Origin of the sequence: Croceibacterium selenioxidans (assembly GCF_018599195.1) — a bacterium.
GTDB lineage: Bacteria > Pseudomonadota > Alphaproteobacteria > Sphingomonadales > Sphingomonadaceae > Croceibacterium_A > Croceibacterium_A selenioxidans.
Window position 1 is genome coordinate 111,974 of record NZ_JAHFVK010000003.1, and the last position, 42,590, is coordinate 154,563.

Sequence of the window (42,590 nt, forward strand, 5' to 3'; positions counted from 1 at the left end):
GAAGCGGAATGGAAAGGGCGGCTATGAGCTGGCTCCAACCGCTGACCTATCGCGAGACGCCTGGCTTCAAATTCTGAGAAAGTCAGATGGGGACGGTAAACTGAGCTGCCGTCCCCGCTCGATCAGGGCTGTCAGACCAGTTCGCGCACGTCCGTCAGCTTGCCGGTCACTGCCGCAGCGGCCGCCATCGCAGGGCTTACCAAGTGCGTCCTCGCGCCCGGGCCCTGACGACCGACGAAGTTGCGGTTGCTGGTCGAAGCGCAGCGCTCCCCCGGGGGAACCTTGTCCGGGTTCATGCCGAGGCAGGCCGAGCAGCCCGGTTCTCTCCATTCGAGGCCGGCTCCAATGAAGACCTTGTCGAGCCCTTCGGCTTCGGCCTGTTCCTTCACCAATCCTGAGCCCGGGACGACAATGGCCCACTTGACGTTTGACGCCTTGTGACGGCCCTTGAGCACCGCTGCGGCGGCGCGCAAGTCCTCGATCCGGCTGTTGGTGCAGCTGCCGATGAAGACGTTCTGAACTTCGACCTCGTCCATCCGCTGACCGGGCGCGAGGCCCATGTAATCGAGGCTGGCCTGGGCGGCCTTCTGCTTGGACGGATCGGCAAAGCTCGATGGATCGGGAACGACGCCACCGATTGCGACGGTGTCTTCAGGGCTGGTGCCCCAGGTCACGGTCGGCTCGATGTCGGCGGCGTTGATGACCACCGACTTGTCGAAAACTGCGCCTTCGTCGGTCTTGAGCGTGCGCCAATAGGCGACCGCCTGATCCCACTCCGCGCCCTTGGGCGAGAAGGGGCGGCCCTTGAGATACGCAAACGTGGTGTCGTCGGGCGCGATCAGCCCGGCGCGAGCGCCGCCTTCGATGCTCATGTTGCAGACCGTCAGGCGGCCTTCGACGCTCATCTCCTCGAACACCTTGCCACGGTATTCAATCACGTAGCCGGTGCCGCCGGCCGTGCCGATTACGCCGATGATGTGGAGAATCAAGTCCTTCGAGGTGATGCCCGGACCCAGGTCACCTTCGACACGCACTTCCATCGTCCTGGACTGCTTGAGCAGCAGGGTCTGGGTGGCGAGCACATGCTCAACCTCGCTCGTGCCAATTCCGAACGCCAGCGCACCGACGCCGCCATGCGCCGCCGTGTGACTGTCGCCGCACACGATCGTAGTGCCCGGGAGGGAGAAGCCCTGCTCCGGCCCGACGACGTGGACGATGCCTTGCTCCCGCGCTGTCGCGCCGAAGTAGCGTACGCCGAATTCGGGTGCGTTGTGTTCCAGCGCTTCGAGCTGCTGAGCGCTTTCCAGATCGGCGATCGGTATCCGCTTGCCGGCGGCGTCGAGGCGCGCGGTGGTCGGCAGGTTATGGTCGGGCACGGCGAGCGTGAGTTCGGGCCGGCGGACTTTGCGCCCGTTCAGCCGCAGCGCTTCGAACGCCTGCGGGCTGGTGACTTCGTGGACCAGGTGCCGGTCGATGAAGATCAGCGAGGTGCCATCGTCGCGCCGTTCGATCACGTGCGCGTCCCAGATCTTTTCGTAGAGGGTGCGAGGTTTGGAGGCCATGCCCCGCAGTTACGCACGACGGCGCGCAATTCAAGCGGGGCTGTCTTTGATCGGCCAAAGTTCCTATTTAGACGGCATGGATTGGTTGACTCCTCTCGCCGTCGTAATGGCCACCATCGCGCTGATGGAATGGGTCGCGTGGGCAAGCCACAAATATGTGATGCACGGCTTCGCCTGGGCCTGGCACCGCGACCATCACGAGCCGCACGGCAACATTCTCGAGAAGAACGACCGCTTCGCCCTGGTGGGCGCGGCGATGAGCATTTCGATGTTTGCGCTCGGCAGCCCAATGATCCTGGGGGCGCGCGCCTGGTGGCCCGGGACGTGGATCGGGTTGGGGATACTCGGCTATGGGATCATCTACACGCTGGTGCACGACGGTCTCGTCCACCAGCGCTGGTTCCGTTACGTGCCACGGCGCGGCTATCTCAAGCGGCTGGTGCAGGCGCATAAGCTCCACCATGCGACGGTCGGCAAGGAGGGCGGGGTGAGTTTCGGCTTCGTCTGGGCACGCGATCCGGTGCGGTTGAAGGCTGAACTCAAGCGCCAGCGCGAGGCGGGCGTGATTCAGGTGCAAGAAGCAACGGAGCTCTAACCCGCCGCGATCCGAGCGGCGTGCTGCTTCACCAGAGCGATCATGTTCGGCACGCCTTGGGTACGGTTGGAGCTGAGCTGGTTCCGCAGGTCGAATGGTTCGAGCGCCGCCGTGATGTCCATTGCCGCGACCTCAGCGGCCGGCTTGTCCTGCACAGCCGAGATCACCAACGCCACGATCCCCTTGGTGATCGCGGCGTTGCTGTCGGCGAGGAAGTGGAGCTTGCCGTCCTGCTCGGTCGGATAGACCCAGACGCTGGCCGAGCAGCCCCTTACCGTAGTCGCGTCGGTCTTGAGCGGCTGGGGCATTTCGTCGAGCTCGCGGCCCAGTTCGATCAGCAGCCGGTATCGTTCGTCGGCGTCGAGAAATTCGTACTCTTCGAGAATGTCGGCTAGGGAGCGCATGACGCGCCCCCTAGCGCATATTGCTTACAGGTCCACCCCACTGGCGATGGCTTCCAGCTTGCGGATGCGTTCCTTGAGGTCGGCGATCTCGATCCGTGCGGCGCCTTCGCGGGCGCCGCCTTCGATCTCGCGCTTGCCGTGCCCTGTTTCAAGCTCACGGGACTTAAGCTCCAGCCAATCCTGCCAGCCCTTGAGCAAGGTGATGGCCACGACCAGCAGACCCGAGAGGGCAGTGGCGGCGATCAACAGTTCCTGACTCATCTCGAGTTCTCCCCTGCCTCTCGCGCCTATTTCTCGCGGAGGCTGTCTATTTCAGCCGAAAGCCGTTTCGTCTCGCGGTCCTCGGTGGCGATCCGTTCGAGAACCTTTACTCGCTCGCGCAGTTCGAGAACCTCGCGCTTGAGCTCTGCATCTTCGCGCGGCAGCGGTTTCTCGTTGCCCATGGCGTCGGTCGTAATGCCGTGCCGGGCGCGGTGCCTCGTCTTGATGACCTCGGCGAAAGCTAGGATCGCAACGATTACAATAATGGCGGTCCACATGTTCATTGCACATTCCCCTTGTCCGACCGCAGGCTCTCGATCTCATGGCCGAGGCGGTAGCCGCTGTCGGTGACGATGCGTTCGACGTTGATCAGGCGATCCTGCAGCGAGCCGATCTCGGCCCGTAGCTGGGCGTTCTCCTGCGTAAGAAGCTTCACGCGCTCCATCGCCTCGGTGGTCACCGCCGGTTTCAGCGATTGGCCCCACATACCTTCCAGCGGATAGCCGTGCTTGATCTTCAGGCGGGTGTTGTGGACCGAGGCGAGAATTCCCGCGGCTCCGAGCAACAGGCCGCCCCCGACTACCCAGGGAAGGTACTGAAGAAGATCCATCGGATTCATCAGGCGCGCTCCTCTGCCTTGAATTGGACTGTCTCGACGGGCGTACCGCGCAAGTCCTCGATGCTCTGGGCGAGGTCGGCGCCCTTATCCGTGGCGATGCGCTCCAGCACGCGGACGCGGGCTTCGAGCCGCTCGACATGGGCTGCGTATTGCGCGGCCTTCTCGGCCGTGCTGTCAGCGGTCACGCCGACCTGCCGTTCCTTGAAGGCCATGAAGCGCTTGAACGCCTCGCCTAGGGTTATGATCACGGCGAGCACGATGCCGCCCAGGACCACAGCCGCAATGGTTTCACCCGGTCCCATCGTCAGTTGCTCCTCTCGACTTCGTGGCCTTCGAACCGATCCTCGACCCGGCGCTGATCGCGCAGGGCCTCGATCTGCAGGGCCACGTCGTAACCCTTGTCGGTGACGATGCGTTCGAGCACTGCCACTCGGTCTTCCAGGGCCTTGTTGCTGGCGGCGTACTGCGCGGCCTTTTCCGCGGTCGCCTGGATCTGCAGCTTCATCATGTCCTTGCGGTGGCCCAGCCAGATGGCGAAGCCCGGAATGAAGCCCAGGACCATCGCGATGGCGAAGATCGGGATGATGATTTCCATCTCGAAGTCTCTCCTTGCTTCGCGGCGCTCAGCCGAGGTCCGCGGACCTGGCCGCGGGTCGGGCCTCACGTGCTGCCAAGGCATCGTCGATGCCGCGCTGGTCGCGGAGCGCTTCGATCTGCGCGGCTATGTTCAGGCCACGATCGGTCACGATCCGCTCCAGGACAGCGACGCGATCCTCGAGCATCTCCATGCGCCCGTCTTGCTTATCGGTGTTGGACGAAGCGTAACGGGCACCGGCTTCGATGCGCATCCGCTCCACCCGTTCCCGATGCTTCGAGATGATGGCGACGATCGGGATCGACAGCGCGAAAATCGGGATCATGAACGGAAAGAAATCCATCGACGTGCTTCCTTGAGTCTGTGCCCGGGTGCTTATCCGACCCGGACGCTGTCCCTGTCTTCGAGCTGGCTGTTCATCGGGCGCTGGTCACGCAGCGCTTCGATCTGGTGGGCGACGTCGTAACCCTTATCGGTGACGATCCGCTCCAGAATGCGAGTGCGCTCCTCCAACTCCTGATAGGCTGTGCTGGCGGCGGTCCGGCCCTGCAGTTCCACCAACTTGCGACGATGCTGTGTCCAGATCGCGAAGATCGGAACCGACATCAGCGCTATGGGAAGCGTCACTGCGAAGATGATGTTTGCCAGGTCCATGACCGTTCCTCTCAGCGCTGCCGTTCCGCTTGGCGGCCCATTTCGAGCGGGACGCCCGTGTCAGGTCGCACATCGCGCAGGGCCTCGATCTGGTGGGCGACGTCGAAGCCGCGATCGGTCACGATCCGCTCAAGCACGCGCATGCGGTCTTCGAGCTCTTCGATCCGAGCCGCCTGGGCATCGTCGGCCTTGTGCGTGCGAGCCTGAAGTTCGAACTTGGCCATCTTCTGCTTGTGGCCGATCCACACGCCGTAGAAGGCCAGTGGAATTCCCATGCCGATCGCCAGGATCGGTATGAAGACGCCAATGATTGCCGGATCCATCCCCTGTCCCCTCTGATAATGCCTTAGCGAAGCCGCTCGATCTCGGCCGAGAGGCGCGGGTTGCTGGTTACGTAGTAGGACTCGACCTCAGCCAGCCGGCGGTCGATGTCGCGGAACTGCGAGCGGATTTCCCTCGCCGTACGCTTTGGTGACTGGCGGACACGCTGCCAGTACTTCTGTTCGTCCTGATCGACGTAGAGGTTGGCGGGTTTCTTCGACGCCAGGAGCCCCAGCGCGAAGTAGATCGGAATGCCAATGCCGCCCGTCGAGACAGTGAGGATGATGAAGGCCAGACGCCACCAGATCGCATTGATGCCGGTGTAATCCTCCAGCCCCGCGCACACGCCCATGAGCTTGGCGTTCTGCTTGTCGCGGTAAAGCGTCGTGCGAGGCGTGTTCACTTCTTGGCTCCCTTCTTTTCGGCCAACAGGCGGTCGAGTTCACGCAGCGGTTCATTGTCGATCTCGCGATCGGGCAAGAGGCGCGCCGGCTTGAACTCTGGGTTGTCGGACGCGACCAGGCGTTCGACCGTGTCCATTCGTTCGTCCAGGCGCTTGGCCAGGTTGTAGAGTTCGTCGAGCAGGTGCTCGTCGTCGGTGGTTATCGTTGCAGCCGTTTTCCACTTGGTGATGTAGTGCATGATCACCCACGGAAGGCCGATGAAGATGGCCGGAACGATGAAGACTTCGGAACCCATCGCTCAGCTCTCCTTCTTCTCGGAGCCGCCCATGCCGAGGGCCCGCTTCATCTCTTCGAGTTCCTCGTCGATCTTGTCGGCCCCTTCGAGCGCTGCAATCTCGTCCGAGAGGCTCGGCTTGCCGGTGCCGTCGGAGATGCTCAGGGCATCCGCGCGGCCTTCGGCATAGTCTACCCGGCGCTCGAGCTGGTCGAAGCGCGTCAGGGCATCGTCGACCCGCTCGTTGGTCATCAGACTGCGGAGCTTCACGCGGTTCTCCGCGCTTTCCAGGCGAGCGGCGATCTGCGTCTGCCGGCTGCGAGCTTCGCGCAGGCGATTCTGCAGCTTGGCGATGTCTTGCTCGTAAGCCCGCAGGGCGTCATCGAGCACGGCGATCTCCTGCTTGAGCTGGTCGCCCATATCCGCGGCGCGCTTCTTCTCGACCAGCGCAGCGCGGGCCAGGTCTTCTCGATCCTTCGACAGCGCGAGCTGGGCCTTCTCGCCCCAATCTGCCTGAAGCTTCTCCAGCTTGACGGTGTGGCGGTGCATTTCCTTCTGATCCGCAATCGTCCGCGCCGCGCTGGCGCGGACCTCGACAAGCGTTTCCTCCATCTCGAGGATGATCATGCGGATCATCTTCGAAGGATCGTCGGCTTGATCGAGCAGCTCGTTGAAGTTGGCGGCGATGATGTCTCGAGTGCGGGAAAAAATGCCCATCCAGGGTACTCCGGATACGAATGAATTGACGGCAGCGTTGAAATCCTGAGCGGCCGGTTTGCCCATGCCCGGCTGGGGGCTGGTGCGAAGCCGCTCTATTTCGCGATCGATGCGGGAAGTGGCGCGCGCGGCCGCCTCTCCGATCGGACGTAGAGGGTTTGGGTCCTTGGGGTTCATGCCAACTCGACCAGCGGCGCGTCGACCGGGTTGGCGTCGGCGGCCAGGCAGATTTGCTGGTTCAGCGCGAAGGCGTTGAACGAGATCATGGCGATGATGCTCGCCAGCGCGGCGATGCCTAGCTTGCTGCTGAAGAACTCCCGGTCAAACATGGTCTTCAATCCCCTGACCAAACCTATGCCAGTATATCAGCAAGGAGCATGCCAAATGAGGAAAATGCGCCGCCTTGCTCGAATTTTGGGATATATCTTAGCAGGCTATGTGGCGCATATTGCCACCTTGTGGCATTTTTTGCTATCTCTTGGCTAATGGAGCGGGAAAATCAGTTCATTGGCCAATCGGGCGCTTTTCTCGACGCCGTGGAGCGGGCGAGCCGGGCTGCGCCCATGCGTCGCCCGGTGCTCGTTATCGGGGAGCGCGGAACTGGCAAAGAACTGATCGCCGAACGCCTTCACCGCCTGTCGAACCGTTGGGAAGAACCGCTCGTCACGATGAACTGCGCAGCGCTGCCCGAGACGTTGATCGAGGCTGAGCTGTTTGGCCACGAAGCGGGCTCGTTCACCGGCGCAACGCGCGCCAGGGCGGGACGCTTCGAAGAAGCCGACCGGGGGACGCTGTTTCTCGACGAGTTGGCGACGCTATCGATGGGGGCGCAAGAGCGATTGCTCCGGGCCGTCGAGTACGGCGAGGTGACCCGCATCGGCTCGTCGCGTCCGATCCGCGTCGACGTGCGCATCGTGGCGGCTACCAACGAGAATCTGCCAAGGCTAGCAGACGAGGGGCGGTTTCGCGCCGACCTGCTCGACAGGCTGAGTTTCGAGGTGATCACGCTGCCGCCCTTGCGGGTACGAGAGGGTGATATCGACGTTCTCGCGGACTATTTCGGCCGCCGGATGGCCGCGGAAATCGGTTGGGAGCGTTGGCCAGGCTTTGCAGATCATGTGCGGCGGCAGCTCGACGAGCATCCCTGGCCCGGGAATGTGCGAGAGTTGCGAAACGTGGTCGAGCGCGCCGTCTATCGCTGGGCCAATTGGGAGGAGTCGATCGGATACGTCCAGTTCGATCCCTTCGAGAGCCCCTGGAAGCCGCTGGGCGTTCCCGGCAGCAAGGGCGTGGAGTCCGTGCCGGCCGCCTACGCTTCACGCCCTTTGGCGCAGGACTACGATAGCGTTGAGGACCTGCGGACCGCTGTCGAAGCGCACGAGCGGGCCATTCTCGAACACCACCTCGGCCGGAATCGCTGGAACCAGCGACAGACGGCCAAGGCACTGGGGTTGACTTACGATCAGCTGCGCCACTGCATCCGCAAGCACGGGCTTGCGGAACGCAACGGGGAGGTGGACTAACGAATTAGCTGGAGCGGGAGACATTCTCGATGGTCAACAGCCGTTCTTCTCCGCTCCGGTCGGGCCAACTGATCGATTGGCCGGTGCGCAATCCGATCAGCCCGGCACCGACCGGCGTCAGGATCGAGAGGCGTCCCTCGTTGATATCTGCTTCCTTTGGGTAGACCAGGGTGACGGTTCGCCGATCGCCAGTCTTCTCGTCGACGAAAACGACCGTGGAGCCCATCGTCACCACGTCGTACGGCATCTCCGACTCAGGCAGCGTTTCGGCTCGGTCGATTTCTTCGAGCAGGAGGCGGCTGACGTTGGGATGGCGTTCGCGCACGCTGATAGCGAGATCGGCAAGCGCATCGGCTTCGTTTTCGATGAGGGTGATCGGAGGCCGCACCTGGGCCTGCTGGACAGTCATGACTGGTGGTCTTTCGAAATGGGGGAAACGCGCACCGGGCGCGTGAAGTCGGTAGCTCGCCCCGGGCGCGGGGCGTGAACGCACCGGACCCGGGGCTAAATGCCCGCGAGAAGCTGACCCCCGTGGGATCGAAAGTGCGTACTTGTCATCGTGCGATGCTGTCATCTCGGGGTGCCCATGTCAAATGGCCCTCAAGCGTGCCAACGCAATGCCAGTTGCAATTCGCGGACTCCCAGCCTATCTAGCCGCCATCCCGACATTGTCGTGACAAGGTCTGGTGCTGGCGCCTCCTGGGGGCCGGCCCGAAGCCTCTTTGTCACGATGATTCGGTAATGGAGACCCGATGGCCGATATCGCGCGCCTTACAGAAGTGATCGAGCCCGAAGCGAAAGCTCTCGGTTTCGATCTCGTGCGTGTGAAGCTTTCCGGTTCCGGCGAAGAGCGCACGCTCCAGGTCATGGCCGAAGATCCGGCGACTGGGCAGTTGGTGGTCGAACAGTGCATGGCTCTGTCGCGCCGGATTTCGGACCGGATGGACGAGCTTGAAGAGCAGGGTGAAGAACTTGTCCGGGGGGCCTATAACCTCGAGGTCAGCTCACCAGGCATCGATCGTCCGCTGACCCGAGCGAAGGACTTCGCCAACTGGGCCGGGCATGACGTGAACCTTTCGCTGAACGAGGCGGTGGGCGAACACCGCAAGCTCCGCGGCGAGTTGCTCGGCATCGATGGCGATGTGGTCGCCGTGGAAGACAGGAAGGCCGGTCGCATGGAAGTGGCGCTGGCGAACATTCATTCGGCAAAGCTCGTCCTCACCGACAAGCTTATCGCCGCTACCCGTCCGCTCGATACGAGCGGCGTCGACGAAATCGAAGAAACACTCGAAGAAGAGAAGGCAGAAGACTGATGGCCAGTCCGATTTCCGCCAACAAGGCCGAATTGCTCGCAATCGCGAACTCCGTCGCCACCGAGAAGATGATCGACAAGGCGATCGTCGTCGAAGCGATGGAAGAGGCGATCCAGAAGGCCGCCCGCGCCCGTTACGGCGCAGAGAACGACATTCGCGCCAAGCTTGATCCGCTCACCGGCGACCTGCGCCTGTGGCGGGTCGTCGAAGTCGTCGAAATCGTCGAGGATTATTTCAAGCAGGTCGACCTCAAGCAGGCAGAGAAGCTGCAGCCCGGGGCCTCGATCGGTGACTTCATCGTCGACCCGCTGCCGCCGGTCGACCTTGGCCGCATCGACGCGCAGAGCGCCAAGCAGGTGATCTTCCAGAAGGTCCGCGATGCAGAGCGTGAGCGCCAGTACGAAGAGTTCAAGGATCGTGCGGGCGAAATCATCACCGGGGTGATCAAGTCGGTCGAATTCGGCCACGTAATCGTCAACCTCGGCCGCGCCGAGGGCGTGATCCGCCGCGACCAGCAGATCCCGCGCGAAGCTGCCCGCGTCGGCGAGCGGGTCCGCGCCCTGATCATGAAGGTGGAGCGCAACAACCGCGGTCCGCAGATCTTCCTCAGCCGCGCGCATCCGGAATTCATGAAGAAGCTGTTCGCGCAGGAAGTGCCCGAGATTTACGACAACATCATCGAGATCAAGGCCGCCGCCCGCGACCCGGGCAGCCGCGCCAAGATCGGCGTGATCAGCCGCGATTCCTCGATCGACCCGGTCGGCGCCTGCGTCGGCATGAAGGGCAGCCGCGTGCAGGCCGTCGTGCAAGAGCTGCAGGGCGAAAAGATCGACATCATCCCGTGGAGCGAAGACACCGCGACGTTCGTCGTCAACGCGCTGCAGCCGGCCACTGTCAGCCGCGTGGTGCTCGACGAGGAAGAGAGCCGCATCGAAGTTGTCGTTCCCGATGACCAGCTGTCGCTCGCCATCGGCCGTCGCGGCCAGAACGTGCGCCTCGCCAGTCAGCTGACCGAGAGCCAGATCGACATCATGACCGAGGAAGAAGCCTCGGAGAAGCGTCAGAAGGAATTCGCCGAGCGCTCGAAGATGTTCGAGGAAGAGCTCGACGTCGACGAGACGCTGTCGCAGCTGCTCGTGGCGGAAGGCTTCGCCGAACTCGAGGAAGTGGCTTACGTCGAGCTGGCCGAGCTGGCTTCGATCGAAGGCTTCGACGAAGAGCTGGCCGAAGAGCTGCAGAGTCGAGCGCTCGAAGCGATCGAGCGTCAGGAAGAAGCCTACCGTACAGAGCGTCGTGAACTCGGCGTCGAGGATGCGCTGGCCGACATGCCGCACCTGACCGAGCAGATGCTCGTTGTCCTGGGCAAGGCCGGCATCAAATCGCTCGACGATCTTGCCGATCTTGCGACGGACGAGCTGATCGCCAAGAAGCGCGAAGCTCCTCGCCGTCGTAACGCCGACGCGGGCCCACCGCTTCGTCGTCAGCAGCGCACTGAAGACAAGGGTGGCGTACTCGGTGAGTTCGGCCTGAACGAAGAGCAGGGCAACGAGATCATCATGGCCGCGCGTGCCCATTGGTTCGAGGGTGACGAGGAAGCCGCACCGGCTGCCGAAGCGCCCGTTCAAGAGGAGGCCGCCGATGCGGAATCCTCGCAATGAGCCGCTAGCCGACCACGACATCGCGGAAGCGACCGGCTCCGATAAGGGGCCGGAGCGCCGCTGCATACTCAGCGGGCGGATCGCCTCGCGGGACGAACTCCTGCGCCTGGCGATCTCGCCCGATGGTGACGTGTTGCCCGATGCTCACGCCAAGGCCCCAGGTCGTGGTGCCTGGATTGGCGTCACTCGTAGCGAACTGGCAGAGGCGCTGGCCAACGGAAAGCTGAAGGGGGCGCTTTCGCGGGCGTTCAAGAACGGACGTTTGGCGATACCGGATAATTTGCCCGATCTCGTCGGAGCGGCGCTATCTCGCGCGTTTCTCGACAGGTTGGGACTCGAAATGCGCAGCGGACGGCTTATCTTGGGCTCGGACCGCATTGCTGGTGAGGCCCGACTGGGCCGCGTGGCAGCGCTCTATCATGCGGCGGATGCCAGCGACGACGGCAGCCGTAAGCTGGACCAGGCCTGGCGTGTGGGAAGCGAAGCGGAAGGGAGTGGCCTTTCCGGCCTTCGCCTGCCACTGGACCGCGCGGCTCTGTCTGTGGCATTGGGCCGTGACAATGTCGTCCATCTGGCGTTGGCCGATGCCGCATCGGCCAAGCGGGTCGCTATCCCGCTACAGCGCCTCGTGAACTTTCTGGGAGCCCCTGGGGCTTCTCTCGATGAAGATGCTTGCAGGGCTGGCGATGACGCCGCTCCCGCAAGCATGGCGACGAACGAATTTTGAAGGACTATTGAAGGCGTATGAGCGATAACGAAAACACACCGACGCTTACCCGCAAGCCGCTGGGGCTGAAGCGCTCGGTCGACGCCGGCGAGGTCAAGCAGACCTTCAGTCACGGCCGCACCAATAAGGTGACGGTCGAGGTGAAGCGTCGTCGCGCCCTGAAGCGCCCTGGGGAAGAGGGCCACTCCGCGCCTGAGCCCGAGGTCGAAGTTGCGGCACCGCCGCCACCCCCCGCTCCGCCGCCCCCGCCGAAGAAGCCCGTGGTCAAGGCCCCTGCAGGCGAAACGCCGCAAGAGCGCGTCGCGCGCCTTCAGCGCGAGGCCGAGGAAGAGCGCCTGCGCCTGACCGAGGAACAGACTCGCCGCGAGACCGAAGAGCGCGCGCAAGCGCTCGAGGAAGAGAAGCGTCGGGCCGAAGAGAACCGCCGTGCCGCTGCGCAAGAGGCTGCGGCCGTGGCCGCTGCTCCTGCCGAACCGGAAGCCAAGGCTGAGGAAGCTGTTGAGGCGGCCGAGGGTAGTGAAGCCAGCGCCAGCGCCGAGGGCGACGAGGCGACTCCCGCAGCCGCTCCAGCTCCGCGCAAGTTCACCCCGGTCGCTCGTCCTGAGGTCAAGCGCCCGGAAAAGAAGCGCGACGACCGCAAGCAACAGCAACAGCAGCAGCCGGCCGGCCGTGGTCACGTCGACGACCGTCGTCGCGGAGGCAAGCTTACGGTCAACCGTGCGCTCAACGAGGACGAAGGCGCCCGCGCCCGCTCGCTGGCGGCGCTCAAGCGCGCCCGTGAAAAGGAACGCCGCGCACACATGGGCGGCATGTCGCAGCCGCGCGAAAAGCAAGTCCGTGACGTGATCGTGCCAGAGGCGATCACCGTGCAGGAACTCGCCAACCGCATGGCCGAAAAGGGCGCCGACCTGGTGAAGGCGCTGTTCAACATGGACATGATGGTCACCGTCAACCAGACGATCGACCAGGACACGGCGGAGCTGCTGGTCGAGGAATTCGGCCACAACATCGTTCGCGTGTCGGACAGCGACGTGGACATCGACACGACGGAAGACGTCGATTCCGAAGAAACGTTGCAGCCGCGTCCGCCGGTGGTCACGATCATGGGCCACGTCGACCATGGCAAGACCAGCTTGCTGGACGCGCTGCGCGGAACCGACGTGGTGCGGGGCGAAGCTGGGGGTATAACCCAGCACATTGGTGCCTATCAGATCACCACGAAGGACAAGCACAAGATCACGTTCCTCGACACTCCGGGGCACGAGGCGTTCACCCAGATGCGCCAGCGCGGCGCCAACGTGACTGATATCGTTATCCTGGTGGTGGCGGCGGACGACGGGCTGATGCCGCAGACGATCGAGGCTATCAAGCACACCAAGGCGGCCGGCGTGCCGATGATCGTGGCGATCAACAAGATCGACAAGCCGGAAGCCAAGCCGCAGAAGATTCGCGAGCGCTTGCTCGAGCATGAGGTCGTGGTCGAAGCGATGAGCGGTGACGTGCAGGATGTCGAGGTCTCGGCCAAGACCGGTGCCGGTCTCGATGAACTGATCGAGAAGATCCTGCTTCAGGCAGAACTGCTCGAGCTCAAGGCCAATCCGGACCGTCCTGCCGATGCGACCGTGATCGAGGCGCAGCTCGACAAGGGCCGCGGCCCTGTCGCCACGGTGCTGGTCAATCGCGGCACCCTTAAGCGCGGCGACGTCTTCGTTGTCGGCAACGAGAGCGGCCGCGTCCGCGCGCTGGTCGACGACAAGGGCCAACAGGTGAAGGAAGCCGGTCCTTCGATGCCGGTAGAGGTTCTCGGCCTCGGCGGCGTGCCCAACGCCGGCGATCACTTGACGGTGGTTGAGAACGAGCAGCGTGCCCGCGAAGTGGCGACCTATCGTCAGCAGCAGGCAACTGCCAAGCGTACTGCAACGGCGCCAGCCAACCTCGATGCCATGTTTGCCGGCCTCAAGAGCGACGTGAAGGAATTCCCGGTCGTGGTGAAGGCCGACGTCCAGGGTTCCGCCGAAGCCATCGTGACGGCGCTGCACAACCTCTCGAACGACGAGATCAAGGTGCGCGTCCTCAACTCCGGCGTCGGCGCTATCACTGAGAGCGACGTGACGCTGGCCTCGGCTTCGAAGGCGCCGATCATCGGCTTCAACGTGCGCCCGAACGCCAAGGCGCGCGAGTTGATTGCCCGGCACAAGGTGGAGATGAAGTACTACGACGTCATCTACCAACTGACCGAAGAGATCGCCCGCGAAATGGCCGGCGTTCTGGGTCCCCTGCGGATCGAGAACGTGGTTGGCCGCGCCGAGGTCAAGCAGGTGTTCCCGGCCGGCAAGCGCGACAAGGCGGCGGGTCTGCTGGTGCTCGAAGGCATCATCCGCAAGGGCCTCTACGCGCGTCTCACCCGTGCCGACGTTATCGTCAGCGCGACCACAATCGCCTCGCTGCGGCGCTTCAAGGACGACGTGGACGAAGTCCGCGTCGGTCTCGAATGCGGCGTGGTCCTCGCCGACACGAACGACATCAAGGCGGGTGACCACCTCGAAGTCTTCGAGGTCGAGGAACGCGAACGGACGCTGTGATCCAACTCCCCTCCCGCTTGCGGGAGGGGTTAGGGGAGGGCTCGTGGGGAAGTGGCGCCAAGCCCACCCCCGGCTCCGCCGGCAAGCGGGAGGGGCGAAATGAAAACTGTCCTCGCAGTTCGTCATCTCGGCTTCGAGCACCTTGGCGTGTGGGACGCGGCGCTGGCGGACTTCGGGTTCGAAGTTCTCTACTGCGATCCCACCGTTGACGATCTGGACTCGATCGAGGCGGTCGAGCCTGACTTGCTCGTCATTCTCGGCGCTCCGATCGGGGCCTATGATGATGAGCTCTATCCGTTCCTGACAGCTGAAGTACGCATGATCGAGCGGCGCCTGGCCGCGCGCCGGCCGCTTCTTGGCATTTGCCTTGGCGCGCAGCTCATCGCCCGGGCATTGGGGGCCAAGGTCGGGCCGATGGCGGACAAGGAGATTGGTTTCTCGCCACTAGAACTCACTGATGCGGGTCTGGCCTCGCCGCTGGGACATATCGAGGATTGGCCGGTGCTCCACTGGCATGGCGACCAGTTCGACTTGCCAGAGGGATCGATCTTGCTCGCCTCGACCGGGGTGTGCCCGAACCAAGCCTTTGCCATCGGTCCTAACGTTCTCGGGCTGCAATGCCACCTCGAGGCCGATGCTCGCGAGATCGAGAGCTGGCTAGTCGGGCATTGCGCCGAACTGATCGCCAGCGGCCGAGATCCCCGCGCGATCCGGGCCGACGCCGCGCGTTTCGGCCCGCAACTCGAAACCCGCGCATCGCGTGTGCTGCGGTCGTGGATCGCGGGCTGGGAATAGGGTCATGGCGCGCTACGTAGCCTTGCTGGGTTCCATCAACGTCGGCGGCAACCGGCTGCTGATGGCCGATTTGCGCGAAGCGCTGGAGCGCGAGGACTTCGAAGACGTCGAGACTGTCGTCGCCAGCGGAAACGTGTTGTTCTCGCATGACGAACGACCGTCGAGGGCGCTTGCCGAAAAGATCGCCTACATCATCCGCGACCGCTTCGATATCGACACTTTCGCTGCCGTCCGGAGCAAGGACGAACTTCAGGCGGCCATCATCGACAATCCCTTCGTTAAGGATGGCGCGCCAAACTTCGTCCACACGATCTTCCTCGCCGAACCTCTCGACAAGGAAGCTTTCCACGCTTTCGCGAGTCGGTATGAAGGTCCCGAACGGCTGGCCGCAGGCGTTATGGAATTTTACGTCGACTTCCGCGAAGGGGTGGGGCGCTCCATGCTCGACCCGGCGATGAAGAAGGCGAAGGTAATTAAATCGCGCGCTACGGCCCGGAATGTGCGGTCGTTGCAGCGCATTCTCGACAAGATGGATAACTGACAATGCCCCGCCAATCCCAAGGCAACGAAGACCGTTCGGTACGCCTGCTCAAGGTGGGCGAGCGCGTGCGCCACCTGCTTTCCGAGCTGCTCAGCCGCCAGCAGGTCCATGACGACACCCTGACCGCGCACACCCTGTCGGTCACGGAAGTGCGCATGTCGCCAGACCTGCGGATCGCCAAAGTCTACGTGAAGCCGCTGCTCGGCGGCGACGAGGAGGAAGTGCTCGCAGCCCTTCGCCGGAATACCGCTTTCCTCCAGCGCGAAGTGGCGCAGCGACTGGGGCTCAAGTTCGCTCCGAAGCTGCGCTTCCTCGCGGATGAGAGCTTTGACGAGGCTGACCGGATCGAGCGGCTGCTGAACGATCCGAAGGTGGTGCGTGATCTTGGGGAGGAATAATCCCGCCCCTATCGCTAGGCTGGTCCGATCACTATCTCAGCGTCGATGAACGATACTCTTCTACAGGCCCTTGCGCTGATCCCGGCGCTGGTCATTGCCATAGTCTTTCACGAAGTCGCGCACGGGTGGGTTGCGCTGGCGCTTGGCGATCCGACCGCGAAAGAGAGCAAGCGGCTCACCCTCAATCCGATTCCCCATGTCGACCCCTTCGGGACCCTGGTGCTTCCCGGCCTGCTAACCTTGAGCGGCTTGCCGGCCTTTGGCTGGGCCAAACCCGTGCCGGTGAACAAATGGCGCCTGAAGAACCCGCGATACGGCATGATGGCCGTCGCAGCGGCGGGGCCGGCGACCAATCTGGTTCTGGCTACGCTCGGCGCGATCCTTCTAGGCATTCTGGCTCGTGGCTTGACCACTGCGCCCGAAGGGCTTCTCGGCTTCGGTCTGATCGCCCTGTCCTACTTCATCGGGATCAATATCTTCCTCGCCCTTTTCAATCTCTTGCCGATACCACCGTTCGATGGGTCGCACATCGTCGAGGGGCTGCTGCCCGAGAAGGCGGCGGTCGCCTACGACAAGCTTCGTCCTTTCGGCTTTATGCTGGTGTTCCTGGTCCTCCTGATCATCCCGTACTTTTTCCCTGGTCTTGGCATCGTGGAGAGAGTGGTCGTCCCTCCCTTCGAATGGGCGCAGCGCCAGTTCCTCACTTTGGCCTACTGGATTGCGGGTGGTTAATTATATCCGGGTTAATTGACAAAAATACCCGGGTATATATAACGCCGTTGGAAGGGGGCGCTTATGGGTGTGACCGTATTTCACAAGGGCGCGCTCTTGGCGCGGGGGACAGCGCAGGAAGTTATCCCACAGATGCGCGCGCTCGAGCCGCTCGAGAGGGCTTCAGACCTGTTGGTGTTTGATGACGATACCGGCCGACAGATCGATCTGGATCTGCAGGCGGAAGAACCAGCCAGGATGCGCGGTCGTCCGTCGCTTGGCGTGAAGGCGCGTGAAGTGACCTTGCTTCCCCGGCACTGGGATTGGCTCAATGCCCAGCGTGGTGGCGCCTCAGCGGCTCTGCGCCGGCTCGTGGAGGAAGCGAGCAAGCGCGCTAAGAGTCCCGAGCAAGGTTATGATGCGGCCTATCGCTTCCTCAGCGCGATCGCGGGTGACCTGCCCAGGTTCGAAGATGCGGTGCGCGAGATCTATGCCGGGAACAAGGTCGGTTACGATCACTTCACCTACGAGTGGCCACCCGCAATCCGCGACCATGGCCGAACGTTGGCGTTTCCCGAATGACACTGCGGCAACCTCATGGCTGGCTAATCCTGGACAAGCCTCGCGGGCTGGGCTCCACCCAGGCGGTGGCGGCCGTCAAGCGCGTGTTGCGCAAGGCGGGTTACGGCAAGGTCAAGATCGGGCACGGCGGTACCTTGGATCCTCTGGCAGAGGGAGTGCTGCCGATCGCCCTGGGCGAAGCGACCAAGCTGGCCGGGCGCATGCTCGACGCCAGCAAGACCTACGCGTTTACGATCCGCTTCGGGGAAGAGACCGATACGCTCGACCTCGAAGGCGAAGTGATCGCGACCAGCGATCATCGGCCGCCGCTGGCCGCGGTGGCGGCTGTGTGCCAGCATTTCACCGGAGAGATCGACCAAGTGCCTCCCGCCTACTCTGCGATCAAGGTCGATGGGCGCAGGGCCTATGATCGCGCGAGGGCGGGCGAAGAGGTCGAGCTCAAGAGCCGCAGGGTGACGATCCACGAGCTGATCCCTCCCGGCGCAGGTGATGAACTGTGGTCGACGTTCGCCGAGACGGCCGGTCGCCCGGATCTGCTGGACCCCGCGGCACCGCTGGTTCTGGCCGACAGTGTTACGCTGGTGGCACACGTCAGCAAGGGTACCTATGTCCGCTCCCTGGCGCGCGACATCGCGCACGCCCTGGGCGCCGTGGGCCATGTCACTTACCTTCGGCGCATCAAGGCCGGCCCTTTTACCGAGCGTCAGGCGATTTCTCTGGACATTCTTGAGGAAATCGGCAACGGCGCGCGCCTTGAAGACCACCTCCTGCCGCTGGAGGCGGGGCTGGACGGTATCCCGGCCCTTACCCTCGATCCGGATAGCGCGCAGGCGGCCCGTCAGGGCCGGGTCCTTTCCGGAATGCCCCATCCCGATGGGCTCATCCTCGCAGTGTCCGGCAATGTTCCGGTGGCGCTGATGGAACTTTCGGGCGGTACGGCCAAGGTCGTCCGGGGGTTCAACCTGACGGATACCGCGGAGTAAAATGAATGTCGGTTACTGCCGAAAAGAAGCAAGAGATCATCACCAGCAACGCCCAGTCCAAGGGCGACACCGGTTCTCCCGAAGTCCAGGTCGCGATCCTCACCGAGCGTATCCGCAACCTCACTGAGCACTTCAAGGATCACCACAAGGACAACCATTCGCGCCGTGGCCTTCTCATGATGGTCAACAAGCGCCGTAGCCTGCTCGCCTACCTCAAGAAGAAGGACGTCGAGCGCTACAACAGCCTGATCCAGAAGCTGGGTCTGCGTAAGTAAGAATATTTGATGGGAAGCGGCCCCTCAGTGGGCCGCTTTTCGTATATGGGGCAGGCCTCGCAATTCGGCGAGGAAGCCTTGGGGCAAGAAAAGGCTCCGCACCGGACCGGGACGGAACACCCGGCACTTGAGGCCCCGTGGCGCAATCTGGCTCCGCGGATCTCGTAAGGAAAACACATGTTCGACACGAAAACCGTATCGCTGGAGTGGGGCGGCAAGACCCTCACTCTGGAAACCGGCCGCATTGCCCGTCAGGCTGACGGGGCGGTCCTCGCCACTTACGGCGAAACCGTGGTGCTGTGCGCTGTCACCGCCGCGAAGTCGGTCAAGGAAGGGCAGGACTTCTTCCCGCTGACTGTCCACTACCAGGAAAAATTCTCGGCCGCCGGTCGTATCCCGGGCGGCTTCTTCAAGCGTGAGCGTGGCGCGACCGAAAAGGAAACGCTGACCAGCCGCCTTATCGACCGTCCGATCCGTCCGCTGTTCCCCGAAGGGTTCTACAACGAGATCAACGTCATCGCCCAGGTCATGTCCTATGACGGCGAGACTGAGGCCGACATCGTGGCCATGATCGCCGCGTCGGCCGCCCTGACGCTGTCGGGCGTTCCGTTCATGGGCCCGATCGGGGCCGCCCGCGTCGGTTTCAAGGACGGCGAATACCAACTCAACCCGTCGATGGGCGAAGTGGCCGAAGGTCGGCTCGACCTCGTGGTCGCCGCGACCCAGGACGCGGTCATGATGGTCGAGTCCGAAGCCAAGGAACTGACCGAGGAAGAGATGCTCGGCGCGGTCATGTTCGCGCACGAGGAATCGAAGAAGGTCATCGGCGCGATTATCAAGCTGGCCGAACAGGCCGCCAAGGATCCGTGGGATCTCGACGTCACCGACAACTCGGCGATGAAGGCGGAGATCAAGAAGCTGGTCGGTGACGATATCGCCGCTGCCTACAAGCTGACCGACAAGTCGGCCCGTTCGAACGCGCTCAACGAAGCGCGCGCCAAGGTTAAGGCGCACTATGCCGACGCCGACGGCCAGACGAGCATTACCGCCAACAAGCTGACCAAGAAGATCGAGGCGGATATCGTCCGCACCGCGATCCTCAAGGACGGTGCGCGTATCGACGGCCGCAAGCTCGACCAGGTCCGCGCGATCGAGGCGACTGTCGGCTTCCTGCCGCGCACGCATGGTTCGGCGCTGTTCACCCGCGGTGAAACGCAAGCGATCTGCACCACCACGCTCGGCACCAAGGACTCCGAGCAGATGATCGACGGCCTCAACGGCCTGTCCTACGAAAGCTTCATGCTGCACTACAACTTCCCGCCCTACTCGGTCGGTGAAGTGGGTCGCTTCGGCGCCCCGGGCCGTCGTGAAGTCGGACACGGCAAGCTGGCCTGGCGCGCCCTGCGCCCGATGCTGCCCTCGAAGGAAGACTTCCCCTACACGATCCGCATCCTGTCCGACATCACCGAGTCCAACGGGTCGAGCTCGATGGCGACCGTTTGCGGTGGCTGTCTGGCGATGATGGACGCTGGCGTGCCAATCGCGCGCCCGGTTTCGGGCATCGCGATGGGCCTGATCCTCGAAGGCAAGGACTTCGCGGTCCTCAGCGACATCCTGGGCGACGAGGACCACCTCGGCGACATGGACTTCAAGGTGGCCGGTACCGAAGCGGGCATCACCAGCCTGCAAATGGACATCAAGATCGCCGGCATCACCAAGGAGATCATGGGCAAGGCGCTCGAGCAGGCGAAGGCCGGCCGCGCGCATATCCTGGGTGAGATGACCAAGGCTCTGGGCTCGGCCCGTACCGAACTGTCGGCCCACGCGCCGCGGATCGAGACGATGCAGATCGACAAGTCGAAGATCCGCGACGTCATCGGCACCGGCGGCAAGGTGATCCGCGAGATCGTGGCCGAGACCGGCGCCAAGGTCGACATCGACGACGAGGGCGTAATCAAGATCAGCTCTTCCGACCTCACCCAGATCGAGGCCGCGAAGAAGTGGATTCAGGGCATCGTCGAAGAGCCCGAGGTCGGCAAGGTCTACAACGGCAAGGTCGTCAACATCGTCGACTTCGGCGCGTTCGTGAACTTCATGGGCGGCAAGGACGGCCTCGTCCACGTTTCCGAGATGAAGAACGAGCGGGTCGAAAAGCCGACCGATGTCGTCGCCGAAGGCCAGGAAGTTAAGGTCAAGGTCCTTGAGATCGACAACCGCGGCAAGGTTCGCTTGTCCATGCGCGTCGTCGATCAGGAAACCGGTGAAGAGCTGGAGGACACCCGTCCGCCGCGCGAACCGCGTGAACCGCGCGGCGATCGCGGTGACCGTGGTGGCGACCGTCGTCCGCGCCGTGATGGCGACCGGGGCGGCCGTGGAGGCGATCGCGGCCCGCGTCGCGACCGCGACGACCGCGGCCCGCGTTCCGACCGCAACGAAGGCGGCGATCCGGACCACCTTCCGGCATTCCTCAAGGATGATTGAGGTTTGACGAAATAAGGTAAACGAGGGGCCGCGAGGGAAACTTCGCGGCCTCTTTTTTCAACGATTTGCTGCGAGGTCCCATGATTACACGCGAACTGCTCGGCACCGCCCATGTGCCCGGTGGAGAAGAACTCCAGCTGTTCGCTCACGGTCGCGATTTCATGATCGTGTTGGGCCATAACGAGCTGATGAGCACCCGTATGCGCCACTCCGAAGAGGCGCTGGCGGAGATGACACTCGCCCGAATGGGGCGGCCGGACCCGACCCTGCTGATCGGCGGCTACGGTATGGGTTTCACCCTCGGAGCGGCGTTGGCACAGCTTGGACGGGGTGGCCGTGTAACCGTTGCAGAGCTAGTGCCCGAGATCATCGAATGGGCACGCGGGCCAATGGCGGAGCTGGCCGCCGGATGCCTCGACGATCCACGCGTCACGTTGGCGATGCAGGACGTGGCGGACGCGATCGCTGCGGGGAGGGGCCGCTATGACGCCATCCTCCTCGACGTCGATAACGGGCCTGATGGTCTCGTACGGGCCGAAAACGACCGCATCTATTCGCGATCCGGCCTTCACTCCGCTTGGGAGGCGCTGCGGCCGGGAGGCGTGCTGGCCATTTGGTCTGCCGCTCGGGATCCTGCCTTCGCCCGTCGTCTCAGCGCGGCGCGTTTCACCGTCGAGGAAGTCGAGATACGGGCCCGACCTAATGGCAAAGGGCCGCGCCACACGATCTGGTTCGCGCGCCGAGGCTGAGCGGTGTAACTAAGCCCCGTAGTCAGAACAACGAATCGGGTCGCCTCTCACCTGTTGGCAGGAGGATGACCCATGACCGAAGCAATCGACGAAACTCGTCTCAACGATCTCATCGGCAAGGTGATCGGCGATGTGGCTGGTGCGCTTAGCCTTTACATGGCCTATCTCGGCGATCAGGCCGGCGTCTTTGACGCTCTCGATGGTAGCGGACGCCTGACTGTGGACCAGTTGGCCGCCAAGTCGGGCCTCAACGCCAAGTACCTCCGGGAATGGCTGGGCTCGGTTTCTGCCGCCGGCTATGTTAATCATCACCCCGAGGACGAGACTTTTTCGATCACCCCGGAACAAGCCTTGATATTCACCCGGGAAGGGCAGCCCGCATGTATGCAGGGCTTTATCCAGGCAGTCGTCTCGCAATTCGAAAGCCACGAAAAGGCGACCGACACCTTCAAGTCGGGCAAGGGCCGTCCCTGGGGCGACCATACCCAATGCCTGTTTTGCGGCGTCGACCGGTTTTTCCGGCCCGGCTATCAGGCCAATCTGATCGAGACGTGGATACCGGCACTTGAAGGCGTTGAGGCCAAGCTCAAGTCGGGCGCCAAAGTTGCAGACATCGGATGCGGCCACGGTTCCTCGACCGTGCTCCTGGCGCAAGCTTATCCGAAGTCGACCATCCATGGGATAGACTTCCACGCGCCTTCAATCGAGGAAGCGAAGAGAAAGGCCGCTGAAGCGGGCGTAACCAATGTCGAGTTCCAGGTGGCCAAGGCGCAGGACTTTGCTGGCGAGGGCTACGACTTCGCCTGCATCTTCGACGCGCTGCACGATATGGGCGACCCCGTGGGCGCCGCGAAGCACATCCGTGAGACCCTCGGGCCCGACGGCACGCTAATGCTGGTCGAGCCGTTGGCGGGCGACACAATGGCCGAGAACATGCATCCGCTCGGGCAGATCTTTTACGCGTTCTCGACCACGGTCTGCACCCCCAACTCCTTGTCGCAAGAGGTCGGACTGGGCCTGGGAGCGCAAGCGGGCGAGAAGCGATTGGCCGAGGTCTGCAAGCAGGCCGGCTTCGCCAGTGTCCGCCGCGCCGCCGAGACGCCGACCAACATGGTGCTGGAGGTTACGGGCTAATCTGCGCTCAGGCCGGCTGGGTCAGGCGAAGCTTGCCAAGATAATCGAGCTTGCCGACCTTCACGCCTTTCGCCCGCAGGATGCCGTAGGCCGTCGTGGCGTGGAAGTAGAAGTTCGGCTGGCTGAAGGTGAAGAGGAAGTCCTCGGCGGTGAAGTCGAGACGCTTTTCACCGATCTCAAAACGCATCGGCTTGCCGATAAAGCTTTCGAGTTCGTCCTCGCCGACGCTCTCGAGCAGCGCGATGGCGCCATCCAGGCGCTCGCGCAGTTCGTTCAGCGAACCGGGCAGGGCTTCGGCGAAGTTCGGCGAGAAGACGCCTTGGCGCACAGCTTCGATGGCCCCTTGGCTGTGTACGGCCATGGACTTCACCTGATAGCTGAAGGGAAACATGTCTTCCGCCAGGCGTGCGTCGACCACGGAGGATTCGTCGAGGCCGCAAGCCGCTGCCTTGTCGAGCCATCCGCGTCCGGCACCGAGGATCTGGAGCCAGCTGGGAACGAGGGCGGCGTGAAGCGAAAGCGGCATTTGGAAGTCTCCCAATCGGTTTGGTGGCGCGGCCATAGCGGATTTGGCGTTCGACACCAGATGCCAAGCCCGCCGCCGTGCGGATGACGCTGCCTCTTTCCTTTTGAGCGTCATTGCGCGATGCCCGTCAGGGTCGATGACGAGGTGACTGCCATGACCAAGGCCTGCCTTGCCCTGCTTGCCGCTTGCTCAGCTTTGTCGCCGGCTATGGCGCAGGCCCCGCGCGCGATGCTCGAATATTCCTCGGCCGCGGCGATCCGCGACGGTTGCCTGGCCTGGGCGAGGGAGCGCAAGCTGACGGTGGCCGTCGCCGTCTATGACGAGAGCGGGAGGATGCTGGCTTTCGCCCACATGGATGGCGCCGCCACCGCCGTAGCGGAGTTCGCCCAGTGGAAGGGCCGCTCGGCCGCCACGATCCATGTCGCTTCGGCAGAGACCGCCAACTGGGGGAAGGGACCGCCCGGCCTCGCCACCTGGGAAGGCGGCCTGCCGATTTTTTCCACCAACGGGGTGGCGCTGGGCGGCGTAGGCGTGTCTGGTGCGGAAAGCTCAGAAGATGTCGCTTGCGGACGGGCAGGAATTGCCGCCGCCGGATTGAAAGAAGCGGCGTAGTAGCGGGAGAGACAATGCCGATTACCAGTTTCGAAGGGAAAACCGCGTTCATCACCGGCGGCGCCAGCGGCATCGGCCTTGGTATCGCCAAAGTACTGGCTTCGCGGGGTGCAAAGGTCGTCCTGGCCGATCTCAGGCAGGATCACATCGACCGTGCGCTGGCGGACTTCGCGGGCGGCGGGCGTTCCAACCTTGTTTCCGCTCTGCAGCTCGATGTGACAAACCGCGAGCAATACCGGGACGCTGCGAAGCGTATGCTGGACGAGTTCGGCGGCATCGACATTCTGGTCAACAATGCCGGCGTCGGTCTCGAAGGGCCGGTCCTCGAAGCTACCTATGCCGACTACGACTTCGGCTTCGGGGTTAACGTCGGCGGCGTCATCAACGGCTTCGTGGAGTTCCTGCCGCAAATGATTGCACACGGTCGCGGTGGTCACGTGGTTTCGACCGCCAGCCTCGCCGCGGAAGTTGTGATGCCGGAGTGGTTGGCGATCTATGCCTCAAGCAAGGCGGCCGTGTGCCACTATTGCGAGGCTGTGAAACCGGCCTTGGGGGAAAAGGGCATCGGTGTCTCCATCCTCCTCCCAGGCCCGGTAAAGTCCAATATTCACGAAACGCAGCAGAACCGCCCGGCTCATCTTCTGCAGAGCAGTGGCTACAAGGCCAGCGAAGAGCGGCTCTCCCGCCGCATCGTGGGCGACAACTGGATGGAGCCGGAGCAGGCGGGCGAACTGGTGGCGGAGGGCATCCTGGCCAACCAAACCTACATCGTCACACACGGCTACTATAAGGACGCGATGCGCGCGCGAGCCGAGGCCGTTCTTGCAGCGACACCCGATGTCAAAGAGGAAGCTCCCGACTTCGGGCAGTTCCGTGACGAGTAGGAAGAGGGTTCAATGGAAAATCTGACCGGCAAGGTCGCCTTCATCACGGGCGGTGCTAGCGGAATCGGCCTCGGAATGGCGCGTGCCTTCCTCGAGGAGGGCATGAAAGTCTCGCTCGCCGACTGGAGCGACGACCATATCGCGAAGGCGAAGGAGCAACTCGCGGGTAATAACGCGGTCCATTTCGTGAAGACCAACGTCGCCGAGCGCGAGAGCTTACGGGCGGCGGTGGACGAGACGTTGGAGGCCTTCGGCAAGATCCATGTGCTCTGCAACAACGCCGGTGTGAATGGCGGCGGGACGGCGGCCAGTGGCGACTTCGACGATTGGGACCGGGCGATCTCGGTCAATCTCGGCGGCGTGGTCAACGGCACCAAGATCATCGCGCCAATCATCCGCCAGCAGGGCGAGGGCGGGCATATCGTCAACACCAGTTCGATGGCGGGAGTCGTGCCGTTGCCGGGCCTCGCAGCCTACTCGACGGCCAAGTACGCCGTCCGGGGATTCTCGGAGAGCTTGAGGATGCAATTGGCCAAGGACGGCATCGGGGTGTCCTGTCTCTTCCCCGGGGCTACCCGCACTGCGTTGGTACCGATTCCCGAAGACGATCCGGAGCACATCAAGGAAGAAGGGGCGCCTCAGTTCCTCAAGGACCTGTGGGACGCCATGCGCGGTGCCATCGATCCCTCTGACACGGGCAAGGTGGTTGTGGAGGCGATCAAGCAGAACCGCTTCTACATTTTCACGAACCGCGAGTTCCTAGAAGAAGTGAAGCAGCGGCACCGCGAGATCGAAGAGGCGTTTCCGCTCGATGAGCCCACGCCGGGCCGCGTTAAGTTTGAATCCATGCGCGCGGCGATGGTTCGGGATCTCATGGCCCCGGGAAATCGGCCAGTTCCGACGCGGAAGGAAGGGGACTTCGCTCTCGACCTCGGGTCCGCTTCATCGGCAGGTGGACAATAGCAAAAAACCGCGCGGTAACCTGGGGTTAGGTTACCGCGCGGTTCTTGCGACCCTTAGGCTCGATTCAGCCTTCGGTCTGTCCCGCGTGCTTGGCCATGGCCGTCCGTACCTTGTCCCGCAGCGTTGGATCCGCCTGGGCGGCTTTTCCGATGGCGTTGTACTTGGCCGGATCCAATCCGGACTCCGTTACAGCCGCCTGCATCTTTGATTGTTTCTGATCGTCAGCGATCGACGTATCGGCCTGGATGGCCTGCAACTTTACCGTCGCTTTGGCAAAGCTATCGATTTCCGAGTCTGAGATGGTGGCCGCAGCGGCGGCATCGGCCGCTGGAGCGGCGTCAGCTGCTGGAGCTGCAGGTGAGGCCGGACCCTGCGCAGCGGGAGCCGGCGGCTCGGCTGCGTCGGCCGGCGCGCCAGCCTCCTGCGCTTGAGCTACGCCTGTTGCAAAAACCAAAGCAGCAAATGAGTAAGCAATCAACTTCATGGTATTCTCCTTCGCTCACAGCGAAACTCCGTGTCTGGAGTTGCACCGCGACGACCGTGCGAGGACATTGGGGGAGTGGCGCTTCTCAGTGAACGCCTATCCCTCATTCGTTTTTATCAATTGGTGATAACTTCGGCGTGAAAACGAAGGACTTCAAATATTAGTCGACAATATGTGCAACATGTCCGTTGAATGGCGATTTATTGAATTTTATTACTCAAACCAGCGTATGAAGCCCACAGTTCGTCGCTAAGCGCGCCATTGGCCGGTCCGGCTGATCCGGGTTTCGTTCAAAATCAGGCATTCGAGCTTTCCTGACCGGTGGCCGCGTGGCATCTGTCCCTAAAAGACAATCTCGGGAGGATGGGCGTGGCGATACCTTTCAGCGAAGCGATATCTCGCGCGCCTTTACGGACCTTTCAGTGGCTGACGTTCGGTATCTGCATGCTTGTCCTGGTAGCGGACGGCATCGACGCGCAACTTCTTGGGATCGTCGCGCCCAAAGTGATCGCCGATTTCGGTGTCGACAACGGGACCTTCGGCTGGGCGATGAGCGCTGCGCTCGTGGGTTTCGGGCTGGGCTCCTGGGGTGGCGGCTGGCTCGGTGACAAGATCGGCCGTCGCTACTCGTTGGCGGTAGCCGCAGTGATTTTTGCGTTATCGACCATCGCCGCGAGCACGGCAGACGGGGTCTGGCACATGGCCGCCTGGCGCATCGTTGGGGGATTCGGGTTTGGCTCCGCTTATGCCAACGCAATTGCCCTTGCGAGCGAGTGGTTGCCGGATCGTTGGCGTTCGGTGGGGGTGACCACTTTGTCGGTCGGTACACCTGCCGGCGGCTTTGTGATCGCGGCGCTCGCCCCGGCGCTGGTGGAGGGTTACGGCTGGCGAGGCTCTTTCGTCGTGTCAGGCGCCGCCACACTTCTGGTGGTCGTCCTGATCCTCGCGGTACTGCGCGACAGTCCCTCGTTCCTCCTTGCACGCGGCAAGAAGGAGGCGGCGCAACGGGCGGCTCGCAAAGTCCTCGACGAAGACATCGAGTTGGTGCCGGAATTGCACGACATGGCGGATGAAAGCGGTGCCAGGATCGGCGTTCTCCATCGCAGCAACTTCAGGCTGAACCTGGGCGTGGGCATCTCGTTCACGGCTGCCGCGTTGGTGGCCTACGCCATGCTCAGCTGGACGACCACGATGCTGACGGGCCAAGGCTTCAGTTTCGAGCAGGCCTCTTACGCCGTTTCGGTGGGTGGCATAACATCGGTATTCTCGTCGATCGCCGCGGGGTTGCTGGTGCGCGTGTTAGGCTCACGTTTGTTGGTGATGGGCATCAGCGCGAGCTTGCTCGGGACCTTGCTGGTGCTGGCCTATGTCATCGAGACCATGCCCGCAGCGCCGAGTGCGCAGACGCAAGTGCTGGTGGTGGCCCTGGTTGGTCTGGCGGCGGCGCTGTTCAGCGCGGGCATCGCGAGCATGTACGCGATCATGACTCATGCCTATCCCCCGTCGTGCCGTTCCGCAGGCATTGGCTTTGGCATCTTCATGGGCCGCGTCGGCGCGGTGGCGGCGACCCTGTTCGGGGGGAGGCTGCTCGACATGGGTGATGGCAGCGTGGTCCCCTTCTTCACGGTCCTGGCCTTCGGCGCTGTGCTGGTGTCGGCCGCTGCGTTCATTGTCGACCGACAGGTCCCGCCAGCCAGTCGCGTGTAGCACGCCACTCTTGACCACCACCTGAGAAGGGGAATTGCCACCGGCAGTTTCCGGGTTTCTGCGGATTTCGGGAAAGCGGTAACGCGGCTTGATTGGAGGCCCATCCAATCCGGCGCGAGGATCGACATTTCGGATATGAACCCAGGTAGACCCGGTGCAGTTGATCCACTTCCCAGTTGGAACCCCGGTCGCGCGAAATCGGTGCTTCTCGATTTCGTCGCTCGTGTGACGGATCAATCCGGAGCCGACTTCGTTCCACCGGCGGACCGGGTGGCGACTTTCGACAACGACGGCACCTTGTGGTGCGAATACCCGCTGCAGGTGCAGGTCTTCTTCCTGGTCGACCGGGTTAAAGCCCTGCGCGACGCCGATCCCTCGGTGGGCGACCGGCAGCCGTTCAAGGCCCTGCTCGAGCATGATGCCGCAACCTTGCACTCACTCGGGAAGCAAGGTCTGATGGAACTCTTCGCTGCCACTCACGCCGGAATGAGCGAGGAGGAATTCGGAAGAGTCGCCCACGATTTCCTTGCCACGGCCAAGCATCCGAAACTCGGCACGCTGTTCTCCGAGAACGTCTATCGGCCGCAAGTGGAACTGCTCAAGTTCCTGCGCGGGAATGGCTTCCGCACCTTCATCGTCACCGGCGGTGGTATCGAATTCGTTAGGGCCATCTCCGAACAACGATACGGAGTAATGCGCGACGAAGTCGTCGGTTCGAACGACAAGCTGCAGTTCGAGATCGTCGATGGCAAGGCCCAGGTGAAGAAGCTGGGCGAGTTGAACAGCTTCGACGATCGCGAGGCCAAGCCCGCCAACATCGCGCTCCACATCGGCCGCCGGCCGATCCTGGCGTTCGGCAACTCCGACGGTGACCTGGCCATGCTCCGCTACGCGCTCGGCGGCGAAGGACCGCGACTGGCTCTGCTCCTCCACCACGACGATGCCGAACGGGAGTTCGCATACGACAGGGAATTCCATCTAAGCCCTCTCGCCGAGGCGCTCGACAAGGCGGATGCATACGGGATCGTGCTGACCAGTATGAAGACCGATTGGGCCGAGGTCTTCTGAGCCAACAGTGCGGACCTCCTAGGGACAAACGCCGCGCCCTGCAGGGGCCAGCGCTTTCCTTTCAGCGCATTGCCGGCACGAGACAGGGTCCGCCACCACGCATTCTCAGGGATTATGCCGATGGCAGCTCAAGCCATGGCGGACAGAGTTCAATGGGAAGGGACTCGCGTCGTTGGAGAGTGTTATGCCGAAGGGAAAGCCGAATATTCTGTTCATCATGGGTGACGACATTGGGTGGTTCAATCCAAGCTGCTACAACAGCGGGATAATGGGCTACAAGACGCCCAACATCGACCGCATCGCAAACGAAGGAGCGCGCTTCACCGACTGGTATGGTCAGCAAAGCTGCACTGCCGGTCGAGCTGCCTTCCTGACCGGTCAGTCTCCAATCCGCACCGGCCTAACAAAAGTTGGACTTCCAGGCGCAGATTTGGGGCTCGGCCCTGACGATCCCTGCATCGCGCAAGTCCTGAAGGCGCAGGGTTACGCGACGGGTCAATTCGGCAAGAACCATCTTGGCGACCGGGATGAGCACCTGCCGACCATGCATGGCTTCGACGAGTTCTTCGGCAATCTCTACCACCTGAATGCCGAGGAGGAGCCGGAGAACGAGGACTATCCGAAGGATCCGAAGTTCCGGGAAAAGTTCGGCCCGCGCGGAGTGCTCAAGTGCAAGTCCGATGGCAAGGGCGGTCAGAAGATCGAGAACACCGGCCCGATGGGCAAAAAGCGGATGGAGACCGTCGATGAGGAATTCCTCGGCGCTGCCAAGGACTTCATCAAGCGCAATCACAAGGCGGGCGGTCCCTGGTTCTGTTACTTTAACTCAACCCGGATGCACGTCTTCACGCACCTGAAGGAGGCGTCGAAGGGCAAGACCGGGCTCGGCCTCTATCCCGATGGGATGGTCGAACACGATGGCCATGTAGGTGAGCTACTCGATCTTCTCGACGAGCTCGGCGTCACCGAAAACACCATCGTCGTTTATACCACCGACAACGGCGCTGAGTGTTTCACCTGGCCAGACGGCGGTACCACGCCGTTCAAGGGCGAAAAGGCGACCAACTGGGAAGGGGGCTTCCGCGTCCCTTGCGTGATCCGCTGGCCCGGGGTGATCGAGCCGGGCCAGATCATCAACGACATCTGCGCGCATGAAGACTTCCTGCCGACGTTCGCGGCGGCGGCGGGAGACACCGATGTCGTCGAACGCGTGAAGAAGGGTGGAAAGATTGGCGACAAGAAGTTCAAGGTGCACCTTGATGGCAACAACCTGATCCCGGCCTTCAAGGGCGAGGCGAAGGAATGGCCGCGGCAGGGATTTGCCTACTGGAGCGACGATGGCGATCTGATGGCGCTACGCGTGCGGCAGTGGAAGGTCGCATTCCAGGAACAGCACACCGAGGTTAACCCGAAAACGCCGCTCGGCGTCTGGCAGGGCAACTTTACCGCGCTGCGGGCACCGATGTTGTACAACATACGAACAGACCCGTTCGAGCGAGGTCCCGAGAGCATCTACTACGGCGACTACTCCGCCCACCGGATGTTCCTGTTCGTGCCGGCGCAGGCGATCGTCGGACAGTTGCTCGCCAGCTTCAAGGAGTTCCCGCCGCGGGCCAAGGCGGCGAGCTTCACGGTAAGCGACGCCATGGAGAAGATCTCCACCGCGAGCCCCAGTCAAAACTGACATCTGAAAGCCGGTGCCCGTTCGGATCGCGTCACGCCCCGGACGGGCCGGCTAACTTCGGAGTAAGTGCCATGGCGAAGAAAAAGCCGAACATTCTGGTCATCTGGGGGGACGACATCGGGATCAGCAACCTCAGTTGCTACACTCGGGGCCTGATGGGCTACCAGACGCCCAACATCGACCGGATCGCCAATGAAGGGATGATGTTCACCGACAGCTACGGCGAGCAGAGTTGTACAGCCGGCCGCTCATCCTTCATCACCGGGCAGAGCGTGCTGCGCACGGGCCTGTCAAAGGTCGGGGCTCCCGCCTCTCCTATCGGCATGAACGAAAAGATCGTGACCATCGCCGCGCTGCTCAAGGAGCAAGGCTATGCCACCGGTCAGTTCGGCAAGAACCACCTTGGCGATCTCAATCACATGCTGCCGACCAATCACGGCTTCGATGAGTTCTTCGGCAACCTCTACCATCTCAATGCCGAAGAAGAGCCAGAGATGGACAACTATCCGAAGGATCCCCGCTTCAAGGCCATGCTGGGGCCGCGCGGCGTGATCCATAGCTGGGCGACCGAGAAGGATGACGCCACCGTGCATGAGCGTTGGGGCAAGGTCGGCAAGCAAAAGATCGAGGAAACCGGACCGCTTACCAAGAAGCGCATGGAGACCTGCGATGACGAATTCGTCGCCGCAGCCACCGACTTCATCAAGCGTCAGAATGAGGCGGGGCAGCCATGGTTCGTCTGGCTGAATACCACCCACATGCATATGTTCACGCACACCAAGAAGGAAAGTCTTGGTCAGGCGGGACGCTGGCAATCGCCGTACCACGATACGATGATCGACCATGACAAGAACGTCGGCGAGATGCTCGACTTGCTCGACGAGCTTGGCCTCGCCGAGGATACCTTTGTCATGTACTCGACCGACAACGGGCCGCACCGCAACAGTTGGCCGGATGGTGGCATGACGCCCTTCCGCAGTGAAAAGAACACAAACTGGGAAGGCGCTTTCCGCATTCCACTACTGATCCGTTGGCCTGGCAAGGTCGAGGCGGGCGCGGTTTCGAACGAGATCGTCCAGCACCACGATTGGCTACCCACCTTCATGGAGATGGCGGGCGCTCTCGACGTGGTCGACCAGCTCAAGAAGGGCTACAAGGCCGTCGGGCGGACCTACAAGAACCATATAGATGGGATGAGCTTGCTGGGCTATATTACCGGCAAGGAGAAGGAAAGTCCGCGTAACTTCTTCTTCTACATCAGTGATGACGGCGACATTCTGGCCATGCGCTATGACAACTGGAAGATCGTGTTCATGGAGCAGCGCTGCCAGGGGACGATGCAGGTCTGGGCAGAACCGTTCACCCGATTACGCTTGCCGAAGATATTCAACCTTCGGACGGATCCTTATGAGTTCGCGGATGTCACCTCGAACACCTACTACGATTGGTTTCTGCACAACGACTACTTCATCTTCGCCGCCCAAGTCGGGGCCGCGAAGTTTGCAGAAACCTTCAAGGACTTCCCGCCGATCCAGCGACCCAACAGCTTCACGATCGACGACGCGGTGGCGAAGATGGCGGACGCGGGTGCCGGCGCAAGTTAACGCTGGTACAAAGAATAACGCCCGCGATCGATGATCGCGGGCGCTTCCTTTTTTGGCTTGAGCCGAGGTTAGCGAACCCGCGGGCCGCCGAAGGGGAGCGGCGGAGGGGGCCGGCGAGCGCCACGCGGCAGCTGGGCCTGATAGGCTCGGCCGCAGTGCTGGACGCAATAAGGGAACCCGGGGTTCACCTTCTCACCGCAGAAATGGAAGTCGGGCTCGCCCGGATGGCCCATGGGCCAGCGGCAGACCCTGTCGTTGAGATCGAGCAGGCTGGTCTTGTCGGCGATTTCCGGGCTCGGCCGGGCCGGGACGAGTCGGCGCGGCGGGGCCGGCGGAATCGGGGCCTGCTGATCGCCCGGACCCTGACGCAGGAATCCGCCAGGACCGACCGAGACGACGCGGGGCCGATCCGGATCGCGGTTGGGCAGCGGCTGGCTGGCGACAGGCGCGGCGGTGACGGGCTCGTCGTCCTCGACCTCGAACTCCGGCTCAGGCGCGGGGGGTTTGGGCTTTGGCTTTGGAGCGGGAGCGGCAGCCTTCGGCTCTTCCTTCGGCTTCGCCGCCGCCTTAGGCTCGTTGGCCTTCACCGGCGAGGGGCGCGACTTGAGGCCAAGGCGGTGCGCCTTGCCGATCACCGCGTTGCGCGACACGCCACCAAGTTCATCGGCAATCTGGCTAGCGGTGGCGCCGCCTTCCCACATCTTGGTTAGCGTCGCGATACGTTCGTCGGTCCAGCTCATCAGAAATCCATCTACAAATCCGGGCGGGCGGGACCGCACAAACCTTGCCAGCACCGGGCCGGGCCGATAGGCGCGGACCATGGCCGATCAAGCTCCAGCCGCTGCGCCGAATAATCTCGACAAGCAACCTGAATCTGTCGACCCCATCGCGAGTGCCGGGCGTACGTTTCCGCCCAAGGGGCAGCCACTGATCGCGGGTCTTAACCGGATCGGGCTGTGGAGCCTCTATATGAAGGAGGTGCGGCGGTTTCTCAAGGTCCAGACGCAAACCGTGTGGGCTCCGGCGATCACTACACTGCTTTTCCTGGTCATCTTCACCGTTGCGATGGGGCGGGGGGATCGCGTTATCCTCGGCGTTTCCTTCGCCACCTTTGTCGCGCCCGGCCTCGTCATGATGGGCATGATGCAGAATGCCTTCGCGAATTCCAGCTTCTCGCTTCTGGCAGGTAAACTGCAAGGCACGATCGTCGACCTGCTGATGCCGCCGCTGACCAACGCAGAGTTGATGATCGGCATCGTCGCCGCCGCGATTACGCGGGCCGTGATGGTCGGGGGCGCGGTCGTGCTCGCGATGGCGCTGTGGCCTGGCGTGGACCTGATGGCGGCACACCCCTGGGCGATCGTCTGGTTCGGCCTCATGGGCTCGACCATGCTGGCCCTGATGGGCCTGATGACCAGTCTCTGGGCGGAGAAGTTCGATCACGCTGCCGCCGTCACCAACTTCGTGGTCGCGCCGCTCTCGCTGCTTTCGGGCACGTTCTACGTAATCGAGAACCTCTCGCCCCTATTTCAGGGCCTGAGTCGCGCGAATCCGTTTTTCTACATGATCTCGGGATTCCGCTTCGGCTTCATCGGAGAGAGCGACATCGGCAACACCAACCACGCGGTCATCGGCGCCGCGATCGGCGTAGGAGTGCTCAACCTGGTCCTGGGATTCCTGACCTACCGGCTCCTCAAGAGCGGGTGGAAAATCAAGAGCTGAGCGTTCGCGAAGACGTCAGTGCGTGAGGCTGCGGCGCAACCGATAGCGTCCAGCCAGAAACGTTTCGAACAGTTGCGGGACGTTCGGATGGTCGACAGGTCCCCCGGCGCTGTCTTCCAACAGGTTCTGCTGGCTGACATAGGCGACGTAGGAAGAATCGTCGCTTTCGGCGAGGAGGTGATAGAACGGCTGATCCCGGCGGGGGCGCATGTCCTGGGGAATCGCCTCATACCATTCTTCGGTGTGAGCGAAGACCGGATCAATGTCGAAAACGACGCCGCGGAAGTCGAAAAGCTTGTGTCGCACCACGTCACCGATCGCGAAACGCGCTTCGACCCGCTGTGAAGCTTCGATCAGCCTGCCTGCCCGGGGCGAATAGAATTGAGCTCGTTCCATTATCCTAGGATATAGGATACCTCTGGATGGCAGCAAGGTTCCGGACGCCGGAATCCCCAGCCCAATCTCGTTCTGCGAAGTCTGGGGCTTGGCAAGCCAGAGACGTTCCGCTAACCGCCGCGCTCCTGACCGACCGGGGGCCCGTTTTGGGCTCCTGAGCCCTTCTCGGAGAGGTGGCAGAGAGGTCGAATGCGCCGCACTCGAAATGCGGTTTACGGGCAACCGTAACGTGGGTTCGAATCCCACCCTCTCCGCCAGACAGTCCTTGTTAAGCAAGGACTTTCATTTTCCCCACAGCCATTTTTTGATGGTCTTTTCGACTGTTTCGCCAACTTACGGCGCGGCCCGGAATGTCGGAAATTTCGCCGTTCGGCTGTTTGGCGAGAATGGGCTGATTTTCTGCCGAGATTTCCGCGGGTTATTTTTTCGGACCGCAACTCGGTTTCGAATCCTATTGGGTCCATCGGACGCCTCCGGAAATTGCGCGGGGGCAGAAATAACGTCCTGTGCAAAGTTAACCTTTCGGGGATGCGCAGTCGAAGTGTTAGAAGGCCAGTTATGATGCAGTCGGCAATTAAACGCCGACATTCTCGCAACAGTCCCGCCTAAGCCACCTAGCAAGGTGAGCCACGAAAAAGAGAAGAACCCAATATCGGATAATTATGAATTAACAGGAGGTTGGGATGAGAACATTCGATCGCTCGGCGTCACGAGACGTCCTCCCTGCCGCAGGCATGACTGCCCTGTTTTTAGCGTTATCCGCCGTCCCAGCGGCCGCCCAGGACGAGTCCCAGCCAAGCGCAGCACCTGCGGAGGCCACCCCTGAACAGGAAGGGGAAATCGTTGTTACGGCCCAGTTTCGCGAACAGCGCCTGCAGGATACGCCGATAGCCATTACGGCGGTTAACGCCGAAATGCTTCAGGCCCGCAGCCAAACCAATATCGCCGAAGTCGCCGCTCAGGCTCCCAACGTCACCCTGAAACCGCAGGGTCCCGCCTTTGGTCCTTCGCTCGCGGCCTCGATCCGCGGTGTCGGCCAATACGATTTCAACCCGGCTCTCGAGCCCGGCGTCGGCTTGTACGTCGACGACGTCTATTACGCGACTCTCACAGGGGCGATCTTCGACCTGCTCGATCTCGAGCGGGTCGAAATCCTTCGCGGACCGCAGGGCACGCTTGCCGGAAAGAACTCGATCGGCGGTGCGGTAAAGCTCTTTTCCAAAAGACCGACCGGCGACGGAAGCGGCTACGTCTATGGCGCTTATGGCAGCCGTAATCGGATCGACCTTCGTGCCGGCGCCGACTTTAAGCTCACCGACGACCTGTTCATGCGTGTTGCTGGCGTGGCGCGAAAGCAGGGGGGCTACGTCGACCGGCTCGACTTTGGCTGCGTCAATCCTCCCGGATCGGCCCTCAATCCCGCTGTTGGCGGCGTCGCCTCCCTTACGGGCGGCGATTGCCGGATCACGCGCGACGGGGACGTCAACTACCAGGCCGGACGCGTGCAGCTGCGTTATACGCCCTCTGACCGCATCGATATCAATATCATTGCCGATTACACAAACGACGATCGAAACGCCGCTGCCAGTGTTTTGTTGTTGGCCGATAACACCGCCAACCCCAACATTCGCGGGAATGCCACGGCCGTCCCTTACGATAGTCGGTTTATCTGCGGCCAGTATTGCAATTACGCGAGCTACTTCTCGCCGGCCGGCTCTTGGCAAACCCCTCCGGTAGCGGGTTACCCGCTCATCGAGACACGAGGGGACGGTCGGTCGAAGTTCGACGGCTGGGGCGTCTCGGGCCAGATTGACTTCGATATCAACGACAATCTGCAGCTGCAGTCGATCACGGCGTATCGCCAATACGACCTCGACTTCACCAATGACGATGACAACTCGCCGCTGGCGATCTCCAACGGTTTCGGCAACCTCGATTACTGGGGCTTCACCCAGGAGCTCCGGCTCAACGGCTCGATGCTCGACGACGCCCTCAACTGGACGCTGGGCGCCTTCTACCTGGACCAGCGTTCCACTTATGCGACGTTCCAGGACATCCGCTACGCCCCAATCCCGCTCCAATTCCAGGGTGACGATCCGGTCAACGCCAGCACCAAGGCCGCGTTCGCGGCGCTTTCGTGGGAGATCATCGACGCGCTCACCCTGAATCTCGGCGCGCGCTACACTGACGAGCACAAGGACTACACCTTCTCCCGCCGCAATCGGGACGGCTCGCTCAACCCGTTCCTCGGCGCGCTTGACGGGGTCACAGGTGTTTACGACGGCAGCAAGTTCGACTGGCGCGTCAACCTGCAGTATCGCCTGAGTGACGAGGTGATGACCTACGCGCAGGTCTCCACGGGCTTTAAAGGCGGCGGCATTGGCCCGCGGCCGTTCAACCCGGCACAGGTTCAGCCGTTCGGTCCTGAAACCCTGACTGCCTACGAAGTGGGCATAAAGACCGACCTCTTCGATCGCGTCGTGCGGTTGAACGCGGCGGCGTTCTTCTCCGACTACACCGACATCCAGCTCACCTTGCTTGCCTGTCCGCAGTTCGGTGGGCCTGGGCCCTGTGCCCTGCCGCAGAACGCTGGCGACGCGCACATAAAAGGCCTGGAACTGGAGACGACCATTGACCCGGGCAATGGACTGCTCGTTGACGGTTCACTCAGCTATCTCGACTTTGACTACACCTCGATCAATCCGCAGGCAGGCGGACCGAGTGCGCCGGGCGGCGTGCAGGAAGGGATGATTGCTCCCTACACACCGAAGTGGAAATGGGCGTTTGGTGTCCAGTATGAAGTCGATCTTGGGACCACCGGTTCGATCACACCGCGTGTCGATGCCTCCTACCAGTCGGACATCTTTTCAAACGCCGTGAATGGCCCGAACAATCATATCGATGGCTACACCCTGGCCAATGCTCGCCTGACCTGGAGAAACCCTGACGAGGATCTCGAAGTCTCGCTGGAAGTGACCAACCTGTTCGACAAATACTACCTGTTGACGAGTTTTGACCTCACGGGCGCCGGTGCCGGGCTTGTGTCCGGTCAGCCGGGACGGCCGCGCGAATGGGCCGTCAGCGTCAAGAAGACTTTCTGATAGGCCGCTATCGACGGCGTCGCGTTCGCGAAGACATATGCGTCGTTCAGCGCGGCGAGCGTTCGACTTGTGAATTTCTATGCACGACGGGATTTCGGATGGAGCACGCTGGGCCTGTTCGCCGGATGGGGGCTACGGGGTAAGGCGGCGATAGGAGCTAGCCTCTACATGGGTGGCCAATGGTTGCAGCCTGGCCTTACTTACAACGCCACCAATTATCGCCTCGATTAGTCGACAATCTGCGAATGACCCATGGTCTGGAACATTGCTTTGGGCCCCGCAGTTAGCGCACCATGGTATCCCCGCCAGCAAAACTCCGGGCAGCACTGCCAACCGTGTTTCTCCCGACGCTGGGTGCAATCGCACTTCTGGCACTAATCGTCGGAACGGTCCTTCATTACTCCACCAGCCGGTCAGATGAGCTGGCGGTTGAGCGACAGAATCGGCTTATCGCGCTTGGCATGCAGCAAGCCATTGCGAAAGTTGCCAATGATCAGGAAGCCTCGACCCGCTGGGACGATGCGGTTCAGCATCTGAACCAGCGGCCGCTCGATTACCGGTGGATCGACAACAATCTCGGGATCTGGTTCAACTCTTACTATGGGCACGACGAAGTCTACCTGCTCGACCCTGCTGACCAGCCGATCTACGCGATGCAAGGAGGCGTTCGAGCTAATCCCGAGACATTTCGGCGGGTAGCGGCGCAGGCTGTCCCCTTGGCGGAAGAACTCCGCCGCACTCTTCGATCTCCCTCCCGCCCACGCACTGCCGGAGAAGGCGCAACGCCCGGAGCGTGGGACATGGCGGTCGTAGCAGGCCGACCCGCCATCCTGAGTGTCAAACCGATCGTCCCAGAGACGGGCGAGGGCACCCTCCAGCCGGGTACGGAATACCTGCACGTCAGCGCGCGTTATCTTGACGGAACGTTGCTCGGACAGCTCTCGCGCGACTTTCTTGCGAAGGATGCAAGGTTCAGCTCGAGGCCCGAGGGTGAAGCTTCCTTACCGGTTCGCAACCGCGCAAGGCAGACCATCGGCTATATAGTCTGGACCCCATTCCAGCCTGGTGAACAGGTCGAGAAGCGGATGATTCCGGCGCTGGCCTTGGCGCTGATGTTTGTAGCGGCATTGCTTGCCTGGCTTCTCCACCAGGCCTGGCAGCGGGCACGGGAGGAAAGAGAGCTTCTCGAACTCACGTTCGAAAATGTCACCCAGGGTATCCTGCTTACTGATTCCAACTTGCGCCTCATGATCTGGAATCAGCGGTTGTGCGATATGTTCGGCTTTGCACCCCAAGCGCTCAAGGTCGGCACAGAACTGCGCGATCTCGTCCTGATCAACGCCCAACGCGGCGAAGTGGGGGAGGGCGATCCTGCGGAGATCCGCGACCATGTCATTGCGTCGATCGCGAGGGGCGATGAGCAACGCGCCGAAATGCTGCGTGAGGATGGCCGCATACTCGAGCTTTTCGGTCGGACAATTTCGGGTGGACGCTATCTGCTCATTACCCGGGACGTGACCGATGAACGCAAGGCCGCCCGGTTGAAGGAGGAACTGGTTTCGACCGTCAGCCATGAGCTTCGCACGCCTCTTACGGCGATAGCCGGATCGCTGGGCCTAATGGTCGGATCGCCTGTCGAGCCGTTGCCTGAAAAGGCAGCCCGGTTAGCGCAGATCGCGTTGCGGAACTGCGAACGGCTGATCGCACTCGTCAACGACCTGCTCGACATGGACAAGCTGGCGTCGGGAACCGCGGAATTCGAATTCAAGGAAGTCGATCTTCGCGATCTAGTCCGGGACGCCGTCGAGCATAATCAGCCTTATGCGGAGCGCTTCGGTGTAACCTTGAAAGCCGAGCTGCCCGCGAAGCCGTTCACGGCGCGCGTCGACCCTCTTCGCATCGAACAGGTTCTGGCCAATCTCCTCTCGAATGCCGCCAAGTTTTCGCCGCGCGGCAGCGACGTCCAGGTGATGCTGGAAACAGAGGGCGCCAAAGCTCGAATTAGCGTGGTCGATCAGGGGTCGGGCATCGCTCCCGAATTCAGGAACCGGCTCTTTACGCGTTTCGCCCAGCAGGACGCGACATCGCAAAGACAGCAGTCCGGCACGGGGCTAGGTCTCGCGATCACCAAGGCAATCGTGGAGAGACACGGTGGGCGGATCTGGCTGGACCCCGAGGTGACCGTCGGTTCGACTTTCCATTTGGAACTTCCCGTAACTGGCGCTTAGACCGGCGGTATGGCGGACCCGACCGCAAGGTAGGGAAAGCGGGCATCGCTATCAGTCAACAGAGGGCCCCGATCTCCCTCCGATAGGGCCAAGAAGTATCTGCTTGGAATTGCGAAGTGATCCGTCTTGCGTCACGGGCTAGGTTACAAGCGGATGCGCCAGGTCATGCTTCCGATGGAGAAAGTCGCCGTGAAAGATACCTTCACCCTCGCTCTATCCTGCCGCAATCAGCCGGGTCTGGTCGCAAGAGTCTCGACGTTCCTGACGGCTAGCGGGGCGGATATTGTCGACTTGCAGCAATACACCGATCCCATCAGCGCGGGCTTCTTTCTGCGAGCCGAGTTCAAGGGTTCGACGCCGGTCGCCGAGTTGCAGACAGGATTTGCGCCCATCGCCAGCGAGTGTGAAATGGAGTGCCGTTGGCGCTCGCCCGGCTACGTGCCAAAGGTCGTGCTGCTCGTATCCAAGTTCGACCACGCGTTCGGCGACCTGCTGTATCGCATGCGGATCGGCGAAATAAACATGGAGGTGTTGCCGCGATCAGCAATCACCCGCGCGAAGCGTTGACCACTTCGCTGATCCAGGACATCCCCTATCACTACCTCCCCATCACCAAGGAAACCAAGCCTCAGCAGGAGGGCCAGATCAAGGACCTGGTCACCAGAAGCGGCGCAGAGCTGGTAGTGCTTGCGCGCTACATGCAGATCTTCTCCGACGAGTTGACCGAGTTTCTCTCAGGCCGTTGCATCAATATCCATCATTCGTTCTTGCCCGGCTTCAAGGGGGCGAAACCCTATCACCAGGCCTACGATCGCGGCGTGAAACTGATCGGTGCGACCAGCCACTACGTGACGACCGACCTCGATGAAGGGCCGATCATCGCGCAGGACGTAGCGGTGGTAAGCCACCGCGAAACGCCCGACGAGTTGGTCGAGAGGGGACGCGACGTGGAGCGACGAGTGTTGGCCCGGGCGGTCAAGTCGCACCTTGAGTACCGGGTGTTCCTGAACGGTAATCGGACGGTCGTATTCGACTGACCACCTCAGTCTGCGATGTCAGAAGAACCGGATCGACGTCTCATCTGATTTGACCTGCATGATGGCCCGAATGCAGGTCGGGGTTGCCAAGGAAGACCCCCGGCTTGCGCCGGGGGCTCTCGTTCCGTCAGCCGCCGAGGCCCTCCTTACCGACCTCGATCATGGCCCCCACAGGCAAGGCCCTGGCGCTTAAGCCGGGGGGAGCGTTGTTCCCTGGCGAAACCGTCAGGCCGGCCGCATTGTCGACCACGAGCTTGGCCCACAGCGTGTCGCCATCTCTGAACCAGGAAGTCTCACGGGCCTCGCGCAGAGCGGCCAGGCTGGCTTTTTCCACGCCCCCGGTCGCGGCCTTGAACCCGGGAAATTCGAGAATCACCGATGAGCCGTCGTCCATTTCGGTCAGGGACAAGGATAGCTTATCCCTTGCCGTCTCGACCCGTAGCTCGGCGCCACTGCCGATGGTGGTTTCCCCGACATATTCGAACCGCTTGCCGTGGCGCTGGAGGATGATCGGATCGGTGATGGGACCGGTCTCGAACCCGCTGAAATTGCCCGCGATGCTGAACCGGCCGATGTCGCCCTTACAGATCGCCGCATTCCAGGTCGCCTTGATCTGGCAGGCTTCTTCATCGGCCGCGATGCCGTTGTCGATAACGATATAAGCACCGGGAGTGCCGCTAACCGAGCCGTCCAGGTCGCGGAAGGCCGCGCTCTTGTAGGCGGCACTGCGTCCGTAGTCGGACGCCCAGCGGCGCTGGATCGGCGGGAAGCTGACCGGCTGGGCGTTGACGAACGTCAGGCCCTTGACCGAGTTGTCGGTGCTCATGCCGAAGCTGGTGAACAGCAGGTAGGAGAGCGCGCCCGCGTCACGAAGATCGTTGGACACGTAGTTCACGAACTTGGTGTTTTCCACTTCGTGGTGGAAATCGTAATACTCGTAGCCGCGGATCGGGAAATCGGCGGCGACGTTCGGCAGGCTGCGGCCGTAGGCTAGTTCCTCGGGCGTGGTCGGGTTTCCGATGTTGTCGCTCTCCCCGACGAACAGTGAATCGACCACCCGTGACGTGAAGGGCGCGATACCGGGAATGCCGGACGCATGAGTGAAGCCGATGGCGTTATCGGCCAGTTTCAGGTTGGTGTAGAGGTGGTACTCACCACGGCCCCAGATCGCACCGTTGCGGTTCTTGTATCCGGTGAAATTGTCGAACACCGATACCACCAGGCCGCTCTTCGTATCGGTCGGGTCGGCGTAGGCGGTAAGATTGGGGCCGGCGATACCGAACTTGCCGTCAGGCCCCGGGCCGCGATCAAGCATCAAGCCATCGAAATTGGAGTGGGCGGTATTGCCGCTGAACTCGCGCAGCTTGGTCCGTCCGGGCCAGGTGTTGGCGCTGATCTCCGTTCCCGCGAACGCCCCCGTTGGATGCTGCGGAAAGGCCATCCAGAAGCCAATCTGGTCGGACCCGGCGGCGACGTTGTCCCGATAGATGTTGTCGGGGTTCGTGATCCAGAAAGTGGAGACGGTATTGTCCGAAGGAATCAGGATATGCTCAGAAGCCTGACCCTTCGTGGACTGATGAGCCAAAGTAAGATTCGTCGGTTCGCAGGGCAGGGTGGGATGACACTTGGTCATGATGCCGAGGTTGTGGACGAACTGGTTGCCGGTCTCGACCGCGTCTTCGAGGAAGAAGCAGTGGCCCACGGTGTTGAAGGTGA

46 protein-coding genes, 1 tRNA gene and 1 pseudogene are annotated in these 42,590 nt (G+C 62.2%); 28 read left to right on the plus strand and 20 right to left on the minus strand.

Translation table 11 applies throughout. The features are described 5' to 3' along the window. Positions 1 to 131 precede the first annotated feature (131 nt). Positions 132 to 1,562: a 3-isopropylmalate dehydratase large subunit gene (gene leuC, locus KK137_RS16260; RefSeq protein WP_214537745.1), complete on the minus strand. Its 1,431-nt coding sequence runs from the start codon at positions 1,560 to 1,562 to the stop codon at positions 132 to 134. A gap of 76 nt (positions 1,563 to 1,638) precedes the next feature. Between leuC and KK137_RS16265 the strand changes: the two genes are divergently transcribed. After that, positions 1,639 to 2,157 (plus strand): sterol desaturase family protein, encoded by a 519-nt coding sequence (locus KK137_RS16265; RefSeq protein WP_214537746.1) that lies wholly within the window; start codon positions 1,639 to 1,641, stop codon positions 2,155 to 2,157. Here the strand turns inward: KK137_RS16265 and KK137_RS16270 are convergent. The 13 genes from KK137_RS16270 to KK137_RS16330 form a co-directional block, all read right to left on the minus strand. Further along, complete coding sequence (locus KK137_RS16270) at positions 2,154 to 2,561, minus strand: SufE family protein (RefSeq protein WP_214537747.1); 408 nt, start codon at positions 2,559 to 2,561, stop codon at positions 2,154 to 2,156. The genes KK137_RS16265 and KK137_RS16270 overlap by 4 nt on opposite strands. 24 nt (positions 2,562 to 2,585) lie before the next feature. Next, positions 2,586 to 2,822 carry a hypothetical protein gene (locus KK137_RS16275; protein ID WP_214537748.1) on the minus strand — a complete coding sequence of 79 codons (237 nt, stop codon included), beginning with the start codon at positions 2,820 to 2,822 and terminating at the stop codon, positions 2,586 to 2,588. 26 nt (positions 2,823 to 2,848) lie between these two features. After that, entirely contained in the window at positions 2,849 to 3,106 is a 258-nt protein-coding gene (locus KK137_RS16280) for a hypothetical protein (protein WP_214537749.1), read from the minus strand. Then, on the minus strand, positions 3,103 to 3,441 hold the full coding sequence (locus KK137_RS16285) for a hypothetical protein (RefSeq protein ID WP_214537750.1): 339 nt from the start codon (positions 3,439 to 3,441) through the stop codon (positions 3,103 to 3,105). The genes KK137_RS16280 and KK137_RS16285 overlap by 4 nt, the downstream gene beginning before the upstream one ends. After that, entirely contained in the window at positions 3,441 to 3,743 is a 303-nt protein-coding gene (locus KK137_RS16290) for a hypothetical protein (RefSeq protein ID WP_250894019.1), read from the minus strand. The genes KK137_RS16285 and KK137_RS16290 overlap by 1 nt, the downstream gene beginning before the upstream one ends. A gap of 2 nt (positions 3,744 to 3,745) precedes the next feature. Beyond that, a complete protein-coding gene (locus tag KK137_RS16295; RefSeq protein WP_214537751.1) occupies positions 3,746 to 4,036 on the minus strand; it encodes a hypothetical protein in 291 nt (96 codons plus the stop codon). A gap of 28 nt (positions 4,037 to 4,064) precedes the next feature. Then, the gene (locus KK137_RS16300; protein ID WP_214537752.1) at positions 4,065 to 4,379 is read right to left on the minus strand and encodes a hypothetical protein; all 315 of its coding nucleotides are present in this window, start codon (positions 4,377 to 4,379) and stop codon (positions 4,065 to 4,067) included. A 32-nt stretch (positions 4,380 to 4,411) separates the two neighbouring features. Next, positions 4,412 to 4,690 carry a hypothetical protein gene (locus tag KK137_RS16305; RefSeq protein ID WP_214537753.1) on the minus strand — a complete coding sequence of 93 codons (279 nt, stop codon included), beginning with the start codon at positions 4,688 to 4,690 and terminating at the stop codon, positions 4,412 to 4,414. Positions 4,691 to 4,701: 11 nt separating this feature from the next. Further along, positions 4,702 to 5,013 (minus strand): hypothetical protein, encoded by a 312-nt coding sequence (locus KK137_RS16310; protein WP_214537754.1) that lies wholly within the window; start codon positions 5,011 to 5,013, stop codon positions 4,702 to 4,704. Positions 5,014 to 5,036: 23 nt separating this feature from the next. Beyond that, the gene (pspC, locus tag KK137_RS16315) at positions 5,037 to 5,414 is read right to left on the minus strand and encodes an envelope stress response membrane protein PspC (RefSeq protein ID WP_214537755.1); all 378 of its coding nucleotides are present in this window, start codon (positions 5,412 to 5,414) and stop codon (positions 5,037 to 5,039) included. Beyond that, positions 5,411 to 5,710, minus strand: coding sequence for an envelope stress response membrane protein PspB (gene pspB / locus KK137_RS16320; protein ID WP_214537756.1), 300 nt, complete (start codon positions 5,708 to 5,710; stop codon positions 5,411 to 5,413). The genes pspC and pspB overlap by 4 nt, the downstream gene beginning before the upstream one ends. Before the next feature lie 3 nt (positions 5,711 to 5,713). Then, positions 5,714 to 6,472, minus strand: a complete 759-nt coding sequence (gene pspA, locus KK137_RS16325; protein WP_214537795.1) for a phage shock protein PspA — start codon at positions 6,470 to 6,472, stop codon at positions 5,714 to 5,716. A gap of 107 nt (positions 6,473 to 6,579) precedes the next feature. Next, positions 6,580 to 6,744, minus strand: a complete 165-nt coding sequence (locus KK137_RS16330) for a hypothetical protein (protein ID WP_214537757.1) — start codon at positions 6,742 to 6,744, stop codon at positions 6,580 to 6,582. Between the two features lie 147 nt (positions 6,745 to 6,891). Between KK137_RS16330 and pspF the strand changes: the two genes are divergently transcribed. Beyond that, positions 6,892 to 7,929: a phage shock protein operon transcriptional activator gene (pspF, locus tag KK137_RS16335; RefSeq protein WP_214537758.1), complete on the plus strand. Its 1,038-nt coding sequence runs from the start codon at positions 6,892 to 6,894 to the stop codon at positions 7,927 to 7,929. Between the two features lie 4 nt (positions 7,930 to 7,933). Here the strand turns inward: pspF and rnk are convergent, their stop codons facing one another. Further along, positions 7,934 to 8,338, minus strand: a complete 405-nt coding sequence (gene rnk, locus KK137_RS16340; RefSeq protein ID WP_214537759.1) for a nucleoside diphosphate kinase regulator — start codon at positions 8,336 to 8,338, stop codon at positions 7,934 to 7,936. A gap of 343 nt (positions 8,339 to 8,681) precedes the next feature. On the opposite strand from rnk, the gene rimP reads away from it, so the two are divergent. From rimP to KK137_RS16410, 14 genes are all read left to right on the plus strand, one after another. Beyond that, the gene (gene rimP / locus KK137_RS16345) at positions 8,682 to 9,242 is read left to right on the plus strand and encodes a ribosome maturation protein RimP (RefSeq protein WP_214537760.1); all 561 of its coding nucleotides are present in this window, start codon (positions 8,682 to 8,684) and stop codon (positions 9,240 to 9,242) included. Further along, positions 9,242 to 10,900 carry a transcription termination factor NusA gene (gene nusA, locus KK137_RS16350; RefSeq protein ID WP_214537761.1) on the plus strand — a complete coding sequence of 553 codons (1,659 nt, stop codon included), beginning with the start codon at positions 9,242 to 9,244 and terminating at the stop codon, positions 10,898 to 10,900. Before rimP ends, nusA begins: the two co-directional genes overlap by 1 nt. Continuing rightward, complete coding sequence (locus KK137_RS16355) at positions 10,881 to 11,627, plus strand: DUF448 domain-containing protein (protein WP_214537762.1); 747 nt, start codon at positions 10,881 to 10,883, stop codon at positions 11,625 to 11,627. Before nusA ends, KK137_RS16355 begins: the two co-directional genes overlap by 20 nt. 17 nt (positions 11,628 to 11,644) lie before the next feature. Continuing rightward, a complete protein-coding gene (infB, locus tag KK137_RS16360; RefSeq protein ID WP_214537763.1) occupies positions 11,645 to 14,209 on the plus strand; it encodes a translation initiation factor IF-2 in 2,565 nt (854 codons plus the stop codon). A 99-nt stretch (positions 14,210 to 14,308) separates the two neighbouring features. Further along, a complete protein-coding gene (locus KK137_RS16365) occupies positions 14,309 to 15,004 on the plus strand; it encodes a glutamine amidotransferase (protein ID WP_214537764.1) in 696 nt (231 codons plus the stop codon). Between the two features lie 4 nt (positions 15,005 to 15,008). Then, on the plus strand, positions 15,009 to 15,545 hold the full coding sequence (locus KK137_RS16370) for a DUF1697 domain-containing protein (RefSeq protein ID WP_214537765.1): 537 nt from the start codon (positions 15,009 to 15,011) through the stop codon (positions 15,543 to 15,545). Between the two features lie 2 nt (positions 15,546 to 15,547). Continuing rightward, a complete protein-coding gene (rbfA, locus tag KK137_RS16375; RefSeq protein ID WP_214537766.1) occupies positions 15,548 to 15,943 on the plus strand; it encodes a 30S ribosome-binding factor RbfA in 396 nt (131 codons plus the stop codon). 45 nt (positions 15,944 to 15,988) lie between these two features. Next, positions 15,989 to 16,675: a site-2 protease family protein gene (locus tag KK137_RS16380; protein WP_214537767.1), complete on the plus strand. Its 687-nt coding sequence runs from the start codon at positions 15,989 to 15,991 to the stop codon at positions 16,673 to 16,675. Positions 16,676 to 16,738: 63 nt separating this feature from the next. Next, the gene (locus KK137_RS16385; protein WP_214537768.1) at positions 16,739 to 17,236 is read left to right on the plus strand and encodes a DUF2239 family protein; all 498 of its coding nucleotides are present in this window, start codon (positions 16,739 to 16,741) and stop codon (positions 17,234 to 17,236) included. After that, the gene (gene truB, locus KK137_RS16390) at positions 17,233 to 18,219 is read left to right on the plus strand and encodes a tRNA pseudouridine(55) synthase TruB (RefSeq protein WP_214537769.1); all 987 of its coding nucleotides are present in this window, start codon (positions 17,233 to 17,235) and stop codon (positions 18,217 to 18,219) included. Before KK137_RS16385 ends, truB begins: the two co-directional genes overlap by 4 nt. A gap of 5 nt (positions 18,220 to 18,224) precedes the next feature. Further along, the gene (gene rpsO / locus KK137_RS16395) at positions 18,225 to 18,494 is read left to right on the plus strand and encodes a 30S ribosomal protein S15 (protein WP_214537770.1); all 270 of its coding nucleotides are present in this window, start codon (positions 18,225 to 18,227) and stop codon (positions 18,492 to 18,494) included. Positions 18,495 to 18,671: 177 nt separating this feature from the next. Continuing rightward, positions 18,672 to 20,975, plus strand: a complete 2,304-nt coding sequence (pnp, locus tag KK137_RS16400) for a polyribonucleotide nucleotidyltransferase (RefSeq protein WP_214537771.1) — start codon at positions 18,672 to 18,674, stop codon at positions 20,973 to 20,975. 80 nt (positions 20,976 to 21,055) lie between these two features. Continuing rightward, a complete protein-coding gene (locus KK137_RS16405; RefSeq protein WP_214537772.1) occupies positions 21,056 to 21,724 on the plus strand; it encodes a spermidine synthase in 669 nt (222 codons plus the stop codon). 72 nt (positions 21,725 to 21,796) lie between these two features. Continuing rightward, a complete protein-coding gene (locus KK137_RS16410) occupies positions 21,797 to 22,858 on the plus strand; it encodes a class I SAM-dependent methyltransferase (protein ID WP_214537773.1) in 1,062 nt (353 codons plus the stop codon). A 7-nt stretch (positions 22,859 to 22,865) separates the two neighbouring features. On the opposite strand, the gene KK137_RS16415 is transcribed toward KK137_RS16410, so the two are convergent. Continuing rightward, entirely contained in the window at positions 22,866 to 23,384 is a 519-nt protein-coding gene (locus KK137_RS16415) for a DUF1993 domain-containing protein (protein ID WP_214537774.1), read from the minus strand. Positions 23,385 to 23,504: 120 nt separating this feature from the next. Here KK137_RS16415 and KK137_RS16420 point away from each other — a divergent pair, with 120 nt between their 5' ends. Genes KK137_RS16420 through KK137_RS16430 form a run of 3 tightly spaced genes read left to right on the plus strand, consistent with a single transcriptional unit; the run spans position 23,505 to position 25,843 of the window. Beyond that, positions 23,505 to 23,996, plus strand: a complete 492-nt coding sequence (locus KK137_RS16420; protein ID WP_214537775.1) for a GlcG/HbpS family heme-binding protein — start codon at positions 23,505 to 23,507, stop codon at positions 23,994 to 23,996. A 14-nt stretch (positions 23,997 to 24,010) separates the two neighbouring features. Next, entirely contained in the window at positions 24,011 to 24,880 is an 870-nt protein-coding gene (locus KK137_RS16425; RefSeq protein ID WP_214537776.1) for an SDR family NAD(P)-dependent oxidoreductase, read from the plus strand. Between the two features lie 12 nt (positions 24,881 to 24,892). Further along, positions 24,893 to 25,843, plus strand: a complete 951-nt coding sequence (locus tag KK137_RS16430) for an SDR family oxidoreductase (protein WP_214537777.1) — start codon at positions 24,893 to 24,895, stop codon at positions 25,841 to 25,843. A gap of 64 nt (positions 25,844 to 25,907) precedes the next feature. Here the strand turns inward: KK137_RS16430 and KK137_RS16435 are convergent, their stop codons facing one another. Beyond that, a complete protein-coding gene (locus KK137_RS16435) occupies positions 25,908 to 26,327 on the minus strand; it encodes a DUF4168 domain-containing protein (RefSeq protein WP_214537778.1) in 420 nt (139 codons plus the stop codon). A 369-nt stretch (positions 26,328 to 26,696) separates the two neighbouring features. Between KK137_RS16435 and KK137_RS16440 the strand changes: the two genes are divergently transcribed. The 4 genes from KK137_RS16440 (at position 26,697) to KK137_RS16455 (ending at position 32,390) form a co-directional block, all read left to right on the plus strand. Further along, on the plus strand, positions 26,697 to 28,034 hold the full coding sequence (locus tag KK137_RS16440) for an MFS transporter (protein WP_214537779.1): 1,338 nt from the start codon (positions 26,697 to 26,699) through the stop codon (positions 28,032 to 28,034). A 225-nt stretch (positions 28,035 to 28,259) separates the two neighbouring features. Further along, the gene (locus KK137_RS16445) at positions 28,260 to 29,102 is read left to right on the plus strand and encodes an HAD family hydrolase (protein WP_338028119.1); all 843 of its coding nucleotides are present in this window, start codon (positions 28,260 to 28,262) and stop codon (positions 29,100 to 29,102) included. 184 nt (positions 29,103 to 29,286) lie between these two features. Further along, positions 29,287 to 30,786, plus strand: coding sequence for an arylsulfatase (locus KK137_RS16450; protein ID WP_214537781.1), 1,500 nt, complete (start codon positions 29,287 to 29,289; stop codon positions 30,784 to 30,786). 71 nt (positions 30,787 to 30,857) lie between these two features. After that, positions 30,858 to 32,390, plus strand: a complete 1,533-nt coding sequence (locus tag KK137_RS16455; RefSeq protein WP_214537782.1) for an arylsulfatase — start codon at positions 30,858 to 30,860, stop codon at positions 32,388 to 32,390. A gap of 68 nt (positions 32,391 to 32,458) precedes the next feature. Here the strand turns inward: KK137_RS16455 and KK137_RS16460 are convergent, their stop codons facing one another. Further along, the gene (locus KK137_RS16460) at positions 32,459 to 33,130 is read right to left on the minus strand and encodes a GcrA family cell cycle regulator (RefSeq protein WP_214537783.1); all 672 of its coding nucleotides are present in this window, start codon (positions 33,128 to 33,130) and stop codon (positions 32,459 to 32,461) included. Positions 33,131 to 33,209: 79 nt separating this feature from the next. On the opposite strand from KK137_RS16460, the gene KK137_RS16465 reads away from it, so the two are divergent. Then, positions 33,210 to 34,112 carry an ABC transporter permease gene (locus KK137_RS16465; protein ID WP_214537784.1) on the plus strand — a complete coding sequence of 301 codons (903 nt, stop codon included), beginning with the start codon at positions 33,210 to 33,212 and terminating at the stop codon, positions 34,110 to 34,112. A gap of 15 nt (positions 34,113 to 34,127) precedes the next feature. Here KK137_RS16465 and hspQ read toward each other — a convergent pair whose 3' ends face one another. Next, positions 34,128 to 34,508, minus strand: coding sequence for a heat shock protein HspQ (gene hspQ / locus KK137_RS16470; protein ID WP_214537785.1), 381 nt, complete (start codon positions 34,506 to 34,508; stop codon positions 34,128 to 34,130). 167 nt (positions 34,509 to 34,675) lie between these two features. Here hspQ and KK137_RS16475 point away from each other — a divergent pair. The 4 genes and pseudogenes from KK137_RS16475 (at position 34,676) to purU (ending at position 40,874) form a co-directional block, all read left to right on the plus strand. After that, positions 34,676 to 34,765 (plus strand) — tRNA-Ser (locus KK137_RS16475). A gap of 426 nt (positions 34,766 to 35,191) precedes the next feature. After that, positions 35,192 to 37,609, plus strand: coding sequence for a TonB-dependent receptor (locus KK137_RS16480; RefSeq protein WP_250894021.1), 2,418 nt, complete (start codon positions 35,192 to 35,194; stop codon positions 37,607 to 37,609). A 461-nt stretch (positions 37,610 to 38,070) separates the two neighbouring features. After that, positions 38,071 to 39,837 (plus strand): ATP-binding protein, encoded by a 1,767-nt coding sequence (locus tag KK137_RS16485; protein ID WP_214537786.1) that lies wholly within the window; start codon positions 38,071 to 38,073, stop codon positions 39,835 to 39,837. A 189-nt stretch (positions 39,838 to 40,026) separates the two neighbouring features. Beyond that, a pseudogene (gene purU / locus KK137_RS16490) lies at positions 40,027 to 40,874 on the plus strand (formyltetrahydrofolate deformylase). Between the two features lie 127 nt (positions 40,875 to 41,001). Here purU and KK137_RS16495 read toward each other — a convergent pair. Then, positions 41,002 to 42,590, minus strand: a 1,589-nt coding sequence (locus KK137_RS16495) for a hypothetical protein (protein WP_214537787.1), incomplete at its 5' end; no start/stop codon positions are given.

Coding starts and splice junctions, on each gene's coding strand:
- pnp (WP_214537771.1), top strand. CDS start 18,672: ATGTTCGACACGAAAACCGTATCGCTGGAGTGGGGCGGCAAGACCCTC.
- KK137_RS16265 (WP_214537746.1), top strand. CDS start 1,639: ATGGATTGGTTGACTCCTCTCGCCGTCGTAATGGCCACCATCGCGCTG.
- nusA (WP_214537761.1), top strand. CDS start 9,242: ATGGCCAGTCCGATTTCCGCCAACAAGGCCGAATTGCTCGCAATCGCG.
- rimP (WP_214537760.1), top strand. CDS start 8,682: ATGGCCGATATCGCGCGCCTTACAGAAGTGATCGAGCCCGAAGCGAAA.
- KK137_RS16285 (WP_214537750.1), bottom strand. CDS start 3,441: ATGAATCCGATGGATCTTCTTCAGTACCTTCCCTGGGTAGTCGGGGGC.
- KK137_RS16295 (WP_214537751.1), bottom strand. CDS start 4,036: ATGGAAATCATCATCCCGATCTTCGCCATCGCGATGGTCCTGGGCTTC.
- pspA (WP_214537795.1), bottom strand. CDS start 6,472: ATGGGCAAACCGGCCGCTCAGGATTTCAACGCTGCCGTCAATTCATTC.
- KK137_RS16425 (WP_214537776.1), top strand. CDS start 24,011: ATGCCGATTACCAGTTTCGAAGGGAAAACCGCGTTCATCACCGGCGGC.
- KK137_RS16280 (WP_214537749.1), bottom strand. CDS start 3,106: ATGAACATGTGGACCGCCATTATTGTAATCGTTGCGATCCTAGCTTTC.
- pspB (WP_214537756.1), bottom strand. CDS start 5,710: ATGGGTTCCGAAGTCTTCATCGTTCCGGCCATCTTCATCGGCCTTCCG.
- rpsO (WP_214537770.1), top strand. CDS start 18,225: ATGTCGGTTACTGCCGAAAAGAAGCAAGAGATCATCACCAGCAACGCC.
- infB (WP_214537763.1), top strand. CDS start 11,645: ATGAGCGATAACGAAAACACACCGACGCTTACCCGCAAGCCGCTGGGG.
- rbfA (WP_214537766.1), top strand. CDS start 15,548: ATGCCCCGCCAATCCCAAGGCAACGAAGACCGTTCGGTACGCCTGCTC.
- KK137_RS16415 (WP_214537774.1), bottom strand. CDS start 23,384: ATGCCGCTTTCGCTTCACGCCGCCCTCGTTCCCAGCTGGCTCCAGATC.
- KK137_RS16270 (WP_214537747.1), bottom strand. CDS start 2,561: ATGCGCTCCCTAGCCGACATTCTCGAAGAGTACGAATTTCTCGACGCC.
- KK137_RS16430 (WP_214537777.1), top strand. CDS start 24,893: ATGGAAAATCTGACCGGCAAGGTCGCCTTCATCACGGGCGGTGCTAGC.
- KK137_RS16300 (WP_214537752.1), bottom strand. CDS start 4,379: ATGGATTTCTTTCCGTTCATGATCCCGATTTTCGCGCTGTCGATCCCG.
- KK137_RS16485 (WP_214537786.1), top strand. CDS start 38,071: ATGCAGCAAGCCATTGCGAAAGTTGCCAATGATCAGGAAGCCTCGACC.
- KK137_RS16420 (WP_214537775.1), top strand. CDS start 23,505: ATGCCCGTCAGGGTCGATGACGAGGTGACTGCCATGACCAAGGCCTGC.
- KK137_RS16365 (WP_214537764.1), top strand. CDS start 14,309: ATGAAAACTGTCCTCGCAGTTCGTCATCTCGGCTTCGAGCACCTTGGC.
- KK137_RS16275 (WP_214537748.1), bottom strand. CDS start 2,822: ATGAGTCAGGAACTGTTGATCGCCGCCACTGCCCTCTCGGGTCTGCTG.
- leuC (WP_214537745.1), bottom strand. CDS start 1,562: ATGGCCTCCAAACCTCGCACCCTCTACGAAAAGATCTGGGACGCGCAC.
- KK137_RS16370 (WP_214537765.1), top strand. CDS start 15,009: ATGGCGCGCTACGTAGCCTTGCTGGGTTCCATCAACGTCGGCGGCAAC.
- KK137_RS16310 (WP_214537754.1), bottom strand. CDS start 5,013: ATGGATCCGGCAATCATTGGCGTCTTCATACCGATCCTGGCGATCGGC.
- hspQ (WP_214537785.1), bottom strand. CDS start 34,508: ATGGAACGAGCTCAATTCTATTCGCCCCGGGCAGGCAGGCTGATCGAA.
- KK137_RS16385 (WP_214537768.1), top strand. CDS start 16,739: ATGGGTGTGACCGTATTTCACAAGGGCGCGCTCTTGGCGCGGGGGACA.
- KK137_RS16455 (WP_214537782.1), top strand. CDS start 30,858: ATGGCGAAGAAAAAGCCGAACATTCTGGTCATCTGGGGGGACGACATC.
- KK137_RS16305 (WP_214537753.1), bottom strand. CDS start 4,690: ATGGACCTGGCAAACATCATCTTCGCAGTGACGCTTCCCATAGCGCTG.
- KK137_RS16460 (WP_214537783.1), bottom strand. CDS start 33,130: ATGAGCTGGACCGACGAACGTATCGCGACGCTAACCAAGATGTGGGAA.
- KK137_RS16405 (WP_214537772.1), top strand. CDS start 21,056: ATGATTACACGCGAACTGCTCGGCACCGCCCATGTGCCCGGTGGAGAA.
- KK137_RS16380 (WP_214537767.1), top strand. CDS start 15,989: ATGAACGATACTCTTCTACAGGCCCTTGCGCTGATCCCGGCGCTGGTC.
- KK137_RS16450 (WP_214537781.1), top strand. CDS start 29,287: ATGCCGAAGGGAAAGCCGAATATTCTGTTCATCATGGGTGACGACATT.
- rnk (WP_214537759.1), bottom strand. CDS start 8,338: ATGACTGTCCAGCAGGCCCAGGTGCGGCCTCCGATCACCCTCATCGAA.
- KK137_RS16435 (WP_214537778.1), bottom strand. CDS start 26,327: ATGAAGTTGATTGCTTACTCATTTGCTGCTTTGGTTTTTGCAACAGGC.
- KK137_RS16465 (WP_214537784.1), top strand. CDS start 33,210: ATGGCCGATCAAGCTCCAGCCGCTGCGCCGAATAATCTCGACAAGCAA.
- pspF (WP_214537758.1), top strand. CDS start 6,892: ATGGAGCGGGAAAATCAGTTCATTGGCCAATCGGGCGCTTTTCTCGAC.
- KK137_RS16355 (WP_214537762.1), top strand. CDS start 10,881: ATGCGGAATCCTCGCAATGAGCCGCTAGCCGACCACGACATCGCGGAA.
- KK137_RS16480 (WP_250894021.1), top strand. CDS start 35,192: ATGAGAACATTCGATCGCTCGGCGTCACGAGACGTCCTCCCTGCCGCA.
- KK137_RS16290 (WP_250894019.1), bottom strand. CDS start 3,743: ATGGGACCGGGTGAAACCATTGCGGCTGTGGTCCTGGGCGGCATCGTG.
- KK137_RS16410 (WP_214537773.1), top strand. CDS start 21,797: ATGACCGAAGCAATCGACGAAACTCGTCTCAACGATCTCATCGGCAAG.
- truB (WP_214537769.1), top strand. CDS start 17,233: ATGACACTGCGGCAACCTCATGGCTGGCTAATCCTGGACAAGCCTCGC.